Raw genomic sequence first — 57,069 nt, 5'->3', positions numbered from 1 at the left:
CCGGCGAGCGCGAGCCGCAGGATCTCCTGGTGCTCGGTCGCCTCGCGGGCCCACGACGGGTCGGCCGCCCAGGCGACGGCGGAGACGAGGGCGGCCTGGTCCCGCACCTCGTCGAGGAGGCGGCCGAGGAGCGGATTGCCGCAGGCGGCGTACAGCGTGCGGTGGAACTCCCGGTTGGCCAGGGAGCGTTCGGCCGCGTCCTCCGCGATGTCGGCACGCTCCAGGGCGTCGCGGGCGGCGTCGAGCGCCGCCCCGCGCCGGACGGTGCGGCGCAGCGCCTCGGGTTCGAGGAGCAGCCGTACGTCGTAGACCTCGCGGGCCATGGCCGCGTCCACGGTACGCACCGCGGCCCCCTTGTACTGGCTCATCGTGACGAGGCCGGTGCCCGCGAGGGTCTTGAGGGCCTCGCGCACGGGCGTCTTGGAGACCCCGAACTCACCGGCGAGTTCCGCCTCGACCAGGGGCTGCCCCGGCCTCAACTCGCCGCTGAGGATGCGGTGTTTGATCGCTTCGAGCACGAACTGCGTGCGCGAGGGGATCGGGGTCGGCACGGACGTCATGGGGCACCCTCGGATCTCACGTATCGCGTATCACGTCTCATATATGACGTACGAAGTACGACGCGTAGAAGCTAAGAGGGCGGGTGGAGTTCGTCAACGCTTCTGACGAAAGAAGGGGGAACCAGAGCCGCGCGCTCACGGTTTCGGTGTGTCAGCTGCCGCAGGAAGGTTTCATGACGGCAGGTCCCGGAGGATCTCGCGTGCGGTCTCGGTCACCGGTCTGCCCTCGGCGAAGGCCTGGGCCCGCAGCCGGACCATCGCCTCGCCCAGGGTCACGCCGAGCCGGCAGCTGAGCACACCGGTGGCCTGGTGCACTTCGGCCCAGTGCAGGTCGACCGTACCGGCCTTCCCCCGCCCCTCGGGGGAGCTGTCGTTCCCCGGCCCCCAGGCCAGCAGCCGGCCGGCCAGCACGTCGGCCACCCGCAGTCCGTCCGCCGCCTGCTGTGCGGTCAGCGGCCCGGGCGTCCTGCGGTATCCGGTCAGTGACCCGAGCCGCGCCGCACCCGAGCGGACCGGCCAGACGAAGAGCGCCCACACGCCCAACTCCTGGGCCTCGGCGGCGAGCCGCGGCCACTGCTCGGCGGCGCCTCGGCTCAGATCCGGCACCTGATAGGGCACGTCACCGAACTCCGCCGCCACTCCGGGGCCCTGCCCCAACGTGAACTGGGCGTCTTCCAGCCGTGCGCTGACGCTGTCGCTGAACCAGACCAGTTCCGCGCCCCACCGCAAGGAGACCGCGATGCCGCCGAGCCCGAGCGCGTGCGCGCACCGCACGGCCCACTCACCGTGCCGACCGTCGTCGACGGCCTCTGTGAGCCCGCCGAGCAGTTCCTGCACAGTCACCCGGTGCTCCATCACTGAGCCTTCCGCGCCACGGGGCGCACCGGCCCTGGAAGACAGCCACGTTCCTGTTCGGCAGACTACTCCCCGCCGCACCCCTCCCGGGCCTACCGTGCCTGCGCCGGATGGCGGTCCTTCAGGTGGTACACGCCGAACGCCTTGCGGATCACGGGCTGGGCGACGTTGCGGACCGGGACGCCGCCCGTGGTCATGCCGTGTTCGGTGCCCGCGTGTGCGTGGCCGTGGACGGCCAGGTCCGCGCCCGCCGCGTCGACCGCCTCCGCGAGCAGGTAGCTGCCCAGGAACGGGTAGATCTCCAGGGGCTCCCCCGCGAGGGTGTCCGGCACGGGCGCGAAGTGCGTCAGCGCCACTCTCGTACCGCATCCCTGCTCGGCCAGCTCGTCCAGGGAGGCGCGCAGGCCGTCCGCGCAGCGGCGGGTGTAGCGGATGAACTCCTTCATGAGGGGTTCACCGAACTCACTGCCGCTGCGGCCGACGAAGCCGCCGCCGAACCCCTTGGTGCCCGCGATGCCCACGCGTGCCCCGTCGACCTCGACGACCGTGCTCTCCCCTTCGAGGACCCGGACACCCGCCTCGCGCAGGACGGCGGTGACCGCTTCGGGCTGTTCGTCGTGGTGGTCGTGGTTGCCGAGCACGGCGACGACGGGCACGGGCAGACCGGTCACCTCCCGCGCGACCACCTCCGCCTCCTCCGGCGTGCCGTGGCGGGTGAGGTCCCCGGCCAGCAGCAACAGGTCCGCGCAGTCGGGCAGCGTTTCGAAAGCGGGCCTGAGCACGCCCTGGCTGTCGAGGCCCATGTGGATGTCCCCCACGGCTGCGATGCGGATCATGCCAGTTCCTCCGGGTGGTCCGGGGCCGCCGATTCGGCCACGACGACGTCGAAGTGGACCGTCTCGCCGTCCAGTTCCTCGTTCACGGTGCGCAGCAGCTCGTCGCGGCAGTGGGTGGTGGGCACGGTTCCGACGACCGCCACGGACGATCCGCGGTGCTCGACGCGGATGCCGAGCTCGCCGAGTTCCTCGGCGGCGAGCCGCTCCTTCAGATGCGCGATGCGGTACTCGACATGGGCCGGGTCGTTCATCCGTCTCCTCCTCGCGGTGCGATGACTTCCAGACGTTCGAGCAGGTAGAGGAAGGCCGCCGGCATCGGCAGGTCCCCGAACGCGTCGCGGAGCGCCTCCCAGTCGACCATCTCCCGCAGCTGCCGCGCGATCGGCAGCACGGCGCCGAAGTCGCAGTGGTGCTCGGAGAAGGCGGCGAGCAGCGCCCGTACGAGGTCGGTCGGCGCCAGGACCGGCATCTGCACGGAGTCCACCGGCAGCTGCGTGGCGCGGCCGAGCAGCTCGGTGGTGACCGGCTCGCCGCCCAGTTCGAAGATGAGGTCGATGTCCTGACCGAGGCACTTGGCCTTGAGCAGCCAGTCCTCGGGCGGCGCGTACACCGTCAGGCCGGCCTCCTCCAGAGTCGCCGCGACCGCCGCGGCGTCCTCGGGCCTGATGCAGAAGTCGGCGTCGTGCTGGAGGTTGCCGGTCCCGCCGTGCGCGTACACGGCGACGCTGCCGGCGAGGGCGAAGTCGTGCTCGCCCCTCTTGAGGAGGGCGCCGACCTGTTTGGCGGCCTCCAGGATGGCCTGGTTGAGGTCGGGCGGGAGGTCGTCCGCGGGCAGAACGTGGTGCGCCGCGGGCGTGTCGTGGTGCGGGGAGCCACCGGCGTACGGGGCCTGCGCGCCCTGCGCGCCCGGGGCGGTGTCCTGTCGGGTGAGGTCTTCTGCGTTCGGCGTCACCTGCTGCTCCGTTTCCGGACCCCGGCATCCGCACCCGCACGGCACGTGCGGATCGTGCGGGCCGGCGCTGTCCCACGATCCCTGCTCCAGGCAGCTCCGGTACCCGGGCCGCCGGGTTCGACACGGGCCGGTTGCCGCACGGGCCCACGGGGCGGGCCGAGGGGCGTGCTCAGGGGCGGCGCCACTCGTCGCTCCGCAGATGCGAACCGGCCTGGGGTCCCATGCGCAGCATGCCGCCGTCGGCGACGTAGGACGCGCCGGTCACGTACGAGGCGTCGGGGCTCGCGAGGAAGGCGATGACGGCGGCGACCTCCCTGGCGTCGCCCGGCCGGCCGAGCGGGATGCCGGGACGGCTCACCTCGTGCACGTCGGTGTCCTCCTGCCCGGTCATGGGTGTGGCGATCTCGCCGGGCGCGACGGCGTTGACGGTGATGCCGTGTTCCGCGAGCTCCAGGGCCATCACCTGGGTCAGCAGTCCGAGTCCGCCCTTGGCGGCGCAGTAGGGGGCCGCGCCCACGCGGGGCTGGTGCTCGTGCACCGATGTCACGTTGACGATGCGGCCGCCCCCGCCCTGCCGGATCATGCGCCGCGCGGCGCGCTGACCGCACAGGAACGGACCGATGAGGTCGACGTCGACGACGCGCCGGACGTCGGCGTGTGCCAGGTCGAGATAGGGCGTCGCCGTGCCCGTGCCCGCGTTGTTGACCAGGACGTCGATGCGGCCGAGGCGCTCGGCGAGGTCGTCGACGGCGTCCGCGGCGTCGGGCAGCCGGGTCAGGTCCATTCGGGCGACGGCGGCACGCCGGCCGTGCCGGCCCACCTCCTCGGCGGTCTGCCGCGCACCGTCCTCGTCGCTGTGCCAGGTGATCCCTACGTCCATCCCGGCGGCGGCGAGCCGGACGGCCGTGGCCCGGCCGATGCCGGAGTCCGCGCCGGTGACGACGGCCACACCCGGGCCGGAAGAGGTGGGGACGGTCATGGAGGTCCTCCTGCTCGTGGAACGGATCACACGTCGCCCTCCGTCCAGCTTCGAACAGGGCGACACATCCCGCCTGCCCGCGGGCGCCCGGTGCACCCCGGCCCCGACACGTCGCGGGCGCGTTCAGTCCCGGTCGTCCTGCGCCGACGGCAGGTTCTCGTCGGGGACGATGTGGACCGCCGCTTCCTCGGCGCCCGCCGCGCCGCCGTCGATGCCCTCGTCGCGGGCGACGACCTGCTTGTCGATGTCGGTGTGCGCGCCCTCGTCGGGGGCCACCAGACGGCCCGCGCGGTCCTGGCCGGCCTCCGGGTCCATGGGCTCGCCCTCACCGTCCGGCAGGTCGCCGATGTCGTCACGGCCGGGACGCTCCGCGTCGGGCACCTCCTCGTCGGGGACTTCCTGCCGCAGCCGCTCGTCGAGCGTCTCGCCCTCGTGCTGCTCCGCCGCCGTCGTGCCGGTCTTGGTCACGCCGAGCGGCTTCTCCGGCGGCGAGTAGCCCTCGTCGAGCATGTCGTCGTACGTGCGCTCGTCCAGCGCGTCCTGCAGGTCCAGCGGCGCCGCGTCCGCCTGCTCCTCGTTGTCGCCGGTGGGCTGGTAGGCGTCGTCCGCCATGTTCTGGTCACTCATGAGTACCTCGCGCTCGGGGGTCCGGTTTGTCGCGCTCGCCCTCTGATGGTCGCGCACAGCCCTTCGTAGTGCCCGCGACGCACTCCCCCAAACGATCAGCTGGGCCGTCAGGCCGTGTGCATGATCTGGATGAGATTGCCGCAGGTGTCGTCGAGGACCGCGACGGTGACGTCGTCCATCTGCAGCGGCTCCTGGGTGAAGTACACGCCGAGCCCGCGCAGCCGCTCGAACTCCGCGGCGACGTCGTCCACGGCGAAGGCGGCGGCCGGGATGCCGTCCTCGACCAGCGCCGCCTTGTACGGCTTCACCGCCGGGTGGCCGTCGGGTTCGAGGAGCAGCTCCGTCCCCTCGGGGTCCTCGGGCGAGACCACGGTCAGCCACCAGTCGTCGCCGACCGCGACCTTGGCCTTCTGCTGAAAACCGAGTACGTCGGTGTAGAAGGCCAGAGCCTTGAGCTGGTCGTCGACGAATACGCTGGTCAGGTTGATCCTCATGGCGTGCTCTCCGTTGCCTCGGGGGTGTCGGCCTCGCCGGGCCCGAGCCACCTGGCCATGACGCGTTCCAGGGGCGCGGTGTCGAGGTCGTGGTACTTAAAGCGGCCCTGTCGCCTCGTGTGGATCAGCCCCGCCGCTTCGAGCACGGCCAGGTGCTGGCTGATCGCCTGCCGGGTGAGACCCAGCCCGTGCCTGGTCAGCAGCCGCGAGCAGATCTCGAACAGGGTCTGGCCGTCCCTCTCCACGAGCCCGTCGAGGATGCGCCTGCGGGTGGGGTCGGCCAGCGCCTTGAAGACATCCTCTTCCATGACCGGAGCATATGCAAGCAACGACTTGCCTATCAAGGCGGAAGCCTCTCGCCCTCCGGACCCCGGCCGGACCTCGCGCCCCCTCAGCCCCTGCGCCCGATCACCAGCCACCTCGACGGCAACTCGATGCGCGTACCGTCGGAGGTGAACTCGGTTGTCGTGAGCGGGAGTTCACCGGCCGCCAGCACCACGAGCCCGGCCGCTTCGACGAACGAGCCCACCGACGCGTCGGCGACCTCGGCGGGCGCGAGGCCGTGCGCGAAGATCGGCGCCAGCTTGGGCGGCGGCCCCGCGGGACCCTGCACCAGGCCCATCAGGACGGGCCGCGCCGCCTCCGAGGGTTCCACGACGAAGGCGCGGCCGCGCTCGCCGAGCAGCGTGGCGATGCTGTCGAGCAGCGGCTGCCGGTCGGCGGGGTCGCACTGGTGGAGTACGCCCCGCATATAGATGTTCGCGTCACCGATCTCCGCGTGCAACTGCTCCGCCTCGCGCTTCTCGACGGCGTCGAGCTCCCGGAAGTCCACCTGGTCCGCGGGGTCCGCGCGCCGGGCGTGTTCGAGGGCGGCCGCCGACAGGTCGACGCCGAGAACGCGCGGGAAGCGGTCGGCGAGGAACCGCGTCTGGGTGCCGTTGCCGCAGCCGAGGTCGACGACGGGCAGGCCGACGGCGGTCATGTGCGGCTCGAAGAGCGCGAGATGGAGGCCGACGGTGAGGGCGGGTTCGGCGTCCCAGAAGACCTCCCCCGGCTCGTCGGGGGCCTCGCGCCAGAACCCTTCCCACGCCGCCCTGTACCGACTCGTGACGCTCATGTCCGTGCTCCCCGGAGTGCGACGAAGCCGCCGAAGCCGGCGACAAGATCGGTCTACCGCGCCCCGGTCGCACGGACAAGCGCCCGCGCACTCTTCACCGTGCATGTGAGTACGCGGACCACCTGGCATGCGCTACGTGGATCACCGCGCGGCACGTCGCCACGTCGACGTCGGACGCGCCCCTTTTCGCCGACTAACGCCGCGGCAGCGCCAGTTCGCACCAGACCGTCTTGCCCGCGCGCGTACGACTGGTCCCCCACTCCTTCGCCAGCCCGCTGACCACGCGGAGGCCGCGTCCGAACTCGTCCGCCGGGCCCGCGCTGAGCAGCGTCGGCAGGGTCTGGTCCTCGTCCTCGACCTCGCACGCCAGGACTTCGGAGCGGACCATGCGCAGGTCGATCCTGCTGCTGCGGGAGTGGCGCACGACGTTGGTGACGAGCTCGCTGACGACCAGCTCGGCGGTGTCGCTCAACCCCTCCAGGGACCAGCCGCGCAGTTGGGCGCGGACCATGTCACGGGCCCTGCCCACCTCCGCGGGGTCGACGGCGAGCCGCCAGTGCGCGACGTTCTCGGCCGGGATTCCGTTGAGCCTGGCCATCAGGAGCGCCACGTCGTCCTTGCGGCCGCCGCGGGTGTTGAGGGCGCGGATGATCGTGTCGCAGGCGTCGTCCATGGAGGCGGCGGGGTGCGCGGCGGACTCGGTGAGCGTGGCGAGGCCGACGCCGATGTCCTCGCCGCGGACCTCGACCAGGCCGTCCGTGCACATCAGCAGCCGGTCGCCGGGCGCCACCCGCATCGTGACCGACTCGAAGGGCACACCACCGACGCCGATGGGCGCCCCGGTGGGCAGGTCCAGGAGTTCGCTGCGGCCGTCCGCGGCGCGCACCAGGACGGGCGGGATGTGTCCCGCGTTGGCGAGGTGCAGCTCGCTCGCGATCGGGTCGTAGACCGCGTACAGGCAGGTCGCCAGATAGTGCTCGCCCAGGCGCTGTGCGAGGTCGTCGAGGTTGCGCAGGAGCTGCTCGGGCGGCAGGTCGAGGGCGGCCATGGTCTGCACGGCCGTGCGCAACTGGCCCATCATCGCCGCCGAGTTGAGGCCGTGGCCCATCACGTCGCCGACGACGAGGGCGGTTCTGGAGCCGGGCAGCTTGACGGAGTCGAACCAGTCGCCGCCCACCCGGCCGAGGAGCGTGCCCGGCAGGTAGCGGGTGGCGATGTCGCAGCCGGGCATCCGGGACTGGATGTGCGGCAGCATGCTGTCCTGGAGGGTGTCGGCGACGCTCTCCTGGTACGTGTACATGCGGGCGTTGTCGAGCACGAGGCCCGCGCGTGCGGCCAGTTCGGCGCCGGTGACGCGGTCCATGTCGTTGAAGACCGGCCGCTCCCGGTGGCGGAGCAGGATCATGAAGCCCAGCACCACGTTGCGCGCCTTGAGCGGGACGACGAGCATCGAGCGGTGGTTGATCAGCGGGCGGATGTCGCGCTTTTCGAACTGGGAGGCGATGGCGTTGCCCATCTCCTCCGTGATGCGGGGCACGAGCACCGGGTCGCCGGAGGTCATGCACTGGAAGAACGGCGTGTGGGCGGGGAACGGCATCGACTCGCCGACCGGCACCACGTCGTCCCAGCGGCCCGGCTCGTCGGTGTGCTCCACCGCGACCCGGTGCCACATCGTGGTCTCGTCCGGCGGGCCCTCGGGAAAACCCTCACCGGCCACGACCTGCTCACGCAGGTAGGTCCCCGCGACGTCCGTGAAGCGCGGCACGACCGCCCTGCTGACCTCCAGGATGGTCCGCGACAGGTCGAGCGAGGAGCCGATCCGCCCGCTGACCTCGTTGAGGAATTCGAGGTGTTCGCGCACGGCCGCGTACTCGAGGTCCTCACCCTCGTCGTCGACCGGGTCGGGGGCCACCGGGATCCCGCGGGCGGCCGCCTGCGCGGCGCGCTGCCTGCGCTCCTTGCGTTCGGCGCGGCGGGCGACGCCCCAGTCGGGGGTGACGGGCACGCGGTCCTGATGACTGAACTCCAGGACGGGGTAGCCGAGTTCGAGCACCTGGGAGACGATGCGCGCGCTCTCCCCCACGCTCATGCTCGGCAGGATCTCGGGAAGGCGGGCTGCGAGCTCGTCCGCGCCGGGGAAGTCCGTGTGCAGGGCGAAGCCGGGCGCGATGCGCTCGATCTGCACGTCCTGCCGGCTCCGCTCGGCGCGCCCGTCCGGGCCGCTCTCGGGCTCGTCGGCCGCTGCCAGGCGTGCGGCGTCCGCCGCGAGCACGAGGAGCCGCTCGGATCCCGGCCCGACCAGCGGGTACGCCCACCAGAGCACGTCGACGCGGCAGTCGCCGCCGCTCCTCGACCCGGTGAGCCGCGCCCGCCCGGCGGCGGGGTAGGAGATGCGCCGGTCGAGTGAGGTCTCCAGGTCGGGGCCGAGCCCGTCGAACGCTCCGTAGGACTCGCGGTCCTCGGGGATGGCGCCGTGCACCGGTAGCAGGTCGCCCACGGGACGGCCGACGGCTTCCTCCTTCTCGTACCCGAAGAGCCGGCGGGCACCGACGCTCCAGTGCGAGACGAGTCCGGCGCCGTCCACGACGACCACGGCGAGTGGGATGCGGCCGGACGCGGCACTCTGCGTCGGCGGCTCGCCCGGAGTGCCTGGTTCCATGGCTCATGCTCCTTCCCGCGGCAGCGCAAGATCTGAGCCGCCACCAACCACCGTACGGGGGTAGCAGGTTGCCGTGCGGGGCAATGCGGGAATTGGCCCGGACCGCCCGGGAACCGGCGCACGCCCCCACAGGGCGCCCGGCCGGTGCCCGCCGGCCCGGACCACCGACGGAACCCCTCAGTCCTCGTGGCCGAGCTGCAGGTCCCGCTCCGTGCGGCCGCCGCCGGCGACCTGGAGCACCGTGGCAACCGGCGGGTAACCCGCCGCGATCACGGTGTACTCGCCGGACGACAGGTCGACGAAACGGAAGGTGCCGTCCGCCTGGGTGGTCAGGGTGTCGACGACGTTCCCCGCCGCGTCGAGCAGGGTCACGCGCGCGTCCTCGACGGGCCGCCCGCCGCCGGCCCGCACGGTGCCGCGCAGCACGGCGCCGCCCGCGAGCTCCACGTCCTGCCGCGTCTCGCGCGAGGCCTGCACGGTGACCGGGAGCGCGGCGGGGCGGAACGCGGGGGCGCTCGCGGCCAGGGTGTACTCGCCGGCCACCAGCTCCGTGATGACGTACCCGCCCTCGCGTCCGCTGCGGGTGGTGGCGACGACCTCGCCGCGGACGTCGGTGAGGGTGACGGCGGCGTCCCTGACGGGCGTCCCGTCGGCGGTCACCACGGTCCCGGCGAGGCGGCCCGCCCCGCCGAGGACCACGTCGAGCTCGACGGGCCGCTCCCCGACGGTGACGGTGACGGCCTGCGGCTGGTGCCCGCCGGCCGCCGCGATCAGTACGAACGAACCGGTGCCCGGCGTCGCGAGGGCGTACCGCCCGTCCTCGCCGCTCGCGCCGCGCCCGATCTGCTGCCCCGCCACGTCGATGAGGGTGAGGGCCGCGCGCGGCACCACGGTGCCGTCGGGGTGCTGCACGGTGCCGCAGACCGGGACCCCGGCGGTGTACGTCGTCGTGCGGGCCTGCGGGACGGCGCCGACGGTCGCGGTCTCGGCGGCGGGTGCGTTGGTGGAGGTGGCGCTGGACAACAGGGGGGTCTCCTTGAGGAAGAAGGCGAGCAGCATGCCGAGGACGAGCACCGGCACCAAGTAGAGGAAGATCCGCGGCATGGCGTCCGCGTAGGCCTGGATGTAGCCGTCGCGCAGCGGCGCGGGCAGCGTGTGGACGAGCTGCGGGGTGATGGACTCGGCGTCGGGCACGGCCGCCCCCGATCCCGCGGGGAGCCGGTCCGCGAGCGCGTCGGCGAGCCGGTTCGCGAAGAGCGTGCCGAAGATCGCGGCGCCCACGCTGCCGCCGATCTGCCGGAAGTAGTTGTTGGCGCTGGTGGCGGTGCCGAGGTCGGTGGGGCGGACCGCGTTCTGCACGGCGAGCACCAGGACGGGCATGACCAGGCCGATGCCCGCGCCGAGCACCGCCATCCAGATGCTGTACTCCAGCCGGGACGTGTCCACTTCGAGGCGCGAGAGGAGCCACATGCCGATGACGGAGAGGACCCCGCCGACGACGGGGTAGATCTTGTAGCGGCCCGTGTGGCTGATGAGCTGCCCGGAGACGATCGACGCTCCGACGATGCCGCCCATCATAGGCAGCATGAGGAGGCCGGACTCGGTGGCGCTCGCGCCGTCGACCATCTGCAGGAAGGTCGGCAGATAACTGGCCGCTCCGAAGAGGGCGATTCCGATGACCATGCCTACAAGACTGGTGATGTTGAAGACCGGATCACGGAACAGGCGCAGCGGAATGATCGGTTCTGCCGCGAACCTCTCGGCGATCAGGAAGAGCACGCTCGCCACGACCGCACCGGCCCCGAGCCCCAGGATCACGCGGTCGCCCCACGCGTACTCGGTCCCGCCCCAACTGGTCAGCAGGACCAGGCAGGTGGAGGCGGCGGCGAGCAACAGCGCGCCCAGCACGTCGATCCGGGCCTTCGCGGTGGGCTTGGGCAGCTTCAGGACGAGCGAGACGACGAGCAGGGTGACGAGCCCGAAGGGCACGTTGAAGTAGAAGCACCAGCGCCAGGAGGCATGGTCGGTGAAGAAGCCGCCGAGCAGCGGTCCCGCGACCGAGGCGAGGCCGAACGCGGCGCCGATCAGGCCCATGTAGCGGCCGCGCTGCCGGGGCGGCACGATGTCCGCGATGATCGCCTGGACGCCGATCATGAGGCCGCCCGCGCCGACTCCCTGGAAGGCGCGGAAGGCGATCAGCTGCTCCATCGTCCGCGACCAGCCGGCGAGCGCCGAGCCGATGACGAAGATGACGATCGCGAACTGGAAGACGCCCTTGCGCCCGAAGAGGTCGCCGAGCTTGCCGTAGATCGGCAGGCCGATGGTGGAGGTGAGCAGGTAGGCGGTGATCGCCCAGGACATCTTGTCGAGGCCGTGCAGCTCGCCGACGATCTTCGGGAGCGCGGTGGCGACGATCATCTGCTCCAGCGCGGCGAGGAGCAGCGCGAGCATCAGTCCGACGAACACCATCCGGACGCGGCCGGGGCTGAGGTGCTCGGCCGTCGCGTCGTGGGGCTCGGGTGGTGCGGGTGGCGCGGGTGGTGGCGCTTGCGCGCCCCGGCCGTCCGCCCCCGCTCCACCGTCCGGCGTCGGGTCCTGCTCGGCCACCTCGTGCTGCCGTTCGCCCTGCTCGGCGACCTGCACCAGCGTCGTCCCGCCCACGTACTGCTCCCCTCGTCGCGCTTGCGCCGCCCATTTCTCGCATTACGCGACAACTGGGAGCAAGCGCGACGAGTAGGCGTCGCGTGGGGCCCCGGGGGCGTATGCGCCGGTCGGAGCCCTACGGCGTACAACGGGGCCGAACAGAAAACCACTCGAAACGGTGAGCGTGCCAACAACCCTGATGGCCTAGGCGGGAGTTGGCCGCCCGGCCGTGGCGGGGAGCTACTTCTCGACCTCGGTGGCGAGGTTGGCGAGCACGGTGTCGTGGATGCGCCCGAGGCCCTTGGGCGCGAAGGTCTTCTCGAAGAAGCCGCCGATGCCGCCCGCGCCGTTCCACACGGTGGTGACGACCACGCGGGACTTGCCTTCGCCCGCCGGGGTCACCGTCCAGGTCGTGACCATGGATGAGTTGCGGTCCTTCTCGACCAGTTCGCCGTCGGTGGGCTCGCTGACCTCGAGGAGGCAGTCGCGGATGCGCTTGCTGGTGGCCTGCAGCTTCCAGTGGACGAGGGTGCCTTCTCCGTCGCCACCCTCGCGCACCTCGTACTCGCTGAAGTGCTCCGACAGGAGCTTCTCCCGCGTGCCGTTGTAGTCGGCCAGCGCGTCGAAGACATCGTCCGGCTGTGCCGTGATGATCCGCTCGGTGACCGCCTCGACCTGCGCCATTGCACTTCCTCCAGCAGTTGTGACTCGGGGGCTTCACGGAAAGCCAACCACCCGGCGCACCGGCCTCCCAAATCGGGTCCCCTGCAAGGGGCGTGCTCAGCCGGGCAGGAGCCGCAGGGAGACCCACAGCGCGAGGGTGGACAGGACCAGGGCGGCGGGGGTGGTGAGGAGTCCGAGGCGGGTGAACCGTCCGAGGCTGACGTCGTGTTCGTGCTGGTGGGCGATGCGGCGCCAGAGGAGCGTGGCGAGCGATCCGGCGTAGGTGAGGTTGGGTCCGATGTTCACGCCGATCAGCACGGCGAGCACGGCTCCGGGTCCGGCCGGGGCGGCCAGCGGGACCAGGGCGAGGACGGCGGGCAGGTTGTTGATCAGGTTGGCGAGCAGCGCGGCGACGGCGGCGGTGCCGAGCAGCGCGGGCAGCGCGGTGCCGTCGGGCAGGACCCGGCCGAGGGCGTCGCCGAGGCCGTTGTCCACGACGGCCCTGACGACGATGCCGAGGGCGAGGACGAAGGCCAGGAACGGCAGCGAGGCCGAGCGCAGGATCGCCACGGGTGTCGTACGACGGCGCAGCAGGGCCCGTACCGCGAGGACGGCCGCACCGGCCGCGGCCGACCAGGCGGGTTCGATGCCGAGGCCGGAGGCGACGGCGAATCCGGCGAGCGTCGCCGCGACGGTCGCCAGGGCGAAACGCGGCATCCGCGGTGGGTCGGCGGGCTCGGTGCCTTCGGCGGGTGCGTCGAGGTCGGCGGCGAAGAACCGCAGGAAGACGACGTACTCGACCGCGATGGCGACCAGCCAGGGCAGCGTCATGAGCAGCGCGAAGCGGGTGAAGCTCAGCCCGGTGGCGGTGAAGGCGAGGAGGTTCGTCAGGTTCGAGACGGGCAGCAGGAGCGACGCGGTGTTGGACAGGTGGGCGCCGGCGTAGACGTGCGGCGCGGGGCGGGCGCCCATGCGGGCGGCGGTGGCGAAGACGACCGGCGTCAGGAGGACCACGGTGGCGTCCAGGCTCAGGGTCGCGGTGATCACTGACGCCAGGGCGAAGACGGCGCCGAGCAGGGTGCGGGGCCGCCCTGCGGCCCGGCGCGCCATCCAGCTGCCGCAGGCGCGGAAGAGCCCTTCGTCGGCGCAGAGCTTGGCGAGGACGAGAACGCCCGCGAGGAATCCGATGACGGGTCCGAGCCGGGCGGCCTCCTCGCGTACGTCGTCGAGCGGGATCGCCCCGGCCAGGATCACGACACCGGCGGCGGGCACGGCGAAGGCGGCCTCGGGCCAGCGGAAGGGGCGGACGACGGCGCAGACGAGGACGACGGCCAGGGCTGCGACGGACAGGGACTCGACGAGCATGCTTACGATCATCCAACGCGCGGCGGGACCGCCCGACGGCGGACCGGCCGGAAGGGGCCCGGCGGCAGGGGTCCGCGCCGCCGCCGGGCCCGGGATCCGCTACTTCTTGGACGGTGCCGGTTCCGGCGCGTCCGTGCGGTACAGGGCCGTCGTCCCGTCACTGCTCCAGCGGTGCAGGCCCGCCTTCTCCAGGACCCGGACGGAGGCCTCGTTGCCGAGTTCCACCTCGGCGTACACCACGGTGACGGTCGGCGAGGCCAGGGCGTGTGCCGTGAGGGCCCGTGCGGCTTCGGGAGCGTAGCCCCGGCCGCGGCGCGAGGGCACGACTCCGTAGCCGAACTCGACCGCGCTCTCGCTCGGCGGCCAGAGCAGGCTGATGGAGCCGACGACGGCGCCGCTCTCCCGTTCGACGATCAGCCGGTGGCCGTGCGCTCCGGGGTCCTGCGGTCCGTCGGCGATCTGCTGGGCGATGACGCTCGCGATGACGCGGTCCCCGTCGGCGGGGAAGTCCCGCGCCCAGTGCGCCGGACGGCGGTCCGCGAGGACGTCGGCGACCTCGTCGGCCGTCCAGGCCCGCAGGGTGAGGCGTTCGGTCGACAGAGCGGCAGCGGTGGTGGAAAGAGAAGAAGACACGCGACTCTCCAGGTCGTTCTCGACGACCGGGTCGCTCGTGACGGCCTGTTCCTTCGGGCTCGTCCTCAGGCTCGCGCGACCCGGACAAGGACATGCTGATGAGGCGTACGGCGGGCCATATTCATCAACCTCCCTCGTCGCGGCGGTGTCGCGCAGGTCGCGCTTGACGGAACGCTATCAAAAGCACGGCGCGCGGAGCGGGGTCGCACGATCAAGGGAACGTATGTTCTATTCTGTGGTCAGTGCTACCGAGGAGGCGCCATGCGCTGGGAGAACCTTTCCGACGGGCCACGCCGTGGCACCGCGGATGCCGCGCTGTTCGGCGCGGACGCGGTGACGACGAGGGTGATCGACACCCCCGAGTTCAGAGGGATCACGTTCCACGAGATACGGGCCAAGTCGATCGTGAACCGTGTGCCGGGGGCGTCCCGCATGCCGTTCGAATGGACGGTCAACCCCTATCGGGGGTGCACGCACGCGTGCGTCTACTGTTTCGCGCGCAAGACGCACAGCTATCTGGACCTGGACACCGGACTCGGTTTCGACAGCCAGATCGTCGTCAAGGTCAACGCCGCCGAACTGCTGCGGCGCCAGCTCGCCTCGCCGCGCTGGCACGGGGACCACATCGCCATGGGCACGAACGTGGACTGCTACCAGCGCGCGGAGGGCCGCTACCGGCTGATGCCGGGGATCATCGCGGCCCTGCGCGACCGCGGGAACCCGTTCTCCATCCTGACCAAGGGGACGCTGATCCTGCGCGACCTGGATCTGCTGCGGCAGGCCGCCGCGGTGACGGACGTCGGGGTCTCCGTGTCCGTGGGCTTCGTCGACGAGGAGCTGTGGCGCACGGTGGAGCCGGGCACCCCGGCGCCCGGGCGCCGCCTCGACGCCGTGCGCACCCTCACCGAGCACGGCATCGGCTGCGGCGTCCTGATGGCACCGGTCGTTCCCTTCCTCGGCGACCACCCGGATCAGCTGCGCGCCACGGTGCGGGCCGTCGCCGAGTCGGGGGCGACCTCGGTGACGCCGCTGGTGCTGCATCTGCGGCCGGGGGCGCGGGAGTGGTTCATGGCGTGGCTCGGCCGGCACCACCCGCACCTGGTGCGGCGGTACGAGCGGCTGTACGCGGAGGGCGCCTACGCCCCCAAGTGGTACCAGCGCCGCATCACCCGCCAAGTGCACGAACTGGCCGAGGAGTTCGGCATCGGTCCCACGCGCGCGGGTGCCGCCCGACGGATCCGGGTCCCCGAGGAGCCCGAGCCCGCCGCGGGACCCACTCAGCTCACCCTGCTCTGACCGGCTTGCTCCGTTCGGGTTGTTCCCGGCCGGGACGGGCGCTCTTGTGGAGCCCGTTCCGGGAAGATGCGCCGGAGATCGCGGCCCCCTGGCCCCGAACCCGCCGCCCTGGGAGGCCGAATGAAGAAGCGTGCCGTCGTACTCTGCTCGGTCGCCGCCGTGACGGCGACCCTGGCCGCGGCGGTGCCGCCCGCCTCGGGAGCCCCGGCGGAGCGCGGCCCGCTCGCCTGGAAGAAGTGCGCCACCAAGAACCACCCGACGCTCCAGTGCGCGTCCCTGAAGGTGCCCCTCGACCACCAGGAGCCGCACGGGCGGCAGATCACCCTCGCCCTGTCCCGCGTCCCGCACACCGCCAAGACCTTCCAGGGACCGCTCCTGGTGAACCCCGGAGGCCCCGGCGGCAGCGGCCTTTCGATGGCGGGGTTCGTCGCGAAATCGCTGCCCGAGAAGGCGGCCGCGCAGTACGACATCGTGGGCTTCGACCCGCGCGGGGTCGGCAGGAGCCGGCCCGCGCTCAACTGCGCGCCGGGCCACTTCGACCCCGTGCGCCCCGCCGCCGTCCCGGCCACGGCCGCCCTGGAACGCGACAACCTGCGCAGGGCACGGGCGTTCGCGACGGCGTGCGGCAAGAAGTACGGCGACGTCCTGCCCTTCATCGACTCGGTGAGCGTCGCCCAGGACATGGACGCCATCCGCGCGGCCCTCGGCGCCGGGCGGATCAATTTCTTCGGCTACTCCTACGGCACATACCTGGGCGCCCTCTACGGAAGGCTCTATCCGCACCGGGTGCGGCGCATGGCGCTCGACTCACTCGTCGACCCGTCGGGGCTCTGGTACGACAACAACCTCCGCCAGGACCGGGCCTTCGACGACCGCCACAAGGCGTTCATGACCTGGATCGCCCGCCACGACGCGAGTTACGGGCTCGGCGGGAACCCGCGGGACGTCGAGGCCAAGTGGTACGCGATGCGCGAGGCGCTCGCCGCGAAGCCCGCGGGCAAGAAGGTGGGCGCCGCCGAAGTGGAGGACACCTTCCTGCCCGGCAGCTACTACAACGGGTACTGGCCCCGCCTGGCCAAGGCGTTCGCCGCGTACGTGAACGACGGGAACAGCACACCGCTCGTGGCGGCGTACGACGTGTTCGGGGCGGTCGACGCCGCGGGCGAGAACAGCTACAGCGTCTACAGCGCCGTGCAGTGCCGCGACGTGCAGTGGCCGCGCGACTGGCGGACGTGGCGCGACGACAACGACCGCATGCACGCGAGGGCACCGTTCGCCACCTGGAACAACGCCTGGTACAACGCGCCCTGCGCGTTCTGGCCGACGCACCACCTGAGCCCGCCGGACGTCGCCAACTCCGAGCTGCCGCCCGTCCTGCTGTTCCAGGGCACGGACGACCCGGCCACCCCGTACGACGGAGCCGTGAACCTCCACCGCATGCTGCGGGGCTCCCGCCTGGTGATCGAACAGGGCGGCGGCAACCACGGCGTCACCCTCAGCGGCAACAAGTGCCTCGACCGGCACCTGGCGGTGTACCTGACGACCGGCAAGGTACCGACCGGCGACGGCGAGATCGACGCGGTCTGCGAAACCCGGCCGGCCCCGAAGCCACAGCCCCCGAGCAAGGCGAAGCCGAGGGCGCTGTCACACCCGTGGTCCACGATGAACACATGAGCCGACTCACCCACATCCACGCCCCCGAGGGCGTCGCCCCCGCCACCGCGTACACGCACGTCGTCATGGGCTCGGGCCGCTTCGTCGCGGTCTCGGGCCAGTTGGCCCTGGACGAGGACGGCAGGCCGGTCGGCGAGGGCGACGCGGCCGCGCAGGCCCGGCAGGTCTTCGAGAACCTCCGGCGGTGCCTCGCGGCGGCGGACGCCACCTTTGACGACGTCGTGAAGCTGACGTACTTCGTGACGGACATGGCGCACATGCCCGCCGTGCGGGCCGCCCGGGACGCCTTCCTCGATCCCGGGCGACTCCCCGCGGCCTCGGCGGTACAAGTGGCGTCCCTGGTGCGCCCCGAGTTCCTGATGGAGATAGAGGCGTTCGCAGTGGTGCCCGAGTAGCCGGCGCTCCGCAGCCGCCCCGTCAGCCGGCGCGGTCGTCGTCCTGTGGGAGGCGGGCCAGGGCGGCCGAGGCCGCCGCCGCCAGGCGGGGGTGGCCGCGGGCGGCCGTCAGGACCGGCCTGGCGCGGGCGTCGCCCAGTGCGCCGAGACCCTCCACGCAGGCGAGCGCGATCTTGCCGAAGGGGTCGTGCGGCGCCAGTCTGCGCTGGAGCGTGGTGATCAGCGCCGGCGCCGACTCGGGGGCGCGCAGCTCCGTGAGCAGGCGCACGGGGTACAGGGCGTAGGCGACGCGGAGTTCGTTCGTGGCCAGGGCGGCGGCGGCGCGTGCCGTGCGCGGGTCGCCGAGGCGGGCCAGGGCGTGGGCCGCGGCGGCGCAGCGTGGTGGGTCCCGGTGGTTCAGGAGGAGGACGAGCGACTCGAAGGCCCTGCGGTCGCCCGCGACACCGAGTCTGACCGCGGCCAACTCCCGGGCCCACAGGGGCTGCCCGGGTGAGACGAGCACTTCGGCCAGCTCGTCGGGGTCTTCGGCGGCGATCAGCCTCTCGTACTCCTTCGATCCGCCCGCCTCGGCCCGTAAGCGTTCCGTCACCGTCCGCAACTCCTCATCCATGGTCGCGAGCCTAAGCCTTACCGCCGGTCGCGATGTAGATCACAGACACGGGAAAACATCGCGGGCTGGCGCGCTCGTTACTCGCCGGTTAGTCTCATGTGAGCGGGGCACACTCCCCGTAGCAGTTATTTCCTCGTGGCGGCCTGGTGACGCAGCCGCCGCGAGTGTCTGGTCGGTTCGGTACTTCACGTACCTCAGTACGACGTGGCTCCGGGACAGAGCCGGTCGACTCCCCTCACCGGGCGTGCCCTGCGCGCCGCCCGGACACGACACGCATCACTTCCCGCTCGCCGTGCGGCAGTCGCCGTACCCGCGCGCCCCTCAGTCGTCACTCTCTTCCTGGAGTCCACGCATGGACGCTCCCTTGAACACCGTCGCCGTCATCGGTCTGGGCACGATGGGCACCGGCATCACCGAGGTCCTGGCCCGGGCGGGCCGCGAGGTCATCGGCATCGACATCTGCCAGGCCGCGGCCACCCGCGCCGTCGAGTCCCTGGAGGCCTCGACCGCCCGCGCCGTGCGCCGAGAGCGCCTCACCGAGGAGGAGCGCCGCGGCATCCTCACCCGCTTCCGCACCTTCACCGACCTGCGCGCCGCGGCCGACGCCGACCTGGTCATCGAGGTCGTCCCGGAGTCGTACGAGATCAAGCAGCAGGTCGTGCGCGAGATCGACGCCGTCGTGCGCCCCGAGACGATCATCGCGACCGGCACCAACGCGCTGTCCGTGACCCGCCTCGCCGCCGAATCGGCGCGCCCGGAGCGGGTGTTGGGCCTGCACTTCTTCAACCCGGCGCCCGCGATGAAGCTGGTCGAGGTCGTCTCGTCCGTGCTGACCGCGCCCGCCGCCGTCACCGCGGTCACCGATCTGGCGATCGCGCTGGGCAAGGAGCCCGTCGCCGTCGGCGACCGGCCGGGCTTCGTCGCCGACGGGCTGCTCTTCGGCTACCTCAACCAGGCCGCCGCGATGTACGAGGCGAAGTACGCGTCGCGCGAGGACATCGACGCGGCGATGCGGCTGGGCTGCGGCCTGCCGATGGGGCCGCTCGCGCTGCTCGACCTGATCGGCGTGGACACCGCCCGCACGGTCCTCGACGCCATGTACGCCGAGTCGCAGGACCGCCTGCACGCGCCCGCGCCGATCCTCAAGCAGCTGAGCGAGGCGGGCCTTACCGGGCGCAAGGCGGGCCGCGGCTTCTACACGTACGCGGAGGCGGGCGGCTCGGAGGTGGTGCGCGACGCGCTGACCCCCGCGGAGGACGAGGAGCGCGCGCCGGGGCGCACGGTCCGCTCGGTCGGCGTCGCGGGCTCGGGGACGATGGCGTCCGGCATCGCGGAGGTCTTCGCCAAGGCGGGCTTCTCCGTGGTGCTCGCCGCTCGGACCGAGGAGAAGGCGGAGACCGCCAAGTCCCGCATCGGCAAGTCCCTGTCCCGCTCCGTGGACAAGGGCAGGATGACGGCGGAGGCGGCGGCTCAGACGCTGGAGCGGATCACACCCGCGGGGTCGTACGAGGCGTTCGCCGACGTCGACCTGGCCCTGGAGGCCGTCGCGGAGGACCTGGACGTCAAGCGGCAGCTCTTCGCGACCCTCGACAAGGTCTGCAAGCCGGGCGCGATCCTGGCGACCACGACGTCCTCGCTGCCGGTCGTCGCCTGCGCCCGTGCCACCTCGCGGCCGCGTGACGTGATCGGCATGCACTTCTTCAACCCGGCCCCGGCGATGAAGCTGGTCGAGGTGGTCCGCACGGTGGTGACCGCGGACGACGTCCGGGCCACGGTCCGCGAGGTGTGCGCGAAGATCCGCAAGCACCCGGTGGACTGCGGCGACCGTGCCGGCTTCATCGTGAACGCCCTGCTGTTCCCGTACCTCAACAACGCGATCAAGATGGTCGAGGAGCACTACGCCTCGCTGGACGACATCGACGCCGCGATGAAGCTCGGCGGCGGCTACCCCATGGGCCCCTTCGAGCTCCTGGACGTCGTCGGCCTGGACGTGTCGCTGGCCATCGAGAAGGTCCTGCACCGCGAGTTCCGCGACCCGGGCCTGGCCCCGGCGCCGCTGCTCGAACACCTGGTGGCCGCGGGCTGCCTCGGCCGCAAGACGGGCCGTGGCTTCCGCGAATATGCGCGGCGCTGAGCAGGCCGAGGAGCGACCGGGGGAACGGACGGACTGGGGCGGGCTGCTCGAACCCTCGGGCGGCCCCGTCCCTCAGGAGCACCGTGGCGCGCACATGCAGTACGTTCATGGCATGTCCAAGGCCGCCAAGTCCTCACGCAACGCAACCCCCGACGCTCCCGAGAGTGCCGCGGGCAGCCGTGCCGCCGCCCAACGGCTCAAGATGCGCAGGGAGCTGGCGGCCGCTGCCATGGAGCTCTTCGCGTCCAAGGGGTACGAGGCGACGACGGTCGACGAGATCGCCGCGCAGGCCGGGGTGGCCCGCCGGACGTTCTTCCGGCACTTCCGCTCCAAGGAAGAGGCGATCTTCCCGGACCACGACGACACCCTGATCCGCGCGGAGGCGGTCCTCAACGCGGCTCCGCCGCACGAGCACCCGCTGGACACGGTGTGCCGGGGCATCAAGGAAGTCATGAAGATGTACGCGGCGTCGCCCGCGGTCTCCGTGGAGCGCTACCGCCTCACCCGTGAGGTCCCCACGCTCCGTGAGCGCGAGATCGCCTCGGTGGCCCGCTACGAACGGCTCTTCACGCGCTATCTGCTGGGCCACTTCGACGAGCAGGCGCACCACGACGGGAACGACGACCCGCTGCTCGCCGAGGTCGCCGCGTCCGCGGTCGTCACCGCCCACAACCACGTCCTGCGGCGATGGCTGCGGGCGGGCGGCCAGGGCGACGTGGAGACCCAGCTGGACCACGCGTTCGCGATCGTCCGGCGGACCTTCGGCACGGGCATCGGCGCGGGCCGCGACACGATGCCGGCGGCCACGCCGGCGACGGTGTCCGAGCAGGGCGAGGTGCTGGTCGCCGTGGCGCGCACGGACGCGCCGCTGGACGAGGTCATGCGGACCATCGAGAAGGCGCTCAGGGAGCGTTCCTAGCGGCTCGGCGGGGTTCCCGACGCGTTCCTTCGGGTGTTCCTGGGCAGGTTTTGATCCGCCTTCATGCGTGGCTTAGAAGGGGGCGCTACCTTTCGGTAGCGCCCCCTTCGTCCTGTCGGCACCCCCTCTGACCTGCGGTGATCGATCATCGGTCAAAAATTAATGGCACCCAGTGTCTTGCCCGTTGGCACGCGGTGCCATACGTTGATGTTGTCCGGGCGGCCGGCGTGCAGGGATCTCGCGCACGTCGGCTGTCCCCTCAAGCCACGGCTTGCGCGCCCGGACGCCTGCGTCACAGGCACCTCCCGCGCCACACCAAGGCGTTGCCGAGCACCACCCTTCGCCGAACCGACGGCACACCCCTCCACAGCATCACAACGAACGCCGACGTATCCCCCTCGAAGAGCGCCCCCTCAGCGCTACCGCCGGAGGTAAACCGTGAAGGAAATCCTGGACGCGATTCAGGCTCAAACCGCGACCGCGAGTGGCTCGGCCACGGTCACATCCGCAGATTTCGCCGCTCTCCCGCTGCCCGAGTCGTACCGCGCGATCACCGTGCACAAGGACGACGCGGAGATGTTCGCGGGCCTCGAGACCCGCGACAAGGACCCCCGCAAGTCGCTCCACCTCGACGACGTGCCGATCCCCGAACTCGGCCCGGGCGAGGCCCTGGTGGCCGTCATGGCCTCCTCGGTCAACTACAACTCCGTGTGGACCTCGATCTTCGAGCCGCTGTCGACCTTCAGCTTCCTGGAGCGCTACGGCCGGCTCAGCGAGCTCACCAAGCGCCACGACCTGCCGTACCACATCATCGGATCCGACCTCGCAGGCGTCGTCCTGCGCACCGGGCCCGGCGTGAACGCCTGGAACCCGGGCGACGAGGTCGTCGCGCACTGTCTGAGCGTCGAACTCGAGTCGTCCGACGGCCACAACGACACGATGCTCGACCCCGAGCAGCGCATCTGGGGCTTCGAGACCAACTTCGGCGGTCTCGCCGAGATCGCGCTGGTCAAGTCCAACCAGCTGATGCCCAAGCCCGGCCACCTCAGCTGGGAGGAGGCGGCGTCCCCCGGCCTGGTGAACTCCACCGCCTACCGCCAGCTGGTCTCCCGCAACGGCGCCGGCATGAAGCAGGGCGACAACGTCCTGATCTGGGGCGCGAGCGGCGGACTCGGCTCGTACGCCACGCAGTTCGCACTCGCCGGCGGCGCCAACCCCATCTGCGTGGTGAGCAGCCCGCAGAAGGCGGAGATCTGCCGCGCCATGGGCGCCGACGCGATCATCGACCGCAACGCCGAGGGCTACAAGTTCTGGAAGGACGAGCAGACCCAGGACCCGAAGGAGTGGAAGCGCTTCGGCAAGCGCATCCGCGAACTCACCGGCGGGGAGGACATCGACATCGTCTTCGAGCACCCCGGCCGCGAGACCTTCGGCGCCAGCGTCTACGTCACCCGCAAGGGCGGCACCATCACCACCTGCGCGTCGACCTCCGGCTACATGCACGAGTACGACAACCGCTACCTGTGGATGTCCCTCAAGCGCATCATCGGCTCGCACTTCGCCAACTACCGCGAGGCCTGGGAGGCGAACCGCCTGATCGCCAAGGGCAAGATCCACCCGACGCTCTCCAAGGTCTACTCCCTGGAGGACACCGGGCAGGCCGCCTACGACGTCCACCGCAACCTCCACCAGGGCAAGGTCGGCGTCCTCGCCCTCGCGCCCGAGGAGGGCCTGGGCGTGCGCGACCCGGAGATGCGCGCCCAGCACATCGACGCGATCAACCGCTTCCGCAACGTCTGAACGCACTGAGGAGCAGCGCAAGATGACAGAGCGTCAGAAGGACCGGCCGTGGCTCATGCGGACGTACGCCGGTCACTCCACGGCGGAGGCGTCCAACGAGTTGTACCGGCGCAACCTCGCCAAGGGGCAGACGGGCCTCTCGGTCGCGTTCGACCTGCCCACGCAGACCGGCTACGACCCCGACCACATCCTCGCCCGCGGCGAGGTCGGCCGGGTCGGTGTGCCCGTCTCGCACCTCGGTGACATGCGACGGCTGTTCCAGGACATCCCCCTGGAGCAGATGAACACCTCGATGACGATCAACGCCACCGCCATGTGGCTCCTGGCGCTCTACCAGGTGGTCGCGGAGGAGCAGGGTGCGGACATCACCAAGCTCCAGGGGACGACACAGAACGACATCGTCAAGGAGTACCTCTCGCGCGGGACGCACGTCTTCCCGCCGGGTCCCTCCCTGCGCCTCACCACCGACATGATCACGTACACCGTGGCGCGGATCCCCAAGTGGAATCCGATCAACATCTGCAGCTACCACCTCCAGGAGGCGGGGGCCACACCGGTCCAGGAGATCGCGTACGCGATGTCCACCGCCATCGCGGTTCTCGATGCCGTACGCGACTCGGGGCAGGTCCCCGAGGAGAAGTTCGGGGACGTCGTGGCCCGCATCTCCTTCTTCGTGAACGCCGGAGTGCGGTTCATCGAGGAGATGTGCAAGATGCGGGCGTTCGGGCGGATCTGGGAACAGGTCACGCGCGAGCGATACGGCATCGAGAACCCGAAACAGCGCCGGTTCCGCTACGGCGTGCAGGTCAACTCCCTCGGTCTGACCGAGGCGCAGCCGGAGAACAACGTCCAGCGCATCGTCCTGGAGATGCTGGCCGTCACGCTCTCCAAGGACGCACGCGCGCGTGCCGTGCAGCTGCCCGCCTGGAACGAGGCGCTGGGTCTCCCCCGGCCCTGGGACCAGCAGTGGTCGCTGCGCATCCAGCAGGTCCTCGCGCACGAGAGCGACCTCCTGGAGTACGAGGACATCTTCGCGGGCTCGCACGTCGTCGAGGCCAAGGTGGCCTCGCTCGTCGAGGAGTCCCTCGCCGAGATGGACCGCATCGAGGAGATGGGCGGCGCGATGGCCGCCGTCGAGTCCGGCTACCTCAAGTCGCAGCTCGTCTCCTCGCACGCGGAGCGCCGGGCGCGCATCGAGTCGGGCCAGGAGAAGATCGTCGGCGTGAACTCCTACGAGTCCACGGAGCCGAGCCCGCTCACCTCGGACCTGGACGCGGCGATCATGACGGTCGACCCGGCGGTCGAGGCCCGCGTGGTGGACGCCCTCAAGCAGTGGCGCGACACCCGCTACCAGCCGCCGTTCAACCACCCCCGCCCCTGCAAGGCCCTGGAGCGCCTCAAGGAGGTGGCGGCCGGGACGGGCAACCTCATGGAGGCCACCCTGGAGTGCGCACGCGCCGGTGTGACGACCGGAGAGTGGGCGGGGGCACTCCGGGAGGTCTTCGGGGAGTTCCGGGCTCCTACGGGCGTCTCAAGCGCTCCTGTGGCCGTCACGGCCGAGGAGGGCACACCGCTCGCCCTCGTCCGCGAGAAGGTCGCACGGACGGCCGAGGACCTCGGCGGCGGCCGGCTCCGCTTCCTGGTCGGCAAGCCGGGCCTCGACGGACACTCCAACGGCGCCGAGCAGATCGCGGTGCGCGCGCGTGACGCGGGCTTCGAAGTGGTCTACCAGGGCATCCGCCTCACGCCCGAGCAGATCGTCGACGCGGCCCTCGCCGAGGACGTGCACGCGGTCGGCCTGTCGATCCTCTCCGGTTCGCACGCGGAGCTCGTCCCCGACGTGCTGGAGCGGCTCCGCAAGGCGGGCGCCACCGACATCCCCGTCGTCGCCGGCGGCATCATCCCCAACAGCGACGCCGAGGACCTGAAGGCGGCGGGTGTGGCCGCCGTCTTCACCCCCAAGGACTTCGGCATCACCGAGATCATCGGCCGTATCGTCGACGAGATCCGGAAAGCGAACAACCTCGACCCCCTGGAGGTCCCCGCATGACCGCGCCCATCAACCGCCTTCGTCCGCGCCGCTCCTGTCTGGCGGTCCCGGGTTCGAACCCCCGCTTCCTGGAGAAGGCCCAGGGCCTCCCGGCCGACCAGGTCTTCCTCGACCTGGAGGACGCCTGCGCGCCGCTCGCCAAGCCCGAGGCGCGGCACACCATCGTCAAGTTCCTCAACGAGGGCGACTGGACGGGCAAGACGCGGGTCGTGCGCGTCAACGACTGGACGACCGAGTGGACGTACCGCGACGTCGTGACCGTTGTCGAGGGGGCCGGCCAGAACCTCGACTGCATCATGCTGCCGAAGGTGCAGACGGCCGAGCAGGTCGTCGCCCTCGACCTGCTCCTCAGCCAGATCGAGAAGACGATGGGCTTCGAGGTCGGCAAGATCGGCATCGAGGCGCAGATCGAGAACGCGCGGGGCCTCAACAACGTCAACGCGATCGCCGAGGCCTCCCCGCGCGTCGAGACGATCATCTTCGGCCCGGCCGACTTCATGGCGTCCATCAACATGAAGTCCCTGGTCGTCGGCGAGCAGCCGCCCGGCTACCCGGCGGACGCCTACCACTTCATCCTCATGAAGATCCTGATGGCCGCCCGCGCCAACAACCTCCAGGCGATCGACGGCCCCTACCTGCAGATCAAGAACGTCGACGGCTACCGCGAGGTCGCGAACCGCGCCGCGGCGCTCGGCTTCGACGGCAAGTGGGTCCTGCACCCCGGTCAGGTGGAGGCCGCCAACGAGGTCTTCTCGCCCTCGCAGGAGGACTTCGACCACGCCGAGCTGATCCTGGACGCGTACGAGTACTACACGTCCGAGGCGGGTGGCAAGAAGGGCTCGGCGATGCTCGGCGACGAGATGATCGACGAGGCCAGCCGGAAGATGGCCCTGGTCATCTCCGGGAAGGGCCGTGCGGCCGGGATGACCCGCACGTCCAAGTTCGAGGCCCCGGAGGCGTAAGACACATGCAGTTCGGCCGCACCTACGAAGAGTTCGAAGTCGGCGCCGTGTACAAGCACTGGCCCGGAAAGACGGTCACCGAGTACGACGACCACCTCTTCTGCCTGCTCACCATGAACCACCACCCCCTCCACATGGACACGAACTATGCGGAGAAGACGACGGACTTCGGGAAGAACGTCGTCGTGGGCAACTACATCTACTCGCTGCTCCTCGGCATGTCCGTCCCCGACGTCTCCGGCAAGGCCATCGCCAACCTGGAGATCGAGTCGCTCAAGCACGTGGCGCCGACCTTCCACGGCGACACGATCTACGGCGAGACGACGGTCCTCGACAAGACGCCCTCCCGGTCCAAGTCGGACCGCGGCATCGTGTACGTGGAGACCAGGGGCTACAAGCAGGACGGCACGCTGGTCTGCGTGTTCCGCCGCAAGGTGATGGTGCCCACAGAGACGTACATCAAGGAGCGCGGCGGCGAACAGCCCGGCCGCCCGGAGCTCAACGCCCCGTCGAAGAACGCGGAGAAGTGAACCCATGAGCCGACTCGCGCAGACCGCCGGTCTCACCGACATCCAGCAGGAGATCCTGGCCACCGTCAGGGACTTCGTCGACAAGGAGATCATCCCTGTCGCGACCGGACTGGAGCACCGTGACGAGTACCCGCAGCAGATCGTCGACGGCCTCAAGGAGTTGGGTCTCTTCGGGCTCATGATCCCGGAGGAGTACGGCGGTCTGGGCGAGTCGCTGCTCACGTACGCGCTCTGCGTCGAGGAGATCGCGCGTGGCTGGATGTCGGTCTCCGGCATCATCAACACCCACTTCATCGTTGCGTACATGCTCAAGCAGCACGGCACGCAGGAGCAGAAGGAGACCTTCCTGCCGCGCATGGCGGCCGGCGAGGTGCGGGGCGCGTTCTCGATGTCGGAGCCGGGGCTCGGCTCCGATGTGTCGGCGATCACGTCCAAGGGCGTCAAGGACGGCGACGAGTACGTTCTCAACGGTCAGAAGATGTGGCTCACCAACGGCGGGACGTCGACTCTGGTGGCCGTTCTGTGCCGGAGTGACGAAGGACACCCGGAGGGCACGGCGCCCCACAAGTCGATGACGACCTTCCTCGTGGAGAAGGAGCCCGGCTTCGGCGAGGTCCGGCCCGGCCTCACCATCCCCGGCAAGATCGACAAGATGGGTTACAAGGGCGTCGACACGACCGAACTCATCATGGACGGACTGCGAATTCCGGCCAATCGTGTGCTCGGCGGGGTCACCGGCCGAGGGTTTTACCAAATGATGGACGGCGTCGAGGTCGGGCGCGTCAATGTCGCAGCTCGTGGCTGTGGTGTCGCTCAGCGTGCCTTCGAACTGGGTGTCTCGTATGCCCAGCAACGTCACACTTTCGGCAAGGCGATCGCCCAGCACCAGGCCATTCAGTTCAAGCTGGCCGAGATGGCTACCAAGGTCGAGGCCGCCCATGCGATGATGGTGAACGCAGCGCGCAAAAAGGACTCCGGGGAACGAAACGACCTCGAAGCAGGCATGGCGAAGTACCTCGCCTCCGAGTACTGCAAGGAAGTCGTGGAGGACGCGTTCCGGATCCATGGTGGATACGGCTTCTCGAAGGAGTATGAGATCGAGCGCCTCTACAGGGAGGCACCCATGCTGCTGATCGGTGAAGGTACCGCCGAGATCCAGAAAATGATCATTGGCCGACGGCTACTCGAAGAGTATCGATTCCAGGGCTAGATGCCCGGTTTGGGCCATTTTCGCTGAGAAGAAGATCACACCCTGTCAACACTCTTCAGCCGCGGACTCGGCTTCCTGGCTTGCCCAGTTGTGGCTCGCAACCGATAACATCCGGAAAAGCCGCCGTCCCCCATTCCCTGCGCGGCCTCATCCGCTACGAAGGTCATCCATGCCCCACAGCCAAACCTCTGCACCACGCGACGGCATTCTCCAGGGACGCCTTGCCCGCGGAGCATCGCCGTGGCTCCTGCCCACCGTCGCCACCGCGGCACTCAGCCTCGCCCGCGCGCGCCGCTCCAAGGGCGCCGCGGCCGTAGCCGTCCCTGCCACCGCCCTCGCGGCCGGCATGCTGTGGTTCTTCCGCGACCCGGAGCGCGAGATCGCTCAGGGCCGTGTCATCTCTCCGGCCGACGGTGTGGTGCAGAGCATCATGCCGTGGAAGGACGGGCGCACCCGCGTCGCCATCTTCATGAGCCCGCTGAACGTGCACGTCAACCGCGCGCCCCTCGCGGGCACGGTGACGTCCGTGGAGCACATCCCCGGCGGGTTCGTCCCGGCGTTCAACAAGGAGAGCGAGAACAACGAGCGCGTTGTCTGGCACTTCGACACCGAGCTCGGCGACATCGAGATGATCCAGATCGCGGGCGCGGTCGCGCGGCGCATCGTGCCGTACGTGCCGCAGGGCATGAAGGTGGAGCAGGGCGAGCGGATCGGCCTGATCCGTTTCGGCTCGCGCGTCGACATCTACCTCCCCGAGGGTGTCGAGGTGGACGTCGAGGTCGGTCAGAAGACCGTGGCTGGGGTGACTCGCATTGACCGTGGTTGATCCAGAGACACAGGCGGGCTGGGTGCCCGAGGCGGTGGAGGACGAGGCCGATGAGGAGATGCCTCTCTCACTGCGCCTCTCGATAGCGGACACCCTCACGCTCGGTAACGCCACGTGCGGGTTCATGGCGGTGTACTTCACCACCACGGGAATCCTCATCCCGCACCTCCAGGGCAGCAACGAGAGCGGCATGGCGCGGCACTCCGCCGCGACCGCCGTGATCCTGATGCTCTGCGCGGCCGTCTTCGACCTCTTCGACGGTCTCGTGGCGCGCAAGCTGCGGTCCTCGCCGATGGGCGCGGAGCTGGACAACCTGTCGGACCTGATCAGCTTCGGTCTGGCCCCGGCGTACTTCGTCCTGGTCTACGGCATGGTCGCCGACGACGCGCACCAGCGGGTGGCGGCGGTCGGCGCGATCGTCGTGCTGTTGGCGGTGGTGCTGCGGCTTGCGCGGTTCAGTTGCGTGACCGTGAAGGACGGCACCTTCCAGGGCATGCCGTCGCCCTTCGGAGCGCTGACGGTCGTCTCGATCGTGCTCCTGGAGCTGCCCTTCGTGGCGACGCTCCTGGCGATCATCGGCACGGCCTGGCTCATGGTCAGCCGCGTCGAGTACCCGAAGCCGCGCGGTCCCCTCGCGGTCGCCATGCTCTCCTGGATCGTCGCGGCGATGGGGCTGCTCGCGGCGTGGGCGTTCGAGGCTCCCGGTGGCCAGCTGCTCCTGCAGACCGGCTGCGCGCTCCAGCTCGTCCTGGGTGCGGTGATCCCCCTCTTCGCCACGGCTCGGAGGGTGAACAACTTCCGCGGCAACCGGCGTGAGGCGCGGGCGACGCAATTGCCGTAGCGGCGCTTGAGCAGTGTGAAGGGGGGCCTGAACCGAATGGTTCAGGCCCCCCTTCGCGTGCCGTCGGTCGCCCTTCGGGCTCGTCCTCAATCGCCGGACAGGCTGAGAATTAGCCCCCGGCCGTGTAGCCCGTCGCCGCCTCCGCCGCGCTCGGCTGCCTGACCACCTTCATGCCGCCCGTCGCCTTCTTGTCCGGCTGGAGGATGACGCTCTCCTTCGAAGAGGGTGCTTTCGGGTCGCTGAAGTTCTGCGTGACGCCGAAGCCCGCGTCGAAGTCGTCGAGTGTGAGGAGCGCCTTGCCGACGCCCTCGCGCGTGAGGTCCTTCTCCTCGCACGCCGCCTTCAGGGCCTCGCCGAAGACGGACGCCGCCGTCCAGCCCGCCACGACGCCGTTGTCGAGGGAGTCCTCGGGGTGGGCCTTCTTGTAGTCGCCGACGAGCTTCTTCGCCTCCGTCGTGTCCGCGCCGACGGGCAGGGTGGGCGAGGCCACGTAGTAGTTCTTCATCAGGGCCGGGCCCGCCTGGGTGGCGAGGAGCTGCGGGGCGAACGCCGAGTTGTTGCCGATGACCGGGACGTCGAAGCGTCCCGCCGCCGCGACGCCGACGAGGGAGGCGGCCTGGCGCGGGCCCGCGCTGATCACGACGGCCTTGACGCCGGCCTTCTTCAGGGCGGAGACCTGGGCGGTCATGTCGTTGTCCGTCGGCTTGATCTTCTGCTCGACGACCGTGAGGCCCCCCTTCTCGGCCATGTACTTCGAGCCCTTGAGGGCGTTCTCCCCATAGTCGCCCTCGAAGTAGACGTGACCGAGCTTGTCGCCCTTCTTGAGACCCTTCTCCTTCATCAGGAAGTCGATCGCGTTGATCGTCTCCAGGTCGTACGTGGAGCCGACCACGCGCACGTACGGGCTGCCCAGCAGGTTCGCCGACCAGGCCTGCGGCAGGACCAGGCCCTTGTTCCCCTCGATGCGCCGCTCGACGGCGGCGACGAACGGGGACCCGATGAACTGGGCGAAGCCGAGGACCTTCGGCTCCAGTTCGGTGTAGGCGGCGACGGCCTTCTGCGGGTCGTAGCCGTGGTCGCGGACGGTGAGCTTCAGCTTGCGGCCGCAGATGCCGCCGTCCGCGTTGGTCTGGTCGACGTAGAGCTGCTGGGCCTGGGTGACGCTCTTGCCGAGGGTGGCGTAGACGCCGGTCATGTCGGTGAGGACGCCGAGATCGATCGTCTCGCTCGTCACGCCGTCGCCGGTCTTCACCCCGCCCGCGCCCTTGTCGCCGTCGGCCCCGTCGTCCTTGGCCTTCGAGCTGCACGCCGTCAGCGCGAGCAGCGCGGCGAGCGCCGTGGTGGCCGCGGTGGCCCTGGTCAGTGCTTTCATGCTTCCTCCCCTGGAGTACCTGGCCTTGTCCTGCCGCGCCGGGCGGCGATGCTCACCAGGCCGCCGGGCAGGAAGAGCACCACCGCCACGACGGCGGCGCCGTACAGATACCGGGACGCCTCGCCCGGTGAGATCCCGCCGGTGCCGGGCGCCGAGACCAGGGGCAGCGCGTCGCTGTACCGGGTGAGGAGCTGGGGCAGCAGGGAGACGAGGGCGGCGCCCGCGACGGCGCCGGCGACCGAGCCGAGACCGCCGATCACGATCATGGCGAGGTATTCCAGGGAGAGCGTCATGCCGAAGTAGTCGGGGACGGTGCGCTGGAAGACCAGGGCGAGCAGCACCCCGGCGAGGCCCGCGTACATGGACGACAGGACGAAGACCCCGGCGCGGTAGCGGGCCACCGGGACGCCCATCACGCCCGCGGCGACGCGGTGGTCGCGGATCGCGTTCATGGCGCGCCCCGGGCGGCCGCGCAGGACGCCTCGGGCGAAGAGCCCGCCGGCCACGAGCAGCACGAGTCCCGCGTACCAGAGCTTCTCGACGGAGCCGAACGGGACGGCCGCGACCACCACCTCGCTCTCGTCGAAGGCGATGCCGAAGACGTTCAGGGGCGGCACGTCGCGTCCGTTGGAGCCGCCGGTGAGGTCGTGGGCGTTGAACAGCACGTGCTGCCCGATGAAGATCAGCGCGAGGGTCGCGATGCCGAGGTACGCGCCGCTCAGACGGCCCGCGATGGGGCTGAAGAGGCCGCCCGCGAGCCCGGCCAGTGCCACGGCGAGGGTCGCCGCGAGCCAGGTCGGCAGACCGAGCCCGGTCAGGCCGTCTCCCCCGTCGCCGGCGAGGACGCAGTATCCGTACGCCCCGATGGCGAGGAAGAACGCGTGGCCCATGGAGAGCTGGCCGGTGGCGCCGGTGAGGAGGTTGAGGCCGATCGCGCCGATGGCGGCGGCCATCGCGAAGAGGCCCGCCTGGAGCCAGAAGCGGTCCAGGTAGAACGGCAGGGCGAGCAGGACGGCCGTGCCGGCGGCCCACAGGTAGGTGCGGGGGCGCCTGAGCCGCGTACGGCGGACGGGGCGGGCGGCGGGTGCGGCGACGGCCTCGACGGGCTCGGAGACGGGGGCCTCAGACACGGGCGAGCTCCTTCGTGCCGAACAGCCCGGCGGGTCGCATCAGCAGGATGACGGTCATGACGAGATAGGGCGCGAGGTCGCCGAGTCCGCGGCCGAGGAAGCTGAGCTCGCTCTGGTAGCCGGTGGCGAGGGACTCGGTCACGCCCACCACGAGACCGCCGACCAGCGCGCCCGTGGTGGAGTCGAGGCCGCCGAGGATCGCGGCGGGGAACGCCTTCAGCGCGGCGAGCGAGGTGGCGCGCTCCAGGCCGGGTGTCGGGAAGACGGTGAGGAACAGCGCGGCCACGGCCGCGAGCGCCCCCGCGACCGCCCATGCGCCGAGCGACACTCTTCCCAGCCGTACGCCCATCAGCGCGGCGGTCTCCGGGCTCTCGGCGGCGGCCCGCATCGCCACCCCCCACGAGGTGTAGCGGAAGGCGAGGAGGAAGACGGTGATGAGCAGGGCCGCGGCGACGAACGCGGCGATGCGGGTGTGCGCGAGGGAGATCGGCCCGATGGTGAGCACGTCGTCGCCCCACGGGTCGCCGAGCGGCAGGACGTCGGTGCCGAGGCGGCGGGTGAGTTCGGTGGTGAGCAGGATGTCGACGCCGATGGTGACGATGGCGAGCACGCTGTGGTCGGAGCCGCGGTAGCGGCGCATGACGAGGAACTCGACGGCCGCCCCGACCACCGCGGCGCCCGCGACGCCGACGAGCAGCGCCGGCCAGAAGCCGAGGTCGTCGTGGAGGGACGCGGTGATGTAGCCGCCCGCGAGGAGCAGGGAGGCGTGGGCGAAGTTCACCACCTCGGTGGCGCGGAAGATCACGACGAAGCCGAGGGCGATGAGGGCGTAGACCGACCCCATGGAGATGCCGTTGAGAAGGAGCTCGGTGAAGGTGGTCACGGTCGTCCCTCTCCGTTCCCGGTCCGGTCGCCCTCGCCCAGGTAGGCGCGTACGACCGCCGGATCGTTCTGTACGTCGCCGGGGGCGCCGTCGGCGATCCGGCGCCCGAAGTCGAGTACGGTCACCGCGTCCGCGAGCCGCATCACCACCCCCATGTCGTGTTCCACCAGGACGATCGAGATGCCGAGGCTGTCGCGGACGCCCGCGATGACGGCCGCGGTGCGGCGCCGTTCGTCGGCGGTCATGCCGGCGACCGGCTCGTCGAGGAGCAGCAGGCGCGGCTCCATGCAGAGGGCGCGGGCGAGCTCGGCGAGTTTCTGCTGGCCGTAGGGCAGGGCGCCCGCGGGCTGGTCGAGCCGGCTTTCCAGGCCCACGAAGGCGGCTATCTCGCGGACGCGTTCGCGGTGGCGGTGCTCTTCGCGGGCGGCCGAGGGGAGCCGGAGTCCGGCGGACATGAAACCGGCGCGGGTCAGCCGGTGGCGGCCGAGGAGCAGGCTGTCGGCGACGGTGGCGCGGGGCGGCAGCGCCAGGTTCTGGAAGATGCGGGCGACGCCGAGCTCCGCGATGCGGTGCGGGCGCAGGCCGGTGAGCTCGTGGTCTCCTAAGCGGACGCTGCCCGAGGTGGCGCGGTAGACGCCGGACAGGACGTTGAAGCAGGTGGACTTGCCCGCGCCGTTCGGCCCGATGACGGCGTGCACGGTGCCGGGGCGGACGGTGAAGCTGACGGCGTCGAGGGCGGTGAGCCCGGCGAAGCGGACGGTCAGGTCGCGGACGTCGAGGGACGGCACGGATCCTGTGGCTTCCTCGGTCACCGGCCGGCCCCCCAGCGCCGCAGCGTCGGCAGTGCGCCGGTCCCCCGGGTCGCGTCGGCCGCCGCGTCCTCGTCGACCACGCCCAGGTAGCGGCGGCGCACCTCGTCGGAGGCGGCGAGTTCGTCGGCGGGCCCGGACAGGGCGACCTCGCCGACGTCGAGGACGTACGCGGTGGTGGCGAGGCGCAGGGCGAGGGCGGCGTTCTGCTCGACGAGGAGCACCGAGGTGCCCTGCGCGTTGATCTCGCGGATGGTGTCGGCGATGCGTGCGGCCATCAGCGGGGCGAGCCCCAGTGAGGGCTCGTCGAGGAGGAGCAGACGCGGGGAGGCCATGAGCGCCCTGCCGACCGCGAGCATCTGCTGCTCGCCGCCGGAGAGCAGTCCGGCGCGCTGGGCGCCGCGTTCGGCGAGTACGGGGAAGAGGTCGTGGACGCGCCGCAGGGCGTCCGCCTTGGCGGCGCGCGACCCGGTGGCGCCGAGGGCGCCCGCCCGCAGGTTGTCGGTGACCGTCATCCGGGCGAACACCTGGCGTCCTTCGGGAACCTGGGAGATCCCGGCGGCGACGACCCGGTCCGCCGATAGGCCGTCGATGCGACGCCCGCCGAAGTGCACGGATCCCGAGGTGAGCGCGCCGCCCTGGAAGGAGAGCGTGCGCGAGACGGCCCGCAGCAGCGTCGACTTGCCCGCGCCGTTGCCGCCGAGCACGGCGACGACGGTCCCCTCCGGCAGGTCCAGCGAGACGCGCCGCAGCGCCCGCACGGGCCCGTACCCGACGGACACCTCCCGTACGACGAGTCCCGTACCACCCCCGGGATGGCCCCCACCCCTGTCCTCCGCATCCGAGCCGCCCACGTACCGCCCCTTCGTCCCGTACGGCACATCCGCCGTCGTGTGGCGCTCACCCCAGCACCGCGGGAGCCGCCCGTCCACGGACTGCGGGGGAAACGCTGCGGGAGACCACCGGCGGCGCCCCGCCGTTGTGCATGGGCACAACACCGCGTGTCAGGGGCCTGCCGGAGGGGGCGGAGCAATGGCATCCTCCCCAGCAGCGCCGTGCCGACGGCGCCCTGGCGCGCGGCGACGGGGGGAACGATGAGCGGGCTCGCGAACGGACGCAGGCCTCGGACCGGACACGACTGGAAGCTCCTCAAGGAGGCGTGCACGGCACTCCTGCCACGGGTGCCCGAGCTGGTCGACCAGCATCTGCGGCAGCTCGGCGAGCACTCGTCGGTGTACGGGAGCGTCCTGCCGTACGACGTGCAGTGGCGGGAGGCCGAGGAAGCCATGCGGATCGGCATCGAGGCCATCTCGGCCCCGCGTGCCTCGCCGCGCCGCGACCTGGAGTACGCGGAGGAGGCGGGCCGGCGCCGTGCCCAACAGGGGCTGCCCCTCGACCTGTTGGTGCACTCGTACCGCAACGCGGGCTACCTCGTGTGGGACTCGCTCCTGGAGGGCACCGTCGGCAAGGAGCCGGAGAAGCTCGCGGTCCTGATGCGTTCGGCGACGATGGTGTGGTCGGCGGTGGACGCGCAGGCCGCCGTGGCGTCCGACGCGTACCGCGCGACGGAGCTGGAGTTGCGGCGGCGCACCGACGAGCAGTTGCAGGCGCTGCTCGACGCCCTTCTCGAGGGCCGGTCCGCGCCTGGCCTCGCCGCGCGCGCCGCCGCCGGTCTCGATCTGCCCGAGCACGGCCCGTACGCGGTGGTCGTGCTCCGCGCGGAGCGGCGCGACGGGCGCGAGGCGTTCCACCGGCAGCTCCAGCGGGCGGGGTTCCGTTTCATCTGGCGGATGCGGACGGACTGTGAGGTCGGCGTGGTCGCGCTCGGCGCGGACGAAGGTCTCGACGGCCTGGCCCTGCTGCTCGACGGGCGGTGCCCGGGGCCGGGCGGCATCAGCCCCGTCGTGGCCGGGCTCGCGGAGCTCGGCCACGCGCGACGGCTCGCGGAGCTCGCGCTGCGCACGTGTCCGCCGGACGCGACCGGCATCGTCCGGCTCGACCAGCGGATGCCGACGGCCCTCGTGGTGAGCCAGCCGGAGCTGGCGGGGCGGCTCGTGTCGGAGGTCCTCGGCGAGGTCCTCGCCCTCGAACCGGCCGACCGGGCCGTGCTGTTGGAGACGCTGGACGCCTGGCTGGCGTGCGAGGGTTCGGCGGGGCGGGCGGCCGGGCGCCTGTACTGCCACCGCAACACCGTGTTCAACCGCCTGCGCCGCCTGGAACAGCTGACCTCGCGCTCGCTGGCCCGCCCCCGGGACCTGGTGGAGGTGTCACTCGCGGTGGAGGCGCACCGGCTCGCGCAGGGGCAGTCGCACGGGGCCCGCCCGGCTTGAACGTCCTTGCCGGATACGGCGGTTCACGCGCTGATCAGGTCCTGGAAGGCAGTCGTCGTCTCCGTCGCCGTCCTGCCGAACGGCGCGTCGAAGTTCCAGACCAGGAAGAGGAGGAAGGCGATCAGGGCGCTGAAGGTCCCGGCGAGCAGCAGCTCCCTGGACGAGCGTCTGATCTGCAGCGTGAAGATCAGTCCGACCGTGACGAACGCGCCGGCGACGAGGCCGAACCAGACCACGCCGGGCAGGGTCTCCTCCGCGTTGTCGGCCCGCGTCCTGCGCGCCTCGTCGGCGGCGGCCACCTGGTCGAGGAGCGGCTGGTAGGTCTGCGCCTCCAGTTCGCTCGCGGGCGGGCGCCGGGCGATGTCCCGGCGCAGCGTGTCGAGGAGTTCGCCGCCCCGGTCCGTGAGCCGGTGCTCCTCGATCATGTGCGGCCACTCGACGGTGGTCACGTGTTCGCTGTAGCGCCGTACGTCGTGCTCGATGCGTTTCCGCGCGTCCGCCGGGTAGACCTGCACGCGCCTGCTGATCTCGTGCAGGGCCTGCGCCTCGTCGCGGGTGCCGTCCTGGGCGGCTCCGCGGGCCTCCCAGACACCGGCGATGGCGAGGCCGAGGACGATCGCGTACACGACGCCGACCATCATCACCATGTACTCGAGGACGTCCGGCGTCTCGCTGGTGTCGTCGTCCTCGGGCACCCGGCGGTGTCTGAGCACGGTCACGGCCAGCACGATCGCGCAGGCCAGCACCATGGCAAGACCGAGTACGAACCATTCCGTCACGAGGGGCCTCCGGAGGGCGGGGTGGGGCGGGAACGGGCGCCGGACGTACCGGACGCGGCGGAGCGGGAGCGGGGGCGCAGCAGGGCGGCGGCGAGGACCGCGGGAGTGGTGACGACCATCGTGGTGGTGACCATGGACCGCCCGCCCTCGCGCTCGGGCTCCTCGGCGGGGCGGTAGCCGGGTGCCGAGAGGGAGGGCCGGGGCGGTGAGCTGGGTGCGGGGCGCGCCGGGCGGGACTCCAGGCGTACGGGGACGTGGAGTTCCCGTACGCGGGGCGCGGCGCGGGGCGGGCGGTCGGCGGGGCGCGCCGGGGGTGCGGGGGCGGGGTGCGCCGAGGGTGCGGGGGCGGGGCGCGGGGCCGGGCGGTCGGCGGGGGTCCGGGACGCGCGGGGGGCCGCTTTCGGGCCCGGGATCGCCGGGCCGGGCCGGGGATGCCGCTCCGGCACGGTGTCGGCGTCGCCGGGCGCGCCCGGGCGGTCCTCGCGGCAGATCTCAAGCCGCTCCGAAAGGACCGCGTCGAGCGCCCCCGCGTACGTGTCCACGTGCGCGCCGACCCGCGCGTCAACGGTAAGACCCGGCACCGGGCACAGGCTCACGACGATGCCGAGACCGCCGCCGAGCCGTGCCCACCCGGTCAAGATCGACTCCTTCTCACGTAGAGAAGAAACGATCACGTTCCCTGTTCGACACGGGTGGGGATGTCAGGTGCGGGGTGGACGCGTCCGGACTCAGGCGAGGAAGTCGCGGGCGATGCCCTCCGCCACCGTCTCCAGGATCGGGCCCGCCTCGGCGATGCACCGCGCCACGTCCGGCTCGACGTCGGTCAGGGCGTACGCGCGGCGGATGCCCGCCCTGCCGAGCGCCTCGGGGGCGAGCGCGAGGCGGCCGCAGACCGCGACGACCTCGATCCCCGCGGCCCGCGCGGCGGCGGCCACGCCCGCCGGTGCCTTGCCGTGCAGGGTCTGCTCGTCGAGTGAGCCCTCACCGGTGATGACGAGCGTCGCCCGCTCCAGGGCGGGCGCAAAGCCGAGCACGTCGAGCATGACCTCGATGCCGGGCCGGAAGCCCGCCCCGAGACCGACCAGCGCGCCGTACCCGATGCCGCCCGCGGCGCCGGCGCCCGGCGACTGCGCGTACTCCGCGGCCTTGGGGCCGATCGCCTTCTCCAGGACCGTGGCGTAGTGGGCGAGCGCGGCGTCCAGCGCGGCGACGTCAGCCGGGTCGGCGCCCTTCTGCGGTCCGTAGACCGCGGGGGCGCCCTTCGGCCCGGTCAGCGGGTTGTCGACGTCGCTTGCGAGCACGGTCTCGACGTCCTTCAGACGCGGGTCGAGGCCCGACAGGTCGGCGGTGGCCAGGTCCTTCAGCGGGCCGCCGCCGGGCGCGACGGGCTCGCCCCCGGCGTCCAGGAAGCGTGCGCCGAGCGCCGCCAGCATGCCGGCGCCGCCGTCGGTCGTGGCGCTCCCGCCGACGCCGAAGACGATGGTGCGGGCGCCCGCGTCGAGCGCCGCGCGGATCAGCTCTCCGGATCCGTACGTCGTGGCCGTGAGCGGCGCGAAGACGCCCTCGGGGAGCAGCTGGAGGCCCGAGGCCTCGGCCATCTCCACCACGGCGGTGCCGTCCTTCAGCGCGTACGCCGCCGTCACCTCGTTGCCGAGCGGTCCCGTGACGCGCACCTCGTGGCGCTCGAAGCCGCCCGCGACGGCCGCGGCGACCGTGCCGTCGCCGCCGTCGGCGACCGGCAGCGCCTCGACCGCGACGCCGGGGGCGACCCGGTGGAGCCCGGCCGTCACCCGCTCGGCGACCTGCACGGCCGTGAGCGAGCCCTTGAACTTGTCCGCGGCGATGAGCACGCGCTGCGCCTGCCGCTCGTGTCCCGCCGTGCTTGCAGCGTCCGCCACCTTGCATTCCCCTTGCTTTCCGGGCCTTGCTCGCGTCAAGGCAGTCGCGCCGCTGCGACCATAACCGCAGACAGGGGCCGCTGCCCATGGCCGCCGGGACGTGAGACGGCGTGGCCCGACGCAAAATCCCCCGATACCGCACCATAGTGGTGCGCCATGAGTACGGAAATGATCGATCAGTCCCGACCCGGTGACGGTCCGGCGGGCCCTCCCCCGGGCGGCCGGGACTCCGCGGACGGGTCACCCCCGGACGGCACCCCCGACTACCTGGTGGTCGGCGTCGGCGTCGCCGCGGTGCTCGGGGTGGTCGCCTGGGCCGCGCTCGGCAAGCGGTCCTTCGACCGCGCTTCCGACAGCGCGCTCGGCTGGGTCCTCGACAACTTCGCCTGGCTCTTCGTGATCGCCGCGGACGTCTTCCTCGTCCTGTGCGTGGTCCTCGCGCTGAGCCGCTTCGGCCGGATCCGGCTGGGCACGGACGACGCGCGACCCGAGTTCACGAACCTCGCGTGGATCGCGATGATGTTCAGCGCGGGCATGGGCATCGGCCTGATGTTCTACGGCGTCGGTGAGCCCCTGACCCACTACCTGGACCCCCCGCCCTCCTCGGGCGCCGCGCCCCGCTCCGGCGGCGCGGCCCGCACCGCCCTGGAGTACTCCTTCTTCCACTGGACGCTGACACCCTGGGCGATCTACGGCATCGTGGGCCTCGCCCTCGCCTACGCGGGCTTCCGCAAGGGCCGCGGCAACCGGCTCAGCTCGGTCTTCGTACCGCTCCTCGGTGCCCGGCGGGCGGCGGGCCTGCCCGGCAGGATCATCGACCTGCTCGCGGTCTTCGCCACCGTCTTCGGCACGGCGACCAGCCTCGGCGTCGGCGCGCTCCAGGTCGCCACGGGACTCAACCTCACCACCGGCGTGGAGAGTTCGACCACCCTCCAGCTCATCATCATCGTCTCGCTCGGCGCCGCCTTCGTGCTGTCGGCCTTCTCCGGGGTGCACAAGGGCGTGAAGTGGCTCAGCACCCTCAACATCATGCTGGCCGCCTGCCTGATGCTGTTCGTCTTCGTCCTCGGGCCGACCGTCTACATCCTGGACGCGATCCCGGCGAGCGTCGGCGGCTACCTCCACCAGCTGCTCCCGATGGCCTCGCGCACCGGCGCCTTCACCGACAGCGGCTGGCTCGGTTCCTGGACGATCTTCTACTGGGCGTGGTGGCTGTCCTGGGCCCCCTTCGTCGGCACGTTCATCGCCCGCATCTCGCACGGCCGGACGATCCGCGAGTTCCTGATCGGCGTGCTCCTCGTGCCGAGCGGCGCGACCGTCGTGTGGTTCTGCGTGATGGGCGGCACCGGCATCCGGCTCGACGCGACCGGCAAGGTCGACATGGCGGCGAAGGTCGAGGAGGGGGCGGAGTCCTCGCTCTTCGCGATGCTGGACGCGCTGCCGCTCGGCACCGTCACGTCGTGGGTCGCGATGCTCCTCGTGATGACGTACTTCGTCACGAGCGCCGACTCCGCGTCACTGGTGATGGGCTCGCTCAGCAGCCGCGGATCCCTGCACCCGCCGACCTGGCTGGTCGTCACCTGGGGCGTCCTCATGGCGGCGGTGGCGGCGGTACTCCTGGTCGCGGGCGGTCTGGACTCGCTGCAGAGCGCGACGATCCTGGTGGCACTGCCGTTCGTCGTGGTGATGCTGACGCTGTGCTGGGCCCTCCTGAAGGAGCTGCGCCAGGACCCGGGCGCGGGCCCCGCGCGCGGCCACGCGCTGCACGGACTGCGGAACGCGGTGCGCACGATGGTCGGCGAGGCGATCACCGAGCAGACACCGGACCGGCACCACCGGCTCCGCCGGATCGCCAGGTCCCGCGGCCAGGACGGCGACTGACCGGTCCGCCGTCCCCGCCCGCCGTTCCGCGTGGTGGGTCGGGGTGCGGGTTGAGTGAACCGGCGTCATACGCGGCCGCGTTGGCCGCACAATGATCCCATGCCTGAGTACCTGGAACTCGACCTGGCCGGGGCCGCGCTGCGCGTCGAGCTCGCCGACGTGGGGCAGGCCCCCGAATCCGGCGACCTGCCACCGGAGTTCGGCGTCCCCGGCGCCGTCTCCGCCGGCGGGCGGGTCACGGCCCTCGCCGCCGACGCGCTGCGGGCCACGCTGCGGCCGCTCGGTCCACTCCTCGACGAGGTGCACGCGTCGGTGTCCCGGGCCGCGCACCCGCCCGCGGAGTTCACGGTCGACTTCGGCATCGAGGTGGGCAAGGACCTCAAGCTCGGCATCGCGGGGGTGAAGGGGGCGGCCACCATGACGGTGTCGGCGACGTGGCGGCGTACGGAAGAGCCGGGCGCGGGAGCCGACGGGACGCCCGGCGGCGCCACCGGGCCGTAGCCGTGGGGTGGTTCAGGGGGACCCGGGCACCGCAGGTCGTCGCGGTGCTCGGGCCGCACGGCGACACGGCCGTGGGCGCGGCCGCGCTGCTCTCGCCCGGTCGGGTGCTGACCTGTGCGCACGTGGTCAACGAGGCGCTGGGCCGGCCCCCGTTGAGCGGAACGAGACCCGCGCACGAGGTGCTCCAGGTCGGATTCGCCCGGCGTACGGTACGGATCAAGGCACAGATAGAGGTGTGGGTGCCGCCCCGGCACTCCACCGCGGCCTGGCAGGGGGACCTGTGCGTGCTGCTCCTCTCCGAGCCGGCGCCCGCGGGCATCACCCCCGTCGTATGGACGGAGATGACGGAGGGCCAGTCGCTGCGGGCCTGGCACGGCTGCGGGGATCCGATCACCTTCGCGGACACGGTCCTCAAGCTGCTCGACGGCCACGTCGGCTACCTGGACGGGCCGCTGTCGGGTGCCGCGATCGGCCCCGGGTTCAGCGGCGGCCCGCTGTGGACCGACGCGGGGGACAGCGCGACCGGCATCGTCGTCGGACAGCTCGGGCAGCCGGACGCCCCCGCCCACCCCGGCCGGACGCTGCGGCGCACCTGGGCCCTGCCCTGGCAGGCGGTGCGGGAACAGCTGTACGCGGCCGGGGCGGGCGAGGTCGTGGCGGACTGCCGCACCGCGCGGCCCGCACCGCAGGACGATCCGGTGGCCGCCGAACTGAGCGACCTGCTGCGGTCGTTGCTGCCCGAGCCGACGGCACGCGCCGAGCACGCGCGGCGGCTCGCCGACGAACTGGGCCTCGCCGCGCCGGGGGACGGGTCGGCGCCCACCGTCGAGGAGCTGACCGACGTCCTGCTGACCCGGCACCGCGCCCTGCCCACGCTCAGCGAGTCCCTGCTCACCGCCGGGCCCCGCGGCGCGCGCCCCGACCGGCTCACCGCGCTCCTCGGCACCGGCCGGGCCGTCGACGCGGCGGGCCTGCTCTCCCGCGGTGAACACGCCTTCCTGGTACGGCAGCTGGAGCTCGTCGTCCTCACCGACCCGACACTGCCCGCCCGCGCGGCCCAGGAGGCGCTGCGCTACACACCGCTCCCCGCGGCCCTGTGCACCGCACGGCTGCCGCCCGAGGCGCTGGCGCAGATCATCGCGGACCTCGAGGAGTACCAGGACGGCGGCAGCGTGCCGGCGGGGACACCCCGCGTGCCCGCACTCGTCCACCTGGTGGAGTTCATCGCCGCGGCCGCGGGCGGCCCCCTCGGCGAGGGTCTCGGCCGCTGGACCGAGCGGGTCTGCACCCGGCTCGGCGTGCACCCCGCGGCACGCGACCAGCGCAGGGCCGACGCCGCGCACTGGGCGGACGCGCGGACGGCGCCGGTCACCCGCCTGCTCGCCAGGATCACCAGGAGCGAACCGGAGGGCGAGGGCACGGAGGCCGCCGCACGGTACCGGTGCAGGCTCTGGCAGCAGCACGCGGACGGCTCGGTGCGCCGCCTGGAGACCGCCGCGGGGGACGCGCCCCTGTCACCGGAGCAGGTCGGCGCGCTGATCCGCGAGGGCGCCGAGCGGTCCGGCGACGGGCTGCCCGCCGTGGACATCGAGGTCGACCGCGCGGGGCTCCACCTGCCCGTCGACGAATGGGACGCGGGCAGCCCCAACGAGTTCGTACCGAGCCTCCCCCTCGGCGCCTCCTTCCCGCTCACGCTGCGCTGCCCGGAGATGAGCCGCCGCGTGCCCCGCCGGGAGGTGGAGCACCGCCGGCGGTGGGGCGACGGGCACGGCAGAGTGCTGGTCATCGACCCGAGCTGCGCGGACGGTCGGCAGGTCGCCGCGCTGCTCAACTCCAGCCACCGGGACGCCAACCACGTCGTCCTGCACGGGCCGCCCGCGCTCCGCGCCCAGCTGCTCGACCTCTGCCTGGCCCTCGGCGTGCCGGTGGTCCTCTGGGACCGTGAGGCGGAGGACCACGACCACGCCCACCGCCTCGATCCCCTGGCGCCCACCGGGCGGCTGCAGGAACTCCCCTACCGGGTGCACCGGTTCAGGGCCTCGGCGCTGCCGGACTCCGCGGGACTCCCCGTGCGCCCCTCCCTGGTGTGGGAGGACCTCGCGTGGCAGGACCGCACGGGCACAGACCAGGAGCCGAGGCTCACGGACCCCGACGCGACGCGCCCGCTTTCCGACGAAGGAGCACGCAGTTCATGACGGCATCCCAGACATCCCCCACGCCCGGGCAGGGCGACTGGCGGCTGTTCCGCGGAGACGGCGACGCCCGGCACGTCGACTTTCCCGAGCCCCCGCCGTGGCGCCGCTTCACCCCCGAAAACGGCACGCCCCGGCCCCGCCCGTATCTCATCGGGCCCGACGAGTCGGAGGTGGTCAACGCCGCGCTGCTGCTGCGCCGCCCGCTCCTGGTCACCGGCCACCCCGGCACCGGCAAGTCCTCCCTGGCCCACGCAGTGGCGCACGAACTGACGCTGGGGCGGGTGCTGACGTGGCCGGTCAACAGCCGCTCGACGCTGCGCGACGCCCTCTACGGCTACGACGCGATCGGCCGCCTGCGCGAGTCCAACCTGCGCCGCGAGACCACCGGTGCCGACGGCGCGGGTGAGGACCCCGACATCGGTTCGTACGTCCGCCTCGGACCGCTCGGCACCGCGCTGGTCCCCAGCGAGCGGCCGCGCGTCCTCCTCGTCGACGAGCTCGACAAAGGGGACGTGGACCTGCCCAACGACCTCCTGACCGTCTTCGAGGAGGGCGAGTTCGAGATCCCGGAGCTGGCCAGGCTGCCCGACGACCGGGCCCGGGTCGACGTCCTGACCGCGGACCCGCAGGTGCGGGCGCCCGTGACGCGGGGCAGGGTGCGCTGTTCCGAGTTCCCTGTGGTGGTCATCACCAGCAACGGAGAGCGCGAGTTCCCGCCCGCGTTCCTGCGCCGCTGCGTCCGCCTGGACCTGGCCGAGCCCGACGAGCAGCGGCTGCGCGACATCGTCGCGGCACACCTCGGCGACGCGGCCCTCGACGGCGTCGACGACCTCCTGCACGCCTTCCTGGGCCGCCGCGCGCCCGGCGAGCTGGCCACCGACCAGCTCCTGAACGCCGTGTTCCTGCGCAAGGGCGGTCTCGACCTGCCGCCGGGCGCCCTGCTCGACGCGGTGCTCCACCGGCTGGGCGGGGTGGTGTAGGCGTGCGGGGCGAGGACCCCGCCGAGCGGCTGCGCCGGGCGCTCGCGGTGTTCGCGGAGGGCGGCGTCGGCCTCGCGCGGGAGGAGCTCCTCGACGCGCTGTGGCTGGCGGCACGGCTGCCCGAGGGAGCGTCGAGCGTCCTGGCACGGGCGGCGCGGGCGGCCGCGCCCGGCCAAGGGGCCGACGACGACGATGCCGGGTGGCTGCCGCGGGCCGAGGAGCGGCCCGGGGAACGGGAGGCCGACCGGACGGCTCCGCGTCCGCGGGACCCGGTCGAGGACGTGCCCGCGGCGCGCCCCGACGCCGACGAACCGCTCACGGACCAGGACGCACGGACCGCACGCGGCAGACCCGCCGGTGCGGTGGCCCGCCGCACGACGGCCCCGGCCCGCTCCCCGCTGTTCGGCGGCGCGGCCCCCGGCCCGCGGCACGGCGCCGGCGCCGGCGCCGTCAACGTGCTGCCCGTACGCACGCCCGGCACCCGCGCCACCGGCTCCCGGCAGCTGCAACTCGCGCGGGCGCTGCGACCGTTGAAGCAGACCGTGGCCGACCACGGGCGGTGGGAGCTCGACGAGACGGCCACCGCCGAATCGACGGCCCACAGCGGTCTCACCGACGCCGTGCTGCGCCCCGCCCGGGCCCGCTGGCTGAACCTGACGCTGCTCGTCGACGACGGTGCCTCCATGCTCCTGTGGCAGCAGCTCGCCCTGGAGACGCGGCTGCTCCTGGAACGCAGCGGTGCCTTCCGTGACGTACGCGTGCACGGCCTGGACACCCGCAGCCCCGGGGCCCCGCTGCTCGGCCGGCGCCCCTTCACGGCCGGCACCGCCGTACTCCCGCCCGCCACCGCGACGGATCCCGGCGGCAACACGCTGATCCTGGTGCTCAGCGACGGCGTCGGCGCCGCCTGGCACGACGGGCGCATGCGTGCGCTCCTCGACCAGTGGGGGCGGTGCGGCCCGACCGCGGTGCTGCACGCCCTGCCCCCGCACCTCTGGGACGGCTCCGGCATCCGGGCCGAACCCTGGCGGATCACCAGCAGACGGCGCGGCGCGCCCAACCTCGCCTGGGAGGTGGCGGATCCGGTGCTGCCGCCCGGGGTCGCCGCGTTCGACGACGTGGCGGTCCCCGTGCTCGCGCCGGAGCCGGGGGCGGTCGGCGCCTGGGCGGACCTCCTCGCCTCCCCCGGGGCGAGCGCCGTGCTGCCGCTGCTGCGTGCTCCCCTCCCCGCGGCCCCGGAGCCGCCGCCCGAACCGGACACGCAGCGACGGGTGTTGCGGTTCAGGGAGACGGCCTCCCCGGAGGCGTACCGCCTCGCCGCCCACCTCGCCGCCGTCGCGCCGGTGTCCGTGCCGGTGATGCGCCTGGTGCGGGACGCGCTCGGCCCGGACGTGACGACCGGGCACCTGGCCGAGGTTTTCCTCAGCGGTCTGCTGCGGCGCTGCGACGGCGACACCGCTCTCGCGCCGCAGCACCGGAGCTACGACGTCACGACCGGCGTCCGCGACATCCTCCTGGGCACCGCCCCGGTCCGCGAACTGCTGCGCACCAGCCGGGCGGTGACGGACCGCCTGGGTGAACTGGCCGGCCGGTCCGCCAACTTCCCCGCCTGGCTCGCCCACCCGGACGGGTCGGAGCGGGCCGGGCGCGAGGGGCGGCCGTTCGGCTGGGTCGACACCCGGCTGCTGCGGAGGCTGGGGGTCGGCACGACGGGGACGACGCTCACGCCGGCCGCCGACCCCGGACTTCCCGCGTACGTCGACGCCCCGGGCTCGCCGTGGCGGTCCCTGCAACCGGAGAACCCCCGACAGGCGGGTCCCTGGAGGCTGTTCGCCCGGCACGTCGACGCGCGGACGACCGACGGGATGTTCCTCGGGCGGCGCGGGCAGGGAGAGGTCGCCGCGCTCAGGCTCGTCCGGTCCGGTTCCACGCGCCGGGCCTCCCTGCCCCGGCAGGCCGAGGTGCTGCGCATGCTGCGCGGCGTACGGGCGCCCCGGCTCGTCGATGTCGACGCGGGCCCGGAGCCGTCCTGGCTGGCGTGCGAACTCCAACTGACGGACGGGCTGCCCACTCCGAGCCTCACGAGCACCGGCCCGGACAGCCGCTGGTTCACCGACCCGTTGGAGTTCGCGCTGCTCGGCCGTGGCATCGCGACAGCGCTCGCGGACGCCCATGTACGGGGATTCCTGCACGGCGACCTGACACCGAACCGAGTGCTGCTCGCCGGGGACGATGTGTGCGTGACCGGCTGGTGCGTGCAGGAGCACACCGACGGCGTCGCGCACGACATCTCCAAGCTGGGCCTGACCCTGCTGAGCGCGGCGGGCGGCGACGTCCCCGAACCCTTCGCGCCGTTGCTGCGGCGCTACTCCTCGCCCCTGCTCGACGAGCGGCCCACCGCGGACGAGGCCGCCGCCGTCTTCGACGCGTACATCGCCGCACACGCCCCGGCCCCCGCGCCGCGCGGTCCGGACGACGACGCGTCCCTCGCCGTGCCCATCGGTCTGGACCCCCACGGCGCCGAGGTCTTCCTGGACTTCCGCGCCATGGGCCCGCACGGCGTCGTCCAGGGCACGACCGCCGACCGTTCCGCACTCCTCGAGGGGATCGTCGGCGGGCTCGCCGCACGGCACTCGGCGGGCTCGGTGCGCTTCCACCTGCTCGACTCGACCGACCGGTTCCTCCTCTCGGCGAGAACCGGCACGCTGCCGCACATCGTGACCGGCGCCGCACCTCTCCTGGCGTCCGCCCTCGACACCGAGCGCGCCCGTCGCCGCGAACTCATCGCCGCCGCGCGGGCGGCGGGCGCCCCGCGCCCGGCCCTGACCAGCCTGATCGTGGTCCTCGAAGCGCCAAGCCTCGGCAGCGACCTCGGCTGGCTCGAGGACCTCGACATCCACCTCCTGCTCGTCGAGGGGCCCGTGCGGGGACCGGTCGACCTCGACTTCCGCATCGACCTCGCCGCGGCCGACGGCCCGGTCCTCTTCCACTCGCGCGCACCCCGGCACGGCGTCCCCTTCCGCCTGCCGCTCCCGCGGCGCCTCCCCCAGGAGGCCGGATGCGCGGAGGATTTCCGCCGGGTCATGGCCCTCGCCGGCCCGGGGAACAAGCACAACACCCTCGACAACCTGAAGCGGATCAGAGCCCGCGAGCTGGAACACCTCGGCCCGGACCACCCCCAGGCGCTCACCACGCGCTGCGAGATCGGCCGCGTGGAACTCGCCCTCGACCGCCTCGACGAAGCGCTGGAATCCTTCTCGGAGTGCGCGACAGGCCGCGACACGGTACTCGGCAGGGGGCACGCCGACACCCTGACCGCGCACCAGCTGCGTGCCTACGTGCTCCACCACCTGGGGCGCTACGAAGAGGCGTACACGATCTGCCGCACCGTGCTGCGGCTGTGGGGGAACCTCCGGGACGAGCGGCACCCCGACGTCCTGCTGTGCCGGCACAACCTGGTCGTCGCGCTGGCCGCGCTGGGCCGCCACCGGGAAGCCGTGCCCGAGGCACGCGCCACGCACGAAGGGCGTCGGTCCGCTCTGGGCGACGACCACCCCGACACCCTCGCGAGCGGTCACGAGCTGGCGGTCGCGCTCAGCGGCGCCGGGCACCGGGCCGAGGCCCACGAGGTCGCGTCGGCCGTCCACGAGGCACGCGCACGGGTCCTGGGCCCCCAGGCCCCCGCCACTCTCGCCACGCTGCGCGTCGTGACGGCCGCGCGGGCCCACGAGATGTGACCGCCGCCCCCGGCTACCCTGCCCCCGTGACCATCCAGGACTACACCACGTACATCGCGGGACTCCCCCGCGTCCTCGTCGGGGCCGCCGCGCTCTTCCGCGACGCGGAGGGCCGGGTGCTGCTCGTCGAGCCCAACTACCGCGAGGGGTGGGCGCTGCCGGGCGGGACCGTGGAGTCGGACACCGGTGAGACACCGCGGCAGGGCGCGCGCAGGGAGACCCTCGAGGAGATCGGGCTCGACGTCGAACCCGGGCCGCTGCTGGCGGTGGACTGGGTGCCGCCGGGCCCCCTGCGACCGCGGCCGCCGCTGGTGGCGTACCTGTACGACGGCGGGGTGCTCGGCGCCGCGCAGCTGGAGTCGGTCACGTTGCAGGAGGAGGAGCTCCTGTCGTGGCGGCTGGTGGCGCCCCAGGAGCTCGCGGAGTATCTGCCGGGCGAGCTGGGGCGCCGGGTCGCCGCCGCGCTCGACGTACTGGCGCACGGCAACGGTCCCGCGGAGCTGGAGGACGGGCACCGGGTCGGCTGACCAGCCGGAGAACGGGCGTCGGGGCGGCCGACCAGCCGGAGAACGGGCGTCGGGGCGGCCGAGCTCAGAACAGCGCGTCCTCGGCCGCCTGCCCCGCCCCACCCTCGAAGGCGAGTAGCCGCTGCTTGCGGTCGAGGCCGCCGCCGTACCCGGTCAGGCTGCCGTTGGCGCCGATGACGCGGTGGCAGGGCACGATGACGCCGATGGGGTTCTTGCCGTTGGCGAGGCCGACCGCGCGTGAGGCGTTCGGCTTGCCGAGGGCTTCGGCGAGTTCACCGTACGTACGGGTCTCGCCGTAAGGGATGCGCCGCAGTTCGTCCCAGACCGTGCGCTGGAACGGGGTGCCGTCGAGTCGTAGCGGCACGTCGAACTCCGTCAACTCCCCGGCGAAGTAGGCCTCCAGCTGACCGATCGCCGCGCCGAAGGGTGCGGGGTCGCGGTCGCCGAAGGTCTCCTCGGGCGGGCGGTGCCGCTGTTCGGTCATGTAGAGGCCGCTGAGGACGCCGTCGGTGGCGACGAGGGTGAGGGGGCCGTAGGGGCTGTCGATGAGGGTGTGCAGGCGTTCCATGGGTACGTTCCTTCAGCGAGGCCGCTGTGCGGGGATGTCATGCGGGGATGACGTTGATGGGGTGGGCGTCGGTGGCCCACAGGTACTGCACCGCGTACGCCCGCCAGGGTCGCCAGGCCGCGGCGCGCGCGGTGAGCGCGGCGGGGGTGTGCGGCAGCCCCAACTCCTGTGCGGCACGCCGGATGCCGAGGTCGGAGGGGAGGAACGCGTCCGGGTCGCCGAGCGCGCGCATCGCGATGACCTCGACCGTCCAGGGGCCGAAGCCGGGGAGCTCGGTGAGGCGGGCACGTGCCTCGTCCCAGTCGCTCTCCGGGCCGAGGCGGAGGCTGCCGTCGGCGAGGTGCCGGACCAGCGTGGTGAGGGTGGCGCGGCGGCTGCGGGGCAGGGCGAGGGTCTCGGGGTCCAGCGCGGCGAGCTCCTCCGGGGCGGGGAAGAGGTGGGTGAGCCCGCCCTCGGGGTCCTCGACGGGCCGCCCGTGCGCGGTGACGAGCCGGGCGGCGTGGGTGCGGGCGGCGGCGGTGGAGACCTGCTGGCCGAGGACGGCCCTGACGGCGAACTCGGCCTCGTCGACGGTGCGCGGCACGCGGCGGCCCGGGGCCTTGTCGACGAGCGGCGCGAGCAGCGGGTCGTCCCTCAACTGGCCGTCCACGGCGGCCGGATCGGCGTCCAGGTCGAGCATGCGGCGGCACCGGCTGATGGCGATGGTCAGATCGCGCAGGTCGGTGAGGGAGAGCCGGCAGCCGATGTGGTCGGGGTGCGGGGTGAGCGCGACGATGCCGTGCCCGTAGGGAAGGTCGAGCGTCCTCCGGTACGCCCCGTCCCGCCACTCCTCGACGCCGGGCACGGCGGTGGCGATGAGGTGCCCGAAGAGGTTGTCGGGGTTGAGCGGCGCACGGAACGGCAGCCGCAGGGTGAGGGTGCCGCCTGCGGTGGCGGGCGGGACGGAGGCCGGGGCACCGCCCTCGGTGGCGGGCGGGACGGAGGCCGGGGCACCGCTCTCGGAGGCGGGCGGGACGGAGGCCGGGGCACCGCTCTCGGTGACGGGCGGAGTGAAGTCCGGGGCGCCACTCCCGCCGCCGGGCGAGGCTCCACCCGCGCCGCCGGGCGAGGCTCCACCCGCGGCGCCGAGCGCGGCCCCGGGCCGGTCTCCAACCCCGGCACCGGGCCGGGCACTGCCCGCTGGGCCACCCGCGGCGCCGGGTGAGGCGGCGTTGCGTTTCGCGGTGGGGAGGCGCTTCGGCGTGCGCGCTCGCAGGTCGCCCGGGGACAGGGCGAAGACCTCGCGCACCGTGTCGTTGAAGGTGCGGATCGAGGCGAATCCCGCGGCGAAGGCGATGTCGGCCATGGGCAGCGTGGTCGTCTCGATGAGGAGGCGTGCGGTCTGGGCGCGTTGGGCCCGGGCCAGGGCGAGCGGTCCCGCGCCGAGTTCGGCGCGCAGTTGCCGTTCGACCTGCCGGGTGCTGTAGCCGAGGCGGGCCGCGAGGCCGGGGACGCCGTCGCGGTCGACGACGCCGTCCCCGATCAGGCGCATCGCGCGGGCGACGAGGTCGGCCCGCTGGTTCCACTCGGGAGAGCCCGGGCTGCTGTCCGGCCGGCACCGCTTGCAGGCCCGGAACCCCGCCTGCTGGCAGGCCGCGGCGCTCGGGTAGAACGTCATGTTCTCGGCCTTGGGCGGTACGACGGGGCAGCTGGGACGGCAGTAGATCCGCGTGGTCACGACGGCCGTGAAGAACCAGCCGTCGAAGCGGGCGTCCTTCGACTGAACGGCGCGTACACAGCGCTCTGTGTCGGTGTGCATGCTCCCAGCTTCGCGGATCCCGCCCGGCCGCGGCTGGCGGAAATCCGACATCGACGTTGCCCTGACCGGGGCGCGCTAACGGCCCGCGGCCGCCGCGAACGCGTCGTACGCCTCCTGCCCGAACAGCACGAACCGCACCTCGTCGAACCGCTCGGGGTCCGCCGCCTCCCGCACCGCCCCGACGGCGATGCGCGCCGCGTCCTCCAGGGGCCAGCGGTAGACGCCGGTGGAGATCGCGGGGAACGCGACCGTACGCGCCCCCAGCTCCGCGGCGACCCGCAGCGACTCGCGGTGGCAGGAGGCGAGGAGCTCGGAGCGGTCCTCCGTGGCGGACCAGACCGGGCCGACGGTGTGGATCACATGTCCCGCGTCGAGCCGCCCCGCGGTGGTGGCGACGGCGCGGCCGGTGGGCAGCCCCTTGCCGTAGTGGGAGGCGCGCAGACGTCGGCAGTCGGCGAGGATGTCGGGCCCGCCGCGCCGGTGGATGGCGCCGTCGACCCCGCCGCCGCCCAGCAGCGAGGAGTTCGCGGCGTTGACGACGGCGTCGACGTGCTGTGCGGTGATGTCGCCCTGGACCAGGGTGATCGGCACGGTCACGGTGTGCTCCTGAGCATGCGCCACACGGCCTTCGCGGCGTTGTGCCCGGACATGCCGTGCACCCCCGGGCCGGGAGGCGTCGCGGACGAACAGATGAATACGGCGGGGTGCGGTGTCGCGTACGGGAAGAGGGAGAGCTTGGGGCGCAGCATCAGTTGCAGTCCGCTCGCCGCGCCGCAGGCGATGTCGCCGCCCACGTAGTTCGCGTTGTGTGCGGCGAGCTCGGGCGGGCCCGCCGTGGCGCGGGCGAGGACACGGTCGCGGAAGCCGGGGGCGAAGCGTTCCAGCTGCCGCTCGATGGCGTCGGTCAGGTCGCCCTGCCAGCCGTTGGGCACGTGACCGTACGCCCAGAAGACGTGCTTGCCCGCCGGAGCGCGGGAGGGGTCGACGACGCTGGGCTGCACGGTGATCAGAAACGGCGCGTCGGGCGCCCGCCCCTCGCGCGAGGCGGCGCGCAGCGCGACGCCGATCTCCTTGCTGCTGGGGCCGATGTGCACCGTCCCCGCGGTCCGCGGCTCCTCGGCGGTCCAGGGGACGGGGCCGTCGAGCGCGTAGTCGATCTTGAAGGCGCTCGCGCCGTACCGGTACCCCTCGTACGCACGGCCGAGCCCCGCGATCCTGGCGAGGGCGGTCGGTGAGGTGTCGAAGACGTAGGCGCGGGCGGGCGGCAGGTCGTCGAGCCGCTTCACTTCGTAGTCCGTGTGGACGGAGCCGCCGAGGTCCTTCAGATACGCGGCGAGCGCGTCGGAGATCGACTGCGAGCCGCCACGCGCCAGGGGCCACCCGCGGGCGTGCGCGGCCAGCGCGAAGACCATGCCGACGCCGCCCGTGACGATGCCGTCGAGCGGCGCGATGACGTGTGCGACGAGCCCCGAGAACAGCGCGCGGGCCCGGTCGTCCCGGAAGCGCCGCATCAGCCACGTCGACGGCGGCAGCCCGGCGAGTCCGAAGCGGGCGAGGGTCACGGGGTCGCGCGGCAGCGAGCTCATCGGCAGGGACATGAAGTCCCGCAGCAGCGTGTCCCACTTGGGCAGGAAGGGTTCGATCAGTCTGCGGTACGCCCCCGCGTCGCGCGGCCCGAAGGAGGCGGCGGTCTCGGCGACGGAACGGGACAGGACGGCGGCGGTACCGTCCGGGAAGGGGTGGGCCATGGGCAGCGGAGGCTGGAGCCACTCCAGTCCGTACCGGTCGAGGGGCATGGCGCGGAACGCCGGGGAGTTGATGCCCAGCGGGTGGGCGGCGGAGCAGGGGTCGTGCCGGAAGCCGGGGAGCGTCAGCTCCTGGGTGCGCGCCCCGCCCCCGACGGTGCTCTTGGCCTCGAAAACGGCCACGGAGAAGCCGCGGCGGGCCAGCTCCACGGCAGCGGTCAGCCCGTTCGGTCCCGCTCCCACGACGACGGCGTCAAGCATCGACGGCACCCGGACTCCTTTGTCAGCCGACAGCCTCTGCCGCCCAGGATAGGACGGACGACCTGCGCCCTCCCTCGAGCCCCTCTCAGGTGCGGGCCGCGAGGAGCCCCGCGAGGAGCCCCGTGATGGAGCGGCCTCAGGCGCCGGCCGCGAGGAGTCCCGCGATCCTGCGGGCCGTGGCGGCGTCGCGGGCCGCGGTGAACGGCAGGGCGTTGCCCCCGCCTATCCGGAACGGCTCCCCCGTGAGCGTCAGGTCGGCGCCGCCGGCCTCCGCCACGAGCAGCAGCCCCGCGGCGTGGTCCCAGGCGAGCTCCCACGAGAAGGCGATGGCGTCCAACTCGCCCCGGGCGATGGCGAGGTACTCGAGGCCCGCGGATCCGCAGGGCCGCGGGCGCACACCGTCGGTCACGAGACCCAGCAGGGCCTGCTTCTGCTCCTCCGTGGTGAAGTCCGGGTGGGAGGTCGCCACGTCCACGTCGGCGCCGGGCGCGGGCGCGCCCGCCACCAGCCGCTGCCCGTTCAGCCACGCGCCCCGACCGCGGACCGCGACGGCCATCTCGTCCAGCATCGGCGCGTACGTCCACGAGGCCTGCACCTCGCCGCCCACCGCGAGGGCGACCAGCATGCAGAACCCGGGGTTCCCGTTCACGAACTGGCGCGTTCCGTCCACGGGGTCGACGATCCAGACGGGCGCGTCTCCGTGTATCGCCTCGTAACGCGACGGGTCGGCGTGCACCGCTTCCTCGCCCACGACGACCGAGCCGGGGAGCAGGGCGGCGAGGTCGACGGTCAGCTGCTCCTCCGCGCGGCGGTCGGCGACGGTCACCATGTCGTGCGGGCCGCTCTTCTCCACGACGTCGCCCTCGGCGAGCTGCCGGAAGCGGGGGGTGACCTCGGCCGCGGCGGCCTTCCGGAGGGCTTCCTCCACGTCGCGTACCCCGTGCGTCAAAAACTCTTCGATCATGCCTCCCATGAGAGCACGCCCCACTGACATCCCGTACGTCCGAGCCGAACGTGGGGTTAACTCCCGGGGAACCCCTGGGGCGAACCCTTGGGGCGCCGTCCTCCGGGGGCGTGCCCCGCCAGGAACCTCATCGCCCCACCGCATACCCCTGCATCCCCCGCGCATTGGCCGCCGCCGACAGCACCCCGGACCCCGGCTCCCGCGCCACCGCGCACAACCGGCCCTCCGACCACGCGCCCCCGACCGTGACCACGTGCCCCCTCCGCCGCAGCTCCTCGATCACCTCGGGGGACGTGCGGGACTCGACCGTGAGGCTGCCCGCCCGCATCTCGCGCGGGTGGAAGGAGCCGGGGAACGCCTCCGTGTGCCAGTTGGGCGCGTCGATCGCGCCCTGGAGGTCGAGTCCGCCGCGCACCGCGTCCCGCATGACCACTCCCAGGAAGAAGTGGACCTGCCACTGGTCCTGCTGGTCACCGCCGGGCGTGCCGAAGGCCAGCACGGGCACCCCGTCCTTGAGCGCCAGTGAAGGGGACAGCGTCGTGCGCGGCCGCCTGCCGGGGGTGAGGGAGTTCGGGAGCCCCTCCTCCAGCCACGTCATCTGAAGCCGCGTGCCCAGCGGGAAGCCCAGTTCCGGCACGACGGGGTTGGACTGCAGCCAGCCGCCGCTCGGCGTGGCGGACAGCATGTTCCCCCAGCGGTCGACGATGTCGATGTGACAGGTGTCGCCGCGGGTTCCCCCGTCACCGGCCACGGTCGGCTCCCCCGCCCCCGCCATCGCCGTACCGCCCCACACGTCCGCCCCCGGCGTGTCCCCCGCCGCCACCGCGAGCGCGTGCGCGGAGAGCCGCGGCTCGCGCCCGCCGGGCGCTCCGGGCCGCAGGTCGCGCGACGCCTTCTCCCCGACGAGCCGCCGCCGCTCCGCGTTGTACTCGGCCGACAGCAGCTCGCCCACGGCCGCGCCCTCCGCCGCCGCGTCCCCGTACCAGGCCTCCCGGTCCGCCATCGCCAGCTTGCAGCCCTCGACCAGGAGGTGGACGTATTCCGCGGATCCGTACTCCGGGAGCTCCGCGACGCTCCCCGGCAGCAGCGCGAACTGCTGAAGGAACGCGGGTCCCTGGCTCCACGGGCCCGCCTTGCACAGGGTCCAGCCGTTCCAGTCGTACGTGACGGGAGCCTCGTACGACGCCTCCCACCCGCGCAGGTCGTCCGCCGCGAGCGTGCCCACGTGCCGCGCGCCGCTCGTGTCCATGGTCGGCCGTCCGGCCTGCCGCACGAGCGCCTCGGCGATGAATCCGCCGCGCCACACCTCGCGCGCGGCCTCGATCTCCGCCACGCGCGCCGCGCCGCCGGATTCACCGGCCGCCGCCTCGGCCTCCGCTATGAGCCGCCGCCACGTCGCGGCGAGCGCGGGATTGCGGAAGAGCGCGCCGGGCCGCGGGGGCCTGCCGCCGGGCAGGTAGACATCGGCCGAGGACGGCCACTCCCGTTCGAAGAGTTCCCGCACCGTCTCCACGGTCTCGCAGACCCGCTCCACGGGCGCGTGCCCGTCCTCCGCGTACCCGATCGCGTACTTCAGGACGTCCGCGAGGGACTTCGTGCCGTGGTCCCGCAGGAGCAGCATCCACGCGTCGAAGGCACCGGGCACCGCCGCGGCGAGCGGCCCGGTGCCGGGGACCAGGACGAGGCCGAGCGAGCGGTAGTGGTCCACGGTCGCGCCCGCGGGTGCGACGCCCTGGCCGCAGAGGACGCGCACCTCTCCCCCCGCGGGCGCGAGGATGACGGGGACCTCGCCCGCGGGCCCGTTCAGATGCGGCTCGACCACGTGCAGGACGAACCCGGCGGCGACGGCGGCGTCGAACGCGTTGCCTCCGTCCTCCAGGACGGCCATCGCGGACTGCGAGGCGAGCCAGTGGGTGGACGACACCATGCCGAAGGTGCCCTGGAGCGTGGGGCGGGTCGTAAACACGGTGCCTCTCACCTCGTCGTTTCTGCATAGGGCCCTGAGAGACGCTCAGGACGAACCATGGGAGCGATCCGGGGAGTTCGGGCCCGAGCCCTCGTCACCCGCTCCCCGGCAGGCTATCGATCACCCTGCGCCCCCTTCTCCCCACATCGGCCCTGCTGAAGAGGTGAGCAGGCGGACCACATGGAAACTTGGATGCCATGACTCCCTCCCAGCACCCGGACGAGGCTCCCGATCCGCGGCGACCGGACCCGGACCCCGACCCCGATCCGCGGAACTCCACAGGACTGGAACCCGGCGGGAGCGTGCCTCCGGGGGAGACCCCGCCGGCCGAGAGCAGCATGCCGGGCGCGGGGCCCGAGGAGACGCACAACCCCCCGAAAGGCTGGGCCAAGGGGCCGCTGACCTTGGTCATCGGCCTCGCGGTGCTCATCGCGGCGTTCTTCCTCGTCTACGCGATCGTGCTGCTGCTCTGACGCGTGGACGGAGGGGCTCGGCCTCCTCATCCATTCGGGCGCCGTCTGCTCGCACACGTGCCGTGCCCCGCTTCGGATGGACGCATCGGGACCGGGTGAGAGCCCGACCGGAGGGTACGCGGAAAGCCCGTGGCGAGCGGACGGGGTCGAAGGGCCGGTCCGCCATCGGTGTGGAAGGAGAGCGTCATGCCGCAAGGTTCCAGCTCGAAGCGGGAGCGTCAGTACGAGCACATCAAGGAAGGCGCGGAGAAGCGGGGCACTTCCGAGGGCCGCGCGAAGGAGATCGCCGCGCGCACCGTGAACAAGGAGCGGGCTCGCTCCGGCGAGTCGAAGTCCGCGAGCAAGACGTCCACCAAGGACAAGAAGTCCGCCCCGCAGCGTGGCGGCGAGCGCTCGCACAGCGGTTCCGAGGGGCCGACGAAGGATCAGCTCTACGCGGAGGCGAAGAAGCGCGGCATCGACGGCCGGTCGACGATGAACAAGCAGCAACTGGCCAAGGCACTGGGCCGCTGACCGAGGGCCCGGAGCGGGGCGGTGGGGGGGGGGAGGAGGGGGATCGTCGGAGTCACCGCCCCCCCCTGTTTTCCACCCCTCTTCGGCAGCAACGCTTCCCCGATGTTTCTGAGAGGTGTGCTTTTTTTT

51 protein-coding genes (1 of these 51 cut by a window edge) are annotated in these 57,069 nt (G+C 72.4%); 21 read left to right on the top strand and 30 right to left on the bottom strand.

The window, feature by feature from the left end; genetic code table 11:
- The 15 genes from AC07DO_RS29305 to AC07DO_RS29235 all read right to left on the bottom strand — a co-directional run.
- Positions 1-560, bottom strand: partial view of a GntR family transcriptional regulator gene (locus AC07DO_RS29305; protein ID WP_479063728.1) — the 5' portion only. 88 nt of this gene lie to the left of the window's left edge; 560 of the gene's 648 nt are visible here — the first part of the coding sequence; its start codon is at positions 558-560; the stop codon falls past the left edge of the window.
- A gap of 171 nt (positions 561-731) precedes the next feature.
- Complete coding sequence (locus AC07DO_RS29300; protein WP_479063727.1) at positions 732-1,403, bottom strand: ANTAR domain-containing protein; 672 nt, start codon at positions 1,401-1,403, stop codon at positions 732-734.
- Positions 1,404-1,507: 104 nt separating this feature from the next.
- Entirely contained in the window at positions 1,508-2,251 is a 744-nt protein-coding gene (locus AC07DO_RS29295) for a metallophosphoesterase family protein (protein ID WP_479063726.1), read from the bottom strand.
- A complete protein-coding gene (locus AC07DO_RS29290; protein WP_479063725.1) occupies positions 2,248-2,502 on the bottom strand; it encodes a hypothetical protein in 255 nt (84 codons plus the stop codon). Before AC07DO_RS29290 ends, AC07DO_RS29295 begins: the two co-directional genes overlap by 4 nt.
- Positions 2,499-3,203, bottom strand: coding sequence for a nucleotidyltransferase family protein (locus tag AC07DO_RS29285; protein ID WP_479063724.1), 705 nt, complete (start codon positions 3,201-3,203; stop codon positions 2,499-2,501). The genes AC07DO_RS29290 and AC07DO_RS29285 overlap by 4 nt, the downstream gene beginning before the upstream one ends.
- A 169-nt stretch (positions 3,204-3,372) precedes the next feature.
- A complete protein-coding gene (locus AC07DO_RS29280; protein WP_479063723.1) occupies positions 3,373-4,182 on the bottom strand; it encodes an SDR family oxidoreductase in 810 nt (269 codons plus the stop codon).
- Between the two features lie 123 nt (positions 4,183-4,305).
- Entirely contained in the window at positions 4,306-4,809 is a 504-nt protein-coding gene (locus tag AC07DO_RS29275; RefSeq protein ID WP_479063722.1) for a DUF5709 domain-containing protein, read from the bottom strand.
- Positions 4,810-4,916: 107 nt separating this feature from the next.
- Complete coding sequence (locus AC07DO_RS29270; protein ID WP_479063721.1) at positions 4,917-5,303, bottom strand: VOC family protein; 387 nt, start codon at positions 5,301-5,303, stop codon at positions 4,917-4,919.
- Positions 5,300-5,611: an ArsR/SmtB family transcription factor gene (locus AC07DO_RS29265; RefSeq protein ID WP_479063720.1), complete on the bottom strand. Its 312-nt coding sequence runs from the start codon at positions 5,609-5,611 to the stop codon at positions 5,300-5,302. Before AC07DO_RS29265 ends, AC07DO_RS29270 begins: the two co-directional genes overlap by 4 nt.
- 83 nt (positions 5,612-5,694) lie before the next feature.
- Positions 5,695-6,420: a class I SAM-dependent methyltransferase gene (locus tag AC07DO_RS29260; protein ID WP_479063719.1), complete on the bottom strand. Its 726-nt coding sequence runs from the start codon at positions 6,418-6,420 to the stop codon at positions 5,695-5,697.
- A 193-nt stretch (positions 6,421-6,613) separates the two neighbouring features.
- Positions 6,614-9,079, bottom strand: a complete 2,466-nt coding sequence (locus tag AC07DO_RS29255) for a SpoIIE family protein phosphatase (RefSeq protein ID WP_479063718.1) — start codon at positions 9,077-9,079, stop codon at positions 6,614-6,616.
- 177 nt (positions 9,080-9,256) lie between these two features.
- On the bottom strand, positions 9,257-11,740 hold the full coding sequence (locus tag AC07DO_RS29250; RefSeq protein ID WP_479063717.1) for an MFS transporter: 2,484 nt from the start codon (positions 11,738-11,740) through the stop codon (positions 9,257-9,259).
- A gap of 222 nt (positions 11,741-11,962) precedes the next feature.
- Positions 11,963-12,406 carry an SRPBCC family protein gene (locus AC07DO_RS29245; RefSeq protein WP_479063716.1) on the bottom strand — a complete coding sequence of 148 codons (444 nt, stop codon included), beginning with the start codon at positions 12,404-12,406 and terminating at the stop codon, positions 11,963-11,965.
- Positions 12,407-12,502: 96 nt separating this feature from the next.
- The gene (locus AC07DO_RS29240; protein ID WP_479063715.1) at positions 12,503-13,750 is read right to left on the bottom strand and encodes an arsenic transporter; all 1,248 of its coding nucleotides are present in this window, start codon (positions 13,748-13,750) and stop codon (positions 12,503-12,505) included.
- Between the two features lie 99 nt (positions 13,751-13,849).
- Complete coding sequence (locus tag AC07DO_RS29235) at positions 13,850-14,383, bottom strand: GNAT family N-acetyltransferase (RefSeq protein ID WP_479063714.1); 534 nt, start codon at positions 14,381-14,383, stop codon at positions 13,850-13,852.
- A gap of 261 nt (positions 14,384-14,644) precedes the next feature.
- Here AC07DO_RS29235 and AC07DO_RS29230 point away from each other — a divergent pair, with 261 nt between their 5' ends.
- The 3 genes from AC07DO_RS29230 (at position 14,645) to AC07DO_RS29220 (ending at position 17,748) form a co-directional block, all read left to right on the top strand.
- Positions 14,645-15,679: an Rv2578c family radical SAM protein gene (locus AC07DO_RS29230; protein WP_479063713.1), complete on the top strand. Its 1,035-nt coding sequence runs from the start codon at positions 14,645-14,647 to the stop codon at positions 15,677-15,679.
- Positions 15,680-15,799: 120 nt separating this feature from the next.
- Entirely contained in the window at positions 15,800-17,353 is a 1,554-nt protein-coding gene (locus tag AC07DO_RS29225) for an alpha/beta hydrolase (protein ID WP_479063712.1), read from the top strand.
- Positions 17,350-17,748 (top strand): RidA family protein, encoded by a 399-nt coding sequence (locus tag AC07DO_RS29220; RefSeq protein WP_479063711.1) that lies wholly within the window; start codon positions 17,350-17,352, stop codon positions 17,746-17,748. Before AC07DO_RS29225 ends, AC07DO_RS29220 begins: the two co-directional genes overlap by 4 nt.
- A 22-nt stretch (positions 17,749-17,770) precedes the next feature.
- Here the strand turns inward: AC07DO_RS29220 and AC07DO_RS29215 are convergent, their stop codons facing one another.
- Positions 17,771-18,358 carry an adenylosuccinate lyase gene (locus AC07DO_RS29215; RefSeq protein WP_479063710.1) on the bottom strand — a complete coding sequence of 196 codons (588 nt, stop codon included), beginning with the start codon at positions 18,356-18,358 and terminating at the stop codon, positions 17,771-17,773.
- 352 nt (positions 18,359-18,710) lie between these two features.
- Here AC07DO_RS29215 and AC07DO_RS29210 point away from each other — a divergent pair, with 352 nt between their 5' ends.
- From AC07DO_RS29210 to pssA, 9 genes are all read left to right on the top strand, one after another.
- The gene (locus tag AC07DO_RS29210) at positions 18,711-20,492 is read left to right on the top strand and encodes a 3-hydroxyacyl-CoA dehydrogenase family protein (RefSeq protein WP_479063709.1); all 1,782 of its coding nucleotides are present in this window, start codon (positions 18,711-18,713) and stop codon (positions 20,490-20,492) included.
- Between the two features lie 112 nt (positions 20,493-20,604).
- Complete coding sequence (locus tag AC07DO_RS29205; RefSeq protein ID WP_479063708.1) at positions 20,605-21,411, top strand: TetR family transcriptional regulator; 807 nt, start codon at positions 20,605-20,607, stop codon at positions 21,409-21,411.
- A gap of 438 nt (positions 21,412-21,849) precedes the next feature.
- Positions 21,850-23,211, top strand: a complete 1,362-nt coding sequence (ccrA, locus tag AC07DO_RS29200) for a crotonyl-CoA carboxylase/reductase (RefSeq protein ID WP_479063707.1) — start codon at positions 21,850-21,852, stop codon at positions 23,209-23,211.
- Positions 23,212-23,233: 22 nt separating this feature from the next.
- Positions 23,234-25,261 carry a protein meaA gene (locus AC07DO_RS29195; RefSeq protein WP_479063706.1) on the top strand — a complete coding sequence of 676 codons (2,028 nt, stop codon included), beginning with the start codon at positions 23,234-23,236 and terminating at the stop codon, positions 25,259-25,261.
- On the top strand, positions 25,258-26,223 hold the full coding sequence (locus tag AC07DO_RS29190; protein ID WP_479063705.1) for an HpcH/HpaI aldolase/citrate lyase family protein: 966 nt from the start codon (positions 25,258-25,260) through the stop codon (positions 26,221-26,223). Before AC07DO_RS29195 ends, AC07DO_RS29190 begins: the two co-directional genes overlap by 4 nt.
- Positions 26,224-26,228: 5 nt before the next feature.
- Positions 26,229-26,753 (top strand): MaoC family dehydratase, encoded by a 525-nt coding sequence (locus tag AC07DO_RS29185; protein ID WP_399537334.1) that lies wholly within the window; start codon positions 26,229-26,231, stop codon positions 26,751-26,753.
- A 4-nt stretch (positions 26,754-26,757) separates the two neighbouring features.
- Positions 26,758-27,963 (top strand): acyl-CoA dehydrogenase family protein, encoded by a 1,206-nt coding sequence (locus tag AC07DO_RS29180; RefSeq protein ID WP_150187060.1) that lies wholly within the window; start codon positions 26,758-26,760, stop codon positions 27,961-27,963.
- Between the two features lie 169 nt (positions 27,964-28,132).
- Complete coding sequence (locus AC07DO_RS29175) at positions 28,133-28,789, top strand: phosphatidylserine decarboxylase (RefSeq protein ID WP_479063704.1); 657 nt, start codon at positions 28,133-28,135, stop codon at positions 28,787-28,789.
- Positions 28,776-29,630 (top strand): CDP-diacylglycerol--serine O-phosphatidyltransferase, encoded by an 855-nt coding sequence (pssA, locus tag AC07DO_RS29170; protein ID WP_479063703.1) that lies wholly within the window; start codon positions 28,776-28,778, stop codon positions 29,628-29,630. Before AC07DO_RS29175 ends, pssA begins: the two co-directional genes overlap by 14 nt.
- A 109-nt stretch (positions 29,631-29,739) precedes the next feature.
- Here the strand turns inward: pssA and AC07DO_RS29165 are convergent, their stop codons facing one another.
- From AC07DO_RS29165 to AC07DO_RS29145, 5 genes are read right to left on the bottom strand one after another with little or no spacing between them, the layout of a single operon-like run.
- Positions 29,740-31,002 carry an ABC transporter substrate-binding protein gene (locus AC07DO_RS29165; protein WP_479063702.1) on the bottom strand — a complete coding sequence of 421 codons (1,263 nt, stop codon included), beginning with the start codon at positions 31,000-31,002 and terminating at the stop codon, positions 29,740-29,742.
- Positions 30,999-32,132 (bottom strand): branched-chain amino acid ABC transporter permease, encoded by a 1,134-nt coding sequence (locus tag AC07DO_RS29160; RefSeq protein ID WP_479063701.1) that lies wholly within the window; start codon positions 32,130-32,132, stop codon positions 30,999-31,001. Before AC07DO_RS29160 ends, AC07DO_RS29165 begins: the two co-directional genes overlap by 4 nt.
- Positions 32,125-33,015, bottom strand: a complete 891-nt coding sequence (locus AC07DO_RS29155; protein WP_479063700.1) for a branched-chain amino acid ABC transporter permease — start codon at positions 33,013-33,015, stop codon at positions 32,125-32,127. The genes AC07DO_RS29160 and AC07DO_RS29155 overlap by 8 nt, the downstream gene beginning before the upstream one ends.
- Positions 33,012-33,827 carry an ABC transporter ATP-binding protein gene (locus AC07DO_RS29150; RefSeq protein WP_479063699.1) on the bottom strand — a complete coding sequence of 272 codons (816 nt, stop codon included), beginning with the start codon at positions 33,825-33,827 and terminating at the stop codon, positions 33,012-33,014. Before AC07DO_RS29150 ends, AC07DO_RS29155 begins: the two co-directional genes overlap by 4 nt.
- Positions 33,824-34,678, bottom strand: a complete 855-nt coding sequence (locus tag AC07DO_RS29145; protein ID WP_479063698.1) for an ABC transporter ATP-binding protein — start codon at positions 34,676-34,678, stop codon at positions 33,824-33,826. The genes AC07DO_RS29150 and AC07DO_RS29145 overlap by 4 nt, the downstream gene beginning before the upstream one ends.
- 240 nt (positions 34,679-34,918) lie before the next feature.
- Here AC07DO_RS29145 and AC07DO_RS29140 point away from each other — a divergent pair, with 240 nt between their 5' ends.
- Positions 34,919-36,154 carry a PucR family transcriptional regulator gene (locus tag AC07DO_RS29140; protein ID WP_479063697.1) on the top strand — a complete coding sequence of 412 codons (1,236 nt, stop codon included), beginning with the start codon at positions 34,919-34,921 and terminating at the stop codon, positions 36,152-36,154.
- 23 nt (positions 36,155-36,177) lie between these two features.
- On the opposite strand, the gene AC07DO_RS29135 is transcribed toward AC07DO_RS29140, so the two are convergent.
- The 3 genes from AC07DO_RS29135 to AC07DO_RS29125 form a co-directional block, all read right to left on the bottom strand.
- The gene (locus tag AC07DO_RS29135; RefSeq protein ID WP_479063696.1) at positions 36,178-36,933 is read right to left on the bottom strand and encodes a bestrophin-like domain; all 756 of its coding nucleotides are present in this window, start codon (positions 36,931-36,933) and stop codon (positions 36,178-36,180) included.
- A complete protein-coding gene (locus AC07DO_RS29130) occupies positions 36,930-37,571 on the bottom strand; it encodes a hypothetical protein (RefSeq protein ID WP_479063695.1) in 642 nt (213 codons plus the stop codon). The genes AC07DO_RS29135 and AC07DO_RS29130 overlap by 4 nt, the downstream gene beginning before the upstream one ends.
- A gap of 90 nt (positions 37,572-37,661) precedes the next feature.
- The gene (locus AC07DO_RS29125; protein WP_479063694.1) at positions 37,662-38,831 is read right to left on the bottom strand and encodes a glycerate kinase; all 1,170 of its coding nucleotides are present in this window, start codon (positions 38,829-38,831) and stop codon (positions 37,662-37,664) included.
- A gap of 156 nt (positions 38,832-38,987) precedes the next feature.
- On the opposite strand from AC07DO_RS29125, the gene AC07DO_RS29120 reads away from it, so the two are divergent.
- From AC07DO_RS29120 to AC07DO_RS29095, 6 genes are all read left to right on the top strand, one after another.
- The gene (locus AC07DO_RS29120; protein WP_479063693.1) at positions 38,988-40,712 is read left to right on the top strand and encodes a BCCT family transporter; all 1,725 of its coding nucleotides are present in this window, start codon (positions 38,988-38,990) and stop codon (positions 40,710-40,712) included.
- A gap of 99 nt (positions 40,713-40,811) precedes the next feature.
- Entirely contained in the window at positions 40,812-41,213 is a 402-nt protein-coding gene (locus AC07DO_RS29115; RefSeq protein ID WP_479063692.1) for a CU044_2847 family protein, read from the top strand.
- A gap of 44 nt (positions 41,214-41,257) precedes the next feature.
- Positions 41,258-43,408 carry a VMAP-C domain-containing protein gene (locus AC07DO_RS29110; protein WP_479063691.1) on the top strand — a complete coding sequence of 717 codons (2,151 nt, stop codon included), beginning with the start codon at positions 41,258-41,260 and terminating at the stop codon, positions 43,406-43,408.
- Complete coding sequence (locus AC07DO_RS29105) at positions 43,405-44,388, top strand: AAA family ATPase (protein WP_479063690.1); 984 nt, start codon at positions 43,405-43,407, stop codon at positions 44,386-44,388. The genes AC07DO_RS29110 and AC07DO_RS29105 overlap by 4 nt, the downstream gene beginning before the upstream one ends.
- Positions 44,389-44,390: 2 nt before the next feature.
- Entirely contained in the window at positions 44,391-48,125 is a 3,735-nt protein-coding gene (locus tag AC07DO_RS29100; RefSeq protein ID WP_479063689.1) for an SAV_2336 N-terminal domain-related protein, read from the top strand.
- A 26-nt stretch (positions 48,126-48,151) separates the two neighbouring features.
- Positions 48,152-48,652, top strand: a complete 501-nt coding sequence (locus tag AC07DO_RS29095) for an NUDIX domain-containing protein (protein WP_479063688.1) — start codon at positions 48,152-48,154, stop codon at positions 48,650-48,652.
- A 64-nt stretch (positions 48,653-48,716) separates the two neighbouring features.
- Here the strand turns inward: AC07DO_RS29095 and AC07DO_RS29090 are convergent, their stop codons facing one another.
- The 6 genes from AC07DO_RS29090 to AC07DO_RS29065 form a co-directional block, all read right to left on the bottom strand.
- Positions 48,717-49,220: a methylated-DNA--[protein]-cysteine S-methyltransferase gene (locus AC07DO_RS29090; protein ID WP_479063687.1), complete on the bottom strand. Its 504-nt coding sequence runs from the start codon at positions 49,218-49,220 to the stop codon at positions 48,717-48,719.
- 37 nt (positions 49,221-49,257) lie between these two features.
- Positions 49,258-51,018 (bottom strand): DNA-3-methyladenine glycosylase 2 family protein, encoded by a 1,761-nt coding sequence (locus tag AC07DO_RS29085; RefSeq protein ID WP_479063686.1) that lies wholly within the window; start codon positions 51,016-51,018, stop codon positions 49,258-49,260.
- A 75-nt stretch (positions 51,019-51,093) separates the two neighbouring features.
- The gene (locus AC07DO_RS29080; protein ID WP_479063685.1) at positions 51,094-51,615 is read right to left on the bottom strand and encodes an O-acetyl-ADP-ribose deacetylase; all 522 of its coding nucleotides are present in this window, start codon (positions 51,613-51,615) and stop codon (positions 51,094-51,096) included.
- A complete protein-coding gene (locus tag AC07DO_RS29075; RefSeq protein ID WP_479064175.1) occupies positions 51,612-53,024 on the bottom strand; it encodes a phytoene desaturase family protein in 1,413 nt (470 codons plus the stop codon). The genes AC07DO_RS29080 and AC07DO_RS29075 overlap by 4 nt, the downstream gene beginning before the upstream one ends.
- Positions 53,025-53,160: 136 nt before the next feature.
- Positions 53,161-53,988, bottom strand: coding sequence for an inositol monophosphatase family protein (locus tag AC07DO_RS29070; RefSeq protein WP_479063684.1), 828 nt, complete (start codon positions 53,986-53,988; stop codon positions 53,161-53,163).
- 127 nt (positions 53,989-54,115) lie between these two features.
- Positions 54,116-55,954, bottom strand: coding sequence for a gamma-glutamyltransferase family protein (locus AC07DO_RS29065; protein WP_479063683.1), 1,839 nt, complete (start codon positions 55,952-55,954; stop codon positions 54,116-54,118).
- A 197-nt stretch (positions 55,955-56,151) separates the two neighbouring features.
- Between AC07DO_RS29065 and AC07DO_RS29060 the strand changes: the two genes are divergently transcribed.
- Together AC07DO_RS29060 and AC07DO_RS29055 are read left to right on the top strand one after the other, a co-directional pair.
- Complete coding sequence (locus AC07DO_RS29060) at positions 56,152-56,427, top strand: DUF6480 family protein (protein ID WP_479063682.1); 276 nt, start codon at positions 56,152-56,154, stop codon at positions 56,425-56,427.
- A 186-nt stretch (positions 56,428-56,613) separates the two neighbouring features.
- Positions 56,614-56,940, top strand: coding sequence for a plasmid stabilization protein (locus AC07DO_RS29055; protein ID WP_479063681.1), 327 nt, complete (start codon positions 56,614-56,616; stop codon positions 56,938-56,940).
- Positions 56,941-57,069: the final 129 nt, after the last annotated feature.

The organism is Streptomyces sp. NPDC045678 (genome assembly GCF_056432085.1).
The sequence above is the reverse complement of the archived record's forward strand: the minus strand, read 5'-3'. Positions and strand labels throughout refer to the sequence as shown.

Coding starts and splice junctions, on each gene's coding strand:
- AC07DO_RS29180 (WP_150187060.1), top strand. CDS start 26,758: ATGAGCCGACTCGCGCAGACCGCCGGTCTCACCGACATCCAGCAGGAG.
- AC07DO_RS29115 (WP_479063692.1), top strand. CDS start 40,812: ATGCCTGAGTACCTGGAACTCGACCTGGCCGGGGCCGCGCTGCGCGTC.
- AC07DO_RS29215 (WP_479063710.1), bottom strand. CDS start 18,358: ATGGATGAGGAGTTGCGGACGGTGACGGAACGCTTACGGGCCGAGGCG.
- AC07DO_RS29060 (WP_479063682.1), top strand. CDS start 56,152: ATGACTCCCTCCCAGCACCCGGACGAGGCTCCCGATCCGCGGCGACCG.
- AC07DO_RS29075 (WP_479064175.1), bottom strand. CDS start 53,024: ATGCTTGACGCCGTCGTCGTGGGAGCGGGACCGAACGGGCTGACCGCT.
- AC07DO_RS29240 (WP_479063715.1), bottom strand. CDS start 13,750: ATGCTCGTCGAGTCCCTGTCCGTCGCAGCCCTGGCCGTCGTCCTCGTC.
- AC07DO_RS29220 (WP_479063711.1), top strand. CDS start 17,350: ATGAGCCGACTCACCCACATCCACGCCCCCGAGGGCGTCGCCCCCGCC.
- AC07DO_RS29185 (WP_399537334.1), top strand. CDS start 26,229: ATGCAGTTCGGCCGCACCTACGAAGAGTTCGAAGTCGGCGCCGTGTAC.
- AC07DO_RS29090 (WP_479063687.1), bottom strand. CDS start 49,220: ATGGAACGCCTGCACACCCTCATCGACAGCCCCTACGGCCCCCTCACC.
- AC07DO_RS29195 (WP_479063706.1), top strand. CDS start 23,234: ATGACAGAGCGTCAGAAGGACCGGCCGTGGCTCATGCGGACGTACGCC.
- AC07DO_RS29265 (WP_479063720.1), bottom strand. CDS start 5,611: ATGGAAGAGGATGTCTTCAAGGCGCTGGCCGACCCCACCCGCAGGCGC.
- AC07DO_RS29105 (WP_479063690.1), top strand. CDS start 43,405: ATGACGGCATCCCAGACATCCCCCACGCCCGGGCAGGGCGACTGGCGG.
- AC07DO_RS29165 (WP_479063702.1), bottom strand. CDS start 31,002: ATGAAAGCACTGACCAGGGCCACCGCGGCCACCACGGCGCTCGCCGCG.
- AC07DO_RS29280 (WP_479063723.1), bottom strand. CDS start 4,182: ATGACCGTCCCCACCTCTTCCGGCCCGGGTGTGGCCGTCGTCACCGGC.
- AC07DO_RS29210 (WP_479063709.1), top strand. CDS start 18,711: ATGGACGCTCCCTTGAACACCGTCGCCGTCATCGGTCTGGGCACGATG.
- AC07DO_RS29070 (WP_479063684.1), bottom strand. CDS start 53,988: ATGATCGAAGAGTTTTTGACGCACGGGGTACGCGACGTGGAGGAAGCC.
- AC07DO_RS29190 (WP_479063705.1), top strand. CDS start 25,258: ATGACCGCGCCCATCAACCGCCTTCGTCCGCGCCGCTCCTGTCTGGCG.
- AC07DO_RS29290 (WP_479063725.1), bottom strand. CDS start 2,502: ATGAACGACCCGGCCCATGTCGAGTACCGCATCGCGCATCTGAAGGAG.
- AC07DO_RS29275 (WP_479063722.1), bottom strand. CDS start 4,809: ATGAGTGACCAGAACATGGCGGACGACGCCTACCAGCCCACCGGCGAC.
- AC07DO_RS29205 (WP_479063708.1), top strand. CDS start 20,605: ATGTCCAAGGCCGCCAAGTCCTCACGCAACGCAACCCCCGACGCTCCC.
- AC07DO_RS29140 (WP_479063697.1), top strand. CDS start 34,919: ATGAGCGGGCTCGCGAACGGACGCAGGCCTCGGACCGGACACGACTGG.
- AC07DO_RS29055 (WP_479063681.1), top strand. CDS start 56,614: ATGCCGCAAGGTTCCAGCTCGAAGCGGGAGCGTCAGTACGAGCACATC.
- AC07DO_RS29120 (WP_479063693.1), top strand. CDS start 38,988: ATGAGTACGGAAATGATCGATCAGTCCCGACCCGGTGACGGTCCGGCG.
- AC07DO_RS29255 (WP_479063718.1), bottom strand. CDS start 9,079: ATGGAACCAGGCACTCCGGGCGAGCCGCCGACGCAGAGTGCCGCGTCC.
- AC07DO_RS29085 (WP_479063686.1), bottom strand. CDS start 51,018: ATGCACACCGACACAGAGCGCTGTGTACGCGCCGTTCAGTCGAAGGAC.
- AC07DO_RS29270 (WP_479063721.1), bottom strand. CDS start 5,303: ATGAGGATCAACCTGACCAGCGTATTCGTCGACGACCAGCTCAAGGCT.
- AC07DO_RS29225 (WP_479063712.1), top strand. CDS start 15,800: ATGAAGAAGCGTGCCGTCGTACTCTGCTCGGTCGCCGCCGTGACGGCG.
- AC07DO_RS29175 (WP_479063704.1), top strand. CDS start 28,133: ATGCCCCACAGCCAAACCTCTGCACCACGCGACGGCATTCTCCAGGGA.
- AC07DO_RS29230 (WP_479063713.1), top strand. CDS start 14,645: ATGCGCTGGGAGAACCTTTCCGACGGGCCACGCCGTGGCACCGCGGAT.
- AC07DO_RS29295 (WP_479063726.1), bottom strand. CDS start 2,251: ATGATCCGCATCGCAGCCGTGGGGGACATCCACATGGGCCTCGACAGC.
- AC07DO_RS29260 (WP_479063719.1), bottom strand. CDS start 6,420: ATGAGCGTCACGAGTCGGTACAGGGCGGCGTGGGAAGGGTTCTGGCGC.
- AC07DO_RS29245 (WP_479063716.1), bottom strand. CDS start 12,406: ATGGCGCAGGTCGAGGCGGTCACCGAGCGGATCATCACGGCACAGCCG.